General features: G+C 56.1%; 46 protein-coding genes and 3 pseudogenes (1 of these 49 running past the window's edge). 19 read left to right on the forward strand and 30 right to left on the reverse strand.

Annotated elements, in window-relative coordinates; genetic code table 11:
- From FN829_RS13980 to hcsS, 3 genes are all read left to right on the forward strand, one after another.
- Positions 1 to 1,341: TRC40/GET3/ArsA family transport-energizing ATPase (locus FN829_RS13980; protein ID WP_142987582.1), on the forward strand; the 1,341-nt coding region annotated here is incomplete at its 5' end.
- Complete coding sequence (gene hcsL / locus FN829_RS13985; protein ID WP_142987583.1) at positions 1,338 to 1,754, forward strand: halo-CC-star protein HcsL; 417 nt, start codon at positions 1,338 to 1,340, stop codon at positions 1,752 to 1,754. The genes FN829_RS13980 and hcsL, both read left to right, overlap by 4 nt.
- Positions 1,745 to 1,969 (forward strand): halo-CC-star protein HcsS, encoded by a 225-nt coding sequence (hcsS, locus tag FN829_RS13990; RefSeq protein WP_112077628.1) that lies wholly within the window; start codon positions 1,745 to 1,747, stop codon positions 1,967 to 1,969. Before hcsL ends, hcsS begins: the two co-directional genes overlap by 10 nt.
- A 43-nt stretch (positions 1,970 to 2,012) precedes the next feature.
- Here the strand turns inward: hcsS and FN829_RS13995 are convergent, their stop codons facing one another.
- Positions 2,013 to 2,435 (reverse strand): arsenate-mycothiol transferase ArsC, encoded by a 423-nt coding sequence (locus tag FN829_RS13995; protein ID WP_379765391.1) that lies wholly within the window; start codon positions 2,433 to 2,435, stop codon positions 2,013 to 2,015.
- 189 nt (positions 2,436 to 2,624) lie between these two features.
- On the opposite strand from FN829_RS13995, the gene FN829_RS14000 reads away from it, so the two are divergent.
- Positions 2,625 to 3,059, forward strand: a complete 435-nt coding sequence (locus FN829_RS14000) for a low molecular weight phosphatase family protein (protein WP_128906375.1) — start codon at positions 2,625 to 2,627, stop codon at positions 3,057 to 3,059.
- A gap of 130 nt (positions 3,060 to 3,189) precedes the next feature.
- Here the strand turns inward: FN829_RS14000 and FN829_RS14005 are convergent, their stop codons facing one another.
- The 10 genes from FN829_RS14005 to FN829_RS14055 all read right to left on the reverse strand — a co-directional run bounded on the left by FN829_RS14005 (position 3,190) and on the right by FN829_RS14055 (position 21,806).
- A complete protein-coding gene (locus FN829_RS14005; RefSeq protein WP_142987584.1) occupies positions 3,190 to 3,597 on the reverse strand; it encodes a hypothetical protein in 408 nt (135 codons plus the stop codon).
- A complete protein-coding gene (locus FN829_RS14010; protein ID WP_142987585.1) occupies positions 3,594 to 4,412 on the reverse strand; it encodes a ParA family protein in 819 nt (272 codons plus the stop codon). Before FN829_RS14010 ends, FN829_RS14005 begins: the two co-directional genes overlap by 4 nt.
- Before the next feature lie 359 nt (positions 4,413 to 4,771).
- Positions 4,772 to 8,407 (reverse strand): UvrD-helicase domain-containing protein, encoded by a 3,636-nt coding sequence (locus FN829_RS14015; protein WP_142987586.1) that lies wholly within the window; start codon positions 8,405 to 8,407, stop codon positions 4,772 to 4,774.
- Positions 8,400 to 11,456, reverse strand: coding sequence for a PD-(D/E)XK nuclease family protein (locus FN829_RS14020; RefSeq protein ID WP_142987587.1), 3,057 nt, complete (start codon positions 11,454 to 11,456; stop codon positions 8,400 to 8,402). The genes FN829_RS14015 and FN829_RS14020 overlap by 8 nt, the downstream gene beginning before the upstream one ends.
- Positions 11,457 to 11,695: 239 nt before the next feature.
- On the reverse strand, positions 11,696 to 11,968 hold the full coding sequence (locus FN829_RS14025; protein WP_142987588.1) for a hypothetical protein: 273 nt from the start codon (positions 11,966 to 11,968) through the stop codon (positions 11,696 to 11,698).
- Positions 11,969 to 12,127: 159 nt separating this feature from the next.
- A complete protein-coding gene (locus FN829_RS14030) occupies positions 12,128 to 12,676 on the reverse strand; it encodes a TATA-box-binding protein (RefSeq protein WP_142987589.1) in 549 nt (182 codons plus the stop codon).
- 562 nt (positions 12,677 to 13,238) lie between these two features.
- The gene (locus FN829_RS14040) at positions 13,239 to 13,790 is read right to left on the reverse strand and encodes a TATA-box-binding protein C (RefSeq protein ID WP_142987590.1); all 552 of its coding nucleotides are present in this window, start codon (positions 13,788 to 13,790) and stop codon (positions 13,239 to 13,241) included.
- 61 nt (positions 13,791 to 13,851) lie between these two features.
- A complete protein-coding gene (locus FN829_RS14045; RefSeq protein WP_142987591.1) occupies positions 13,852 to 17,961 on the reverse strand; it encodes an Eco57I restriction-modification methylase domain-containing protein in 4,110 nt (1,369 codons plus the stop codon).
- Positions 17,962 to 18,109: 148 nt separating this feature from the next.
- A complete protein-coding gene (locus tag FN829_RS14050) occupies positions 18,110 to 19,429 on the reverse strand; it encodes a DNA cytosine methyltransferase (RefSeq protein WP_142987592.1) in 1,320 nt (439 codons plus the stop codon).
- Between the two features lie 109 nt (positions 19,430 to 19,538).
- Positions 19,539 to 21,806 (reverse strand): DNA cytosine methyltransferase, encoded by a 2,268-nt coding sequence (locus FN829_RS14055; protein ID WP_142987593.1) that lies wholly within the window; start codon positions 21,804 to 21,806, stop codon positions 19,539 to 19,541.
- Positions 21,807 to 22,113: 307 nt separating this feature from the next.
- On the opposite strand from FN829_RS14055, the gene FN829_RS14060 reads away from it, so the two are divergent.
- The 4 genes from FN829_RS14060 (at position 22,114) to FN829_RS16075 (ending at position 31,878) form a co-directional block, all read left to right on the forward strand.
- On the forward strand, positions 22,114 to 25,035 hold the full coding sequence (locus FN829_RS14060; RefSeq protein ID WP_142987594.1) for a DEAD/DEAH box helicase: 2,922 nt from the start codon (positions 22,114 to 22,116) through the stop codon (positions 25,033 to 25,035).
- Between the two features lie 84 nt (positions 25,036 to 25,119).
- Positions 25,120 to 28,956 (forward strand): helicase-related protein, encoded by a 3,837-nt coding sequence (locus FN829_RS14065; protein ID WP_246066544.1) that lies wholly within the window; start codon positions 25,120 to 25,122, stop codon positions 28,954 to 28,956.
- Between the two features lies 1 nt (position 28,957).
- The gene (locus tag FN829_RS14070; RefSeq protein ID WP_221929845.1) at positions 28,958 to 30,958 is read left to right on the forward strand and encodes a hypothetical protein; all 2,001 of its coding nucleotides are present in this window, start codon (positions 28,958 to 28,960) and stop codon (positions 30,956 to 30,958) included.
- Positions 30,958 to 31,878: a phospholipase D family protein gene (locus FN829_RS16075; protein WP_221929846.1), complete on the forward strand. Its 921-nt coding sequence runs from the start codon at positions 30,958 to 30,960 to the stop codon at positions 31,876 to 31,878. The genes FN829_RS14070 and FN829_RS16075 overlap by 1 nt, the downstream gene beginning before the upstream one ends.
- Here FN829_RS16075 and FN829_RS14080 read toward each other — a convergent pair.
- On the reverse strand, positions 31,867 to 32,808 hold the full coding sequence (locus FN829_RS14080) for a TIGR02391 family protein (protein ID WP_142987595.1): 942 nt from the start codon (positions 32,806 to 32,808) through the stop codon (positions 31,867 to 31,869). The genes FN829_RS16075 and FN829_RS14080 overlap by 12 nt on opposite strands.
- A gap of 405 nt (positions 32,809 to 33,213) precedes the next feature.
- Between FN829_RS14080 and FN829_RS14085 the strand changes: the two genes are divergently transcribed.
- Positions 33,214 to 34,242, forward strand: coding sequence for a Cdc6/Cdc18 family protein (locus tag FN829_RS14085; RefSeq protein ID WP_142987596.1), 1,029 nt, complete (start codon positions 33,214 to 33,216; stop codon positions 34,240 to 34,242).
- 18 nt (positions 34,243 to 34,260) lie between these two features.
- Here the strand turns inward: FN829_RS14085 and FN829_RS14090 are convergent.
- The 4 genes and pseudogenes from FN829_RS14090 to FN829_RS15995 all read right to left on the reverse strand — a co-directional run bounded on the left by FN829_RS14090 (position 34,261) and on the right by FN829_RS15995 (position 37,663).
- Positions 34,261 to 34,946 (reverse strand): annotated as a pseudogene (locus tag FN829_RS14090) (SOS response-associated peptidase).
- 261 nt (positions 34,947 to 35,207) lie between these two features.
- Complete coding sequence (locus tag FN829_RS14095) at positions 35,208 to 35,822, reverse strand: hypothetical protein (RefSeq protein WP_142987597.1); 615 nt, start codon at positions 35,820 to 35,822, stop codon at positions 35,208 to 35,210.
- A 163-nt stretch (positions 35,823 to 35,985) separates the two neighbouring features.
- Positions 35,986 to 36,816 (reverse strand): hypothetical protein, encoded by an 831-nt coding sequence (locus FN829_RS14100; protein WP_142987598.1) that lies wholly within the window; start codon positions 36,814 to 36,816, stop codon positions 35,986 to 35,988.
- 256 nt (positions 36,817 to 37,072) lie between these two features.
- Complete coding sequence (locus FN829_RS15995; protein ID WP_185955774.1) at positions 37,073 to 37,663, reverse strand: hypothetical protein; 591 nt, start codon at positions 37,661 to 37,663, stop codon at positions 37,073 to 37,075.
- Positions 37,664 to 37,934: 271 nt separating this feature from the next.
- Between FN829_RS15995 and FN829_RS14110 the strand changes: the two genes are divergently transcribed.
- The 4 genes from FN829_RS14110 (at position 37,935) to FN829_RS14125 (ending at position 43,817) form a co-directional block, all read left to right on the forward strand.
- Positions 37,935 to 38,879, forward strand: coding sequence for a hypothetical protein (locus FN829_RS14110; RefSeq protein WP_185955775.1), 945 nt, complete (start codon positions 37,935 to 37,937; stop codon positions 38,877 to 38,879).
- A gap of 2 nt (positions 38,880 to 38,881) precedes the next feature.
- On the forward strand, positions 38,882 to 39,187 hold the full coding sequence (locus tag FN829_RS14115) for a hypothetical protein (protein ID WP_142987600.1): 306 nt from the start codon (positions 38,882 to 38,884) through the stop codon (positions 39,185 to 39,187).
- Between the two features lie 2 nt (positions 39,188 to 39,189).
- Positions 39,190 to 41,355, forward strand: coding sequence for a type B DNA-directed DNA polymerase (locus tag FN829_RS14120; protein WP_185955776.1), 2,166 nt, complete (start codon positions 39,190 to 39,192; stop codon positions 41,353 to 41,355).
- Positions 41,356 to 42,539: 1,184 nt separating this feature from the next.
- Positions 42,540 to 43,817, forward strand: coding sequence for a Cdc6/Cdc18 family protein (locus FN829_RS14125; protein WP_142987602.1), 1,278 nt, complete (start codon positions 42,540 to 42,542; stop codon positions 43,815 to 43,817).
- Positions 43,818 to 44,380: 563 nt separating this feature from the next.
- Here the strand turns inward: FN829_RS14125 and FN829_RS14130 are convergent.
- On the reverse strand, positions 44,381 to 44,704 hold the full coding sequence (locus tag FN829_RS14130; protein WP_142987603.1) for a hypothetical protein: 324 nt from the start codon (positions 44,702 to 44,704) through the stop codon (positions 44,381 to 44,383).
- Positions 44,705 to 44,742: 38 nt separating this feature from the next.
- Positions 44,743 to 45,306: a hypothetical protein gene (locus tag FN829_RS16475; RefSeq protein ID WP_142987604.1), complete on the reverse strand. Its 564-nt coding sequence runs from the start codon at positions 45,304 to 45,306 to the stop codon at positions 44,743 to 44,745.
- A 200-nt stretch (positions 45,307 to 45,506) separates the two neighbouring features.
- Between FN829_RS16475 and FN829_RS14140 the strand changes: the two genes are divergently transcribed.
- Positions 45,507 to 46,760, forward strand: a complete 1,254-nt coding sequence (locus FN829_RS14140) for an RNA-guided endonuclease InsQ/TnpB family protein (RefSeq protein ID WP_142987605.1) — start codon at positions 45,507 to 45,509, stop codon at positions 46,758 to 46,760.
- A 72-nt stretch (positions 46,761 to 46,832) separates the two neighbouring features.
- Here the strand turns inward: FN829_RS14140 and FN829_RS14145 are convergent, their stop codons facing one another.
- Positions 46,833 to 47,759 (reverse strand): ArdC-like ssDNA-binding domain-containing protein, encoded by a 927-nt coding sequence (locus tag FN829_RS14145; RefSeq protein ID WP_142987606.1) that lies wholly within the window; start codon positions 47,757 to 47,759, stop codon positions 46,833 to 46,835.
- Between the two features lie 245 nt (positions 47,760 to 48,004).
- Here FN829_RS14145 and FN829_RS14150 point away from each other — a divergent pair, with 245 nt between their 5' ends.
- Positions 48,005 to 49,012, forward strand: coding sequence for an arsenic resistance protein (locus tag FN829_RS14150; RefSeq protein ID WP_142987607.1), 1,008 nt, complete (start codon positions 48,005 to 48,007; stop codon positions 49,010 to 49,012).
- Positions 49,013 to 49,045: 33 nt separating this feature from the next.
- Here FN829_RS14150 and FN829_RS14155 read toward each other — a convergent pair whose 3' ends face one another.
- The 11 genes and pseudogenes from FN829_RS14155 to FN829_RS16485 form a co-directional block, all read right to left on the reverse strand.
- Positions 49,046 to 49,396 (reverse strand): hypothetical protein, encoded by a 351-nt coding sequence (locus tag FN829_RS14155; RefSeq protein WP_142987608.1) that lies wholly within the window; start codon positions 49,394 to 49,396, stop codon positions 49,046 to 49,048.
- Between the two features lie 70 nt (positions 49,397 to 49,466).
- A complete protein-coding gene (locus FN829_RS14160) occupies positions 49,467 to 50,468 on the reverse strand; it encodes a DUF6610 family protein (RefSeq protein ID WP_142987609.1) in 1,002 nt (333 codons plus the stop codon).
- 177 nt (positions 50,469 to 50,645) lie between these two features.
- Complete coding sequence (locus tag FN829_RS14165; RefSeq protein WP_142987610.1) at positions 50,646 to 51,065, reverse strand: hypothetical protein; 420 nt, start codon at positions 51,063 to 51,065, stop codon at positions 50,646 to 50,648.
- An 81-nt stretch (positions 51,066 to 51,146) separates the two neighbouring features.
- Positions 51,147 to 51,416: pseudogene (locus FN829_RS16480) on the reverse strand (ATP-binding protein); the annotation flags it as partial.
- A gap of 115 nt (positions 51,417 to 51,531) precedes the next feature.
- Positions 51,532 to 51,753, reverse strand: a complete 222-nt coding sequence (locus FN829_RS14175) for a hypothetical protein (protein WP_142987611.1) — start codon at positions 51,751 to 51,753, stop codon at positions 51,532 to 51,534.
- A 71-nt stretch (positions 51,754 to 51,824) separates the two neighbouring features.
- Positions 51,825 to 52,460 (reverse strand): annotated as a pseudogene (locus tag FN829_RS14180) (RNA polymerase subunit sigma-70).
- 40 nt (positions 52,461 to 52,500) lie between these two features.
- On the reverse strand, positions 52,501 to 52,779 hold the full coding sequence (locus FN829_RS14185) for a DUF7389 domain-containing protein (protein ID WP_142987612.1): 279 nt from the start codon (positions 52,777 to 52,779) through the stop codon (positions 52,501 to 52,503).
- 62 nt (positions 52,780 to 52,841) lie between these two features.
- Complete coding sequence (locus FN829_RS14190; protein WP_142987613.1) at positions 52,842 to 53,261, reverse strand: HVO_A0114 family putative DNA-binding protein; 420 nt, start codon at positions 53,259 to 53,261, stop codon at positions 52,842 to 52,844.
- Between the two features lie 35 nt (positions 53,262 to 53,296).
- Entirely contained in the window at positions 53,297 to 53,611 is a 315-nt protein-coding gene (locus FN829_RS14195; protein ID WP_142987614.1) for a toxin-antitoxin system TumE family protein, read from the reverse strand.
- Between the two features lie 88 nt (positions 53,612 to 53,699).
- A complete protein-coding gene (locus FN829_RS16080; RefSeq protein ID WP_221929847.1) occupies positions 53,700 to 54,047 on the reverse strand; it encodes a DUF6166 domain-containing protein in 348 nt (115 codons plus the stop codon).
- On the reverse strand, positions 54,044 to 54,529 hold the full coding sequence (locus FN829_RS16485) for an HNH endonuclease signature motif containing protein (RefSeq protein ID WP_142987615.1): 486 nt from the start codon (positions 54,527 to 54,529) through the stop codon (positions 54,044 to 54,046). Before FN829_RS16485 ends, FN829_RS16080 begins: the two co-directional genes overlap by 4 nt.
- A gap of 286 nt (positions 54,530 to 54,815) precedes the next feature.
- On the opposite strand from FN829_RS16485, the gene FN829_RS14210 reads away from it, so the two are divergent.
- From FN829_RS14210 to FN829_RS14225, 4 genes are all read left to right on the forward strand, one after another.
- Positions 54,816 to 55,493: a helix-turn-helix domain-containing protein gene (locus tag FN829_RS14210; protein WP_185955777.1), complete on the forward strand. Its 678-nt coding sequence runs from the start codon at positions 54,816 to 54,818 to the stop codon at positions 55,491 to 55,493.
- 52 nt (positions 55,494 to 55,545) lie between these two features.
- Positions 55,546 to 56,397 carry an aldo/keto reductase gene (locus tag FN829_RS14215; protein WP_142987616.1) on the forward strand — a complete coding sequence of 284 codons (852 nt, stop codon included), beginning with the start codon at positions 55,546 to 55,548 and terminating at the stop codon, positions 56,395 to 56,397.
- A gap of 213 nt (positions 56,398 to 56,610) precedes the next feature.
- Complete coding sequence (locus tag FN829_RS14220; RefSeq protein WP_246066547.1) at positions 56,611 to 56,934, forward strand: cupin domain-containing protein; 324 nt, start codon at positions 56,611 to 56,613, stop codon at positions 56,932 to 56,934.
- Between the two features lie 2 nt (positions 56,935 to 56,936).
- Positions 56,937 to 57,671, forward strand: the 5' portion of a protein-coding gene (locus FN829_RS14225; protein WP_142987618.1) for an aldo/keto reductase. 279 nt of this gene lie beyond the right edge of the window; the window shows 735 of its 1,014 coding nt (coding positions 1-735); the start codon lies at positions 56,937 to 56,939; the stop codon falls past the right edge of the window.

Below are 57,671 nucleotides of genomic sequence, written 5' to 3' on the forward strand. Positions count from 1 at the left end.
CTCCAGGACGACGAGCGCACTTCCTTCGCCTTCGTCGGCAAGCCGGAGGACTCCTCGATCGACGAGATCGAACGCAGCGCGAGCGACCTCGGCGACCTCGGGATCGAGTCGCAGCTGTTGATCCTCAACGGCTACCTCCCAGAGTCGGTGTGCGAGGACCCCTTCTTCGAGGGGAAACGCGCGGACGAGCAGGCCGTTATCGAGCGCGCCCGCGAGGAGTTCGACGCGGACGCGACGGCGACATACCCGCTCCAGCCCGGCGAGATAGCCGGGCTCGACCTGCTCGCTGACGTGGGCGGTGTCCTCTACGACGGCACGGAGGCGACCGTCGACGTCGGGACCGCGACCGACGTGGACGCTGACGGTGCGGTCGAGTTCGATTCGATGGCGGACGCCGACGCGGTTGTCGACCAGCTCACGCCGGGCGAGGAGACGGAGTACCTCTTTTTCACCGGGAAGGGCGGCGTCGGCAAGAGCACGGTCGCCTCGACGGCAGCGACGAAACTCGCTGAGGCGGGCCACGAGACGCTTGTCGTCACGACCGATCCGGCCGCGCACTTAGAGGACATCTTCGGTGAGCCCGTGGGCCACGAACCCACCTCGGTCGGCCAGGAGAACCTCGACGCGGCGCGAATCGACCAAGAAAAAGCGCTTGCGGAGTACCGCGAGCAAGTCCTCGACCATGTCACCGAGATGTACGAGGACAAAGAGGACACGCAGATCGACGTCGACGCCGCGATCGCGAACGTCGAAGAGGAATTGGAATCGCCCTGTGCCGAGGAGATGGCCGCGCTCGAAAAGTTCGTGAGCTACTTCGACGAGGACGGCTACGACGTGGTCGTCTTCGACACGGCGCCGACAGGCCACACCCTTCGCTTGCTCGAACTTCCCTCCGACTGGAAGGGGTTCATGGACCTCGGCTCGCTGACGAAGGGGGCTGCCCCCGCCAAAGGCGACCAGTACGACGAGGTCATCGAGACGATGAAAGACCCCGAACGGAGCACGTTCGCGTTCGTGATGTACCCCGAGTACACGCCTATGATGGAAGCCTACCGGGCCGCCGCCGACCTCAAAGATCAGGTCGGCATCGAGACCTCGCTGGTCGTCGCCAACTACCTCCTCCCCGAGGAGTACGGCGACAACGCCTTCTTCGCGAATCGGCGCGCTCAGCAGGCGCAGTATCTCGACGAGATCCGTGACCGGTTCGACGCGCCGTTGATGTTGGCGCCGCTCCGGCAGGACGAACCGATTGGGCTCGACGAACTCAGCGCCTTCGGTGAGGAGATTACCGGACTCGCAGACGTTGTCGAAGCGGACGCACCGGAGGTGACGCCCTCGTGAGCGACGCACAGGACGTGGAAGGTGCGGCCGAGGACAGCGTGGGCATGTCGAATGAAGAAGACGTAGAAGCCAACGTTGAGGCGGCGCTCCACGAGTTCCTCGACACGCTCGACGAGTCTGAGACGTATCAGCGGTTCGTCGCGGCCGACGAGGCGTTACAGGACGATGACGACGCGATGGCGCTGCTCCGCGAGTACCAGCGAAAGCAACAGCAGATGCAACGCGGCGGTTTCGACGAGTCGGTGATGGCCGAGCTGAAGCAGCTCCAGACCGAAATGTCGAACAACGAGACGATCCAGCGTCAGCAGGCCGCACAGGCCGATCTGATAGAACTGCTCAAGCGAACGAACGACGCCATTAGCGACGAAATCGGCGAGGAGTTCGCGCGGTCCACCGGAGGTGGGTGCTGTTGAGCGCTTCCGGTCAGGACGCCAGCGAGGACGGAGTCACCGACGACGAGGTCGTCGCGGCCGCCGAGTCGCTCGGCGAAGAGCTTGCGGCGGCGAAAGAGTCCTCCTCGGAGTTCGCGTTCACCACGATGGTGATGCAGTGTAACGAAGCGATCGGCGACGAGACTGGTGTCGACTACGGGAGCGTCTGCGGCGCCGACGACGACGGCTGCTGTTAGCGGAGGTCACAGGGGCGGTTCCGGCTGACGGCCCTGCCAATTGTCACTCCGCGGACGGAGTTTGCGACAGGAGTTCATCGAACAGCGAGACGATACGTTCTTCGATCTCGTCACGGATCTCCCGAACCTGCTCGATCGGACGCTCGTGGGGGTCGTCAAGCCCCCAATCGCGATTCTCGCCGTTCCACGTCGCTGGGCACACGTCCGATGCCGAACACCCCATCGTGACGACGATATCGACCGCCTGTAGCTCGTCTGGCGTCACCTCTCGCGGCGTTCGGTCGCTGAGATCGATGTCCCGCTCTCTCATTGCTTCGACGACAATCTCGTGGACGTGGTCTGCGGGCTGTGTGCCACCGGTAACGATCGTAATCTGATCGCCCACACCGCGACGGTCGCGCTCGCGCTCAGCGAACGCCGCCGCCATTTGGCTCCGTCCTGCGTTTTGGACGCACACGAACGCGATCTGGTGGTCCGTCCGCTCATCGGATTCAGTCACACCTCCACAAGCGAGTGGGATCGGTATAGCTGTTACTTCAGGCACAGCGGCTCTTGATAGGCTATCTGAGAAGTACTCTCAGAGCCGTGTTGAGCTAATGAGACGTATATATACCACATAGAAGTTCTCAAGTCGACGGCATCGATTCTGTTGTTTATGAGTGATGATTTGCCGGTTACTCTAGGATTCGTTTGTGTACAAAATGCTGGTCGCAGTCAGATGGCAACAGCGTTCGCCGAACGCGAGCGTGACCGTCGTGGACTCGGAGACAGTGTTGAGATCATTACCGGTGGCACTCACCCCGCCGATAGCGTCCATGACGAGGTCGTGGCGGTCATGCAAGACCACGAGATCGATCTCTCGGATCGAGTCCCTCGAGAAGTCTCAACAACTGAGCTCGAATCATGTGACGTCGTCGCCACAATGGGCTGTTCGACACTCGAACTCGATGCTGAAGAGATAGATGTTCGCGACTGGGCGCTAACAGATCCTGACGGCCAAGATCTCGATCAGGTCCGTGAGATCCGAAACGATATCGAACAGCGGGTTACAGACTTGTTCGACGAAGTTCACGCGAACGGTTCACAGTGAAACAAGCGCCTGCTGGAGCGGTACTCGAATGACGGACTGTTATTGATTTAGCGAGGTTTTAATCAAGCTTTTTGTGAGAAAACAAAGGCACGCATGAGATCTATCCTCCGAAGTTATGTTCTGTGCAAGGTCATTCGTCTCCGAGTTCCGAAAGTCGAGCCTGAATTTCTTCAGCATCCGCATCAGAGAGCGCCTCAACACCGAACTGGACGAGTAGCGGGTAGAAGTGGCGGTTCTTCTTGAACTCGTCCTGCCCCGCCTTGCGGAGCTTTAGCTGGGACTCGAGGTAGGTATCCTCCATCTCGTCGAGTACATCGTCGGGAATGTAGATCGTTCGCCCGTTCCACTCGTCCTTGATGTTCGTCTTCGTTTTGCTCGTTTCGTTCGTTTCACTCGTTGAAGTCGATTCGGTCGTTTCGGTCGATGAACTGGTTTCCACCGTTTCACTCACCTCACTCGTTTCGCTGGTATCGACCTCATCGTCCTCCTCTTCGTAGTTGCCCTCGATGCCGGAAGCATCACCCCAGCCGTCGCTCATGCTTTCACCTCCTCAGGCGCGGTCTTCTCGAACGTCTCGTCGAACAGGTCGGCGATCTCGTTGAACAGGTCGCGTGCATCCTCGACGCGCTGGTTCTCTTTGCCGAATCCGAAGACGGACACCCCCTCGCCGATCGACTGGGAGAGGTCGGTCCGCTTCGGAATCTCGAACACTGGGAGGGAGTACGCCGACTTGATCTCCTCGATGGTGTCGCGGTGTTCAGCGTTCTGCTCGACGCGGTTACAGACAATTGCGAGCCGATTGATGTCTCCGTACGCCTGTTCGAGGGAGCTCAGCTGCTTTGCGAAAATCTGGAGGCTGTTGGCGTTGAGCTTCTCTGGAATGACGGGGATGACGACGTTTCCGGTCGCGACGAGGGCGTTGTCGGTGAGGACGTTCAGGGATGGCGGCGTGTCGACGATGATGTAGTCGTAGTCCTTGTCGAGCTCGTCGAGAGTCATCTCCAGCCGCTCGCGACTCTTCGGCGCCTCAAGGAGCGTCTGGATGTTCTTATTGTTCGCGAGCTTCTCGCTCGCGGGGAGGATGTCGAATTCCTCGTGCTCGACAATGATGTCGTTCACCGACTCCATCTGATCAAAGTCGAGGACGTCGAACAGCGTTGTGCGGTCGGTGTCGTAGTACAGATCGTTGTAGCCAAGCGAGCAGGTGAGCCCCCCGTGATAATCGATATCGACCAAGAGGACGTCGTGGCCTCGGGCGGCGAGTGCGCCGCCTGTATGAATGACGTCGGTCGTCTTCCCTGCGCCGCCTTTCTGATTCGCCACCGTGATTCGTGCGGTATTGGTGTCGGTCATTATCTTCGTTTTTCTCGTTATGTTCGTTTCGTTCGTTTTGGTCGTTTAGTTCGGTGCGTTCGGTGAGGGTGTTTCACTCGGTGAGAGGATTACTACGGTGTTAAAACCAACTGTTCGTTCCACTCGTTGAAGAGAATGCGTTCATTTTCATCATATTGTTCGTTTTGCTCGTTATGTTCGTTACGTTCACCGAGCACTCTCAGTTCCGGCGTCGGTTCGGCTCGTTCCAGTTAATTCGTTCATTACTCGAAATACCCTCGTTGCGTTCGTTTCGTTCGTTCTATTCGTTTTTCAATGACTGCCACCCAGAGTTCGCCCTGATCTATCGCAAGTTGAGCGTATTGGGCGAAATCAGAGGCCTAATCTACCAAATCCACCATTGACCGTAGTTCAGATTCCATCTCCGTCATCTGATCCGACACCCAATGGAACCGCTCCTCTATCCCCTCGTCAGTAAACCGGAGTGAAGCTCGTACGTCACGATTCCGGTCATGTTGGAGGAGGGCAAGAGCGTACGCGAGCATCTGCGGTCGATAATGTCCCGCGAGCTCATCCGATGTCGTAGCGGAGAGGTCGTTGGTCTTGTAGTCGATAATGTGGAATGCGTCCGGCGTGACGAGCAGCCGGTCAATATCACCCACAATCCGCGACTCATCGATTCGAGCGACAACAGAGTACTCGTCGTAAACCTCCTGAAGCTCGGTATCGGACTCAATGCGATCAACAAATTCGACTGCATCGGCAGCATGGTTGACAGCATCACGGAGGTCCGATTCTGACGGCTCCTCACCAGCCATCTGACTCAAACGACGGATCAGGGTGGTCCATTCGTCTCTCGGTGGACGAAGTTCGTTGATCCGGTGGACGACCGTCCCAAACGTCGTTGGACTCAGGCCGGCCGACTCCTCACGCTGAGAGTAACTGTGACCGTCTGGAGACGCATCCGCCACCGCATTCACGAGGGTCGTCGCCGCGATCCGTTTCGCCGGCGGTAGCGACGGCGGTGAGGGGATCGATATCTCCAGCGCTGAATCGACAGCGTCGTCGTCGGTGTCCCAGTCTAATGGGCGCGGCGGCCTACGAACAGTATAGCTGGCTCCATCTATCTCACCACGGGCCTGTCCGTCACGAACCGCCTCGGCGAGGAGTGCTCCGTCGAGGAGGGCTGGCTGTAACCAGTCGCGCCACCGGTCTGCGTCGTCAAATGCTGCAGGCTCACCGAGTTCGATTGTACCAGACTCGTCGACATCGATGTCGTGCGTGCCGCAGAGAAGGAGATGATCGCGCGTTCGTGTACACGCTACGTAGAGGAGGCGTTTCGACTCCGCCCGCTCCTGTGGACGCGACCGTCGGTCAGCGTACTCGTGGACGGCCGTCTTCTCGATGGAGAACGCATCACCCGGATTCGGCCCACCAACCGCCGGCACCGGCGGCGCGTCATCAGTGCCGTCCACGAGTCGAACGTAGCCATGGTCGTCGACGGAGCGACCGAAGTTGAGGTCACTCCCGAGATCGGGGACGGTGACGATCGGGAACTCGAGTCCCTTCGCAGAATGGATCGTCATAATCCGGACGCCCTCGGCGTCACCCGGAATATCTGCCTCCCCCTCACGAGGGTCGATCTCGGCTTGGCGGTCGACCCGATGGAGCAACCCGGCAGCTGTGTGAACACCGTTCTCGCTCCAGGTACGGACCTGGTCGCGGAACTTCTCAACGTTTGCGACGGCCTGTCGACCGCGTTCGTCAGCACTCACACTCGCCAGATACCCGGTGTCGTCGATCATCCGGGACAGCAGGCGGTTCCACGGGAGGACGCCATCTTCGGACGGCGTCGCACAGCCGCTGAGGGTCCGCCACGTTGTGAGGAGGTCGAAAGCGTCCGCGAGCTGTGGATCGTCCGTCTCGGCGAGCGCGTCCCACACAGAATCTGCCTCCGCGACCGCCGGTCCGAGGCGATCATCCGCGAATCCGAACAGCGGCGACCGAAGCACCCCATAGAGGGAGACGTCGTCCTGTGGATCACCGAGTACTCGAAGCAGGTTCGTGAGCGCCTGGAGCTCAGGCATATCGTAGAACCCGACGCCACCGACGACAGTGTAGGGAATGTCGTACTCCTCGAGGGCGCGCTGATACCGATCCAGATGAGTTCGCCGGCGGAGGAGGATTGCCGTGTCGTCCGGCGTAGCGTCACGATGAGCACCTGTGTCGGGGTCTTGGACTTGCGGCGGATTGTCGAACAGGTGGGTCAGTCGAGCAGCGAGCGCTTGCGCTTCGGCCTCGATGGTGTGGTCGAGCGCGCCTTCGGCGACCGGATGGTCGTCGCCGAAGAGCTCCGCTGCCGTATCGGCGTCGTCGGGGACAGCAAGATACTCGACACTCCCGGTCAGTCCCTCGATGTCCTCGATACGGTCGCGTTGTGTGGTCAACTCCTGCGGTGGCGCTTCGTGGGGTTCGTGGCTGTCACCCTCCGACTGGAACAGGTACTCGAAGAGTTCGTTCAGGAACGACAGCGGCTCGTCCAGCGTCCGGAAGTTCCCGGAGAGTTCGAGCGCGGTCGGACTCTCGGCATCGCTGTCGGGAACGTCGTCAACCCCACGGGCCTCGTTGACGGTCTGGAGTTCTCTGCGCGCATCCCCGAACGTCGTCACGTCGGCCCCACGGAATCCGTAGATGCTCTGTTTCTCGTCGCCGACTAGGAAGACGTTCGACGCCGCCTGCTCGTCAACGCCCGTGAGGAGCTTGACCAACTCCCACTGGCGCGGGTCCGTGTCCTGGAACTCGTCGACCATCACGGCCGCAAACTGCTCTCGTAGCCGCTCCCTGACGGCATCGTTCGTTCGCAAGAACTCAAGGGTGGTCTCGATCACGTCGGGGAAGTCGAGCGTATCGCGACGCTCTTTCTCGTCGGCGTAGGCGGCGAGGACGTCATCGAAGACCCGCATCAGAGCCAGCGCGTAATGGGCGCTGTTTGCTTCGAGCTCACCGGGTGTCGTCTCGACTGCATCCGCGTGCGGTTCGACGGCCGCGATGACCGCGTCGATAGCGTCCTTCAGGTCGTCGTAGACGTCACCGTACTCATTCCACTCGTCCCGGTCACCGACGACGTACCCCGAACTGCTGTACAGGCCGCCGTTCTTCTTCTCACAGGCCTCGTAGAGGTCGAGGATTGCCCGCTGACAGTCGCGGGAATCGCTTTCCTCCGGGTCGTCTGGGAGTGTCGTCGCGACCTCGGTGAAGGTCCGGTAGGCCCGAAGACCGTCCTCGTCGCCGATAGCGCCCTCGCGGTCGACGCGGCCCGCGACTGTGCGTAGCCGCTCAAGGAGTCCGTCCGCATACAGCGTCTGTCGGGCGTCGACGACGTCGAGATCACAAACGACCTCCCAGCAGATATCGACGTAGTCGTCGACCTCGGCGTCACGCCACTCCTTGAGGACGGACTCGCTCTGTGGGCGCTCATCGAGTAGTCCAGTGAGTACATCGACCAGCTGGTCACGACTCCAAAGCTGAGCAAGGAGCTCCACGTCGTCATCGTCCTGGTTGCGTTCGAGGAACTCCGTCACGACTTCGCGTTGAAGTGTCGCGGCGCCGTCTTCGTCGAGCACGTCGAAGCCGAGCGGGACCGGAGCCTCGACGGCCCGTTCTCGCAAGAGACGGGTACAGAACGCGTGAATGGTGTGGACGTAGCCATCCTCCAGATCGTCGAGGACGTTTCGCCACCGGTGATAGGCCTCTGGTGAGTCGACGGACTCCAGGCGGTCGTACACCTCCTCTCGGACACGCTCGGTCAGTTCGGCAGCGGCCTTTCGCGTGAAGGTGATCGTGACAATGTTCTCCGGCGTGAGTGACGGGTTCTCGGCCAGTATCGTCACGTACCGCTCGGTGAGCGTTGTCGTTTTCCCCGTCCCAGCGCCGGCAGTGATCGCGACGTTCCGGCCTTGGACGAGCGCGTCCTCCTGTTCCTCTGTGAGCTGAATCTCCTCGGGCACCTCAGTCATCGCTCATCACCGCCTCGAGGTCCTCGTCATCGCGAACACGGAGCGGAAGGTACGCTGCGTCGTCCTCGTGGACCTTGTCGACGAACTCCCGCTTGCGGTGGTGGCGGACATCGCACGCACGACGGTAGTCGCAGTATCGGCAGTTCGCTCCGCGGGCGGACAGAAGCGTCGTGTGGAACCGACCGTTGCCGATCGCCTCGTCGATCTGGCCCAACCACTCCGGAACGACATCGTTCAGGAACCGACGGAGTTCGACCTCTGAATCGAACTTCGATTCGACACCGCGTGGGATCTTGAGGTCGTTGGGGGGTCGCACCTGATAGTACGTCGCTGAAAGCGATCCCTGCTCGAACAGATCACCGTCGACGACGTTGGCCGCAGCGAGCAGATAGATGGGGAGCTGGAACTTCGTGCCACCGGTCGTCTTCGTCATGTACGGTGCCCGCCCAGTCTTGTAGTCGTAGAGCGTGAGCGTCGGTTGTTCGCCATCCCGACTCACGTCAACGCGGTCGATGTAACCCCGAATCGAGACAGTCGAGCCGTCCGGCCGCTCAACCGTGAACGGTCCAGCATCCGAGTCGGGAAGCCCCTCACCGAACGGGGCTTCGAACAGGTGTGGGCGGCCGGCGCCGTCACGCAAGAGTTCGTTGTCGAGGAAGGTAGCGAACAATCCCTGTTCCGGTGCGTCGTGGGGTTTGCTCCCGGCCTGGTAAGGGGTGCTCTCGCCGTCATCCAAGCCCGCGAACAGCTCCGCTTTCCACCGCTCGTAGAACAGACCGTCGTACTCGAAGTCGGTATCCCGCAGTTCCTCGACGGCGATCTCGCGAAGGTGCGTCGCCAGTTCGTCCCGGTCGAAGTCCATGAGATCGACACCATCCTCGGTCTCGTCCCGTAGATCCGCGAAAAATCGTTCGAGAACGTCGTGAACGTACGACCCGGTTTCGAGGGGCGTAGGGACGACCTCAACGTCGTCGGGATCCTCGATTCCGAGCACCTTCTCAGCGTAGAACTTGAACCCACACTCGACGTATCGCTCGATCCGACTCGCGCTGTAGGGTTCTCGTTCCGACGGAGGATAGACCTCAGCGACTGTCTCGGAATCCAACACACCATCGTGTTCAGAGAGGCCAGCCGTTCCCCTGTTGTCCGCACAGTGGAGTCCTCGATCCGTGCGCTTGGTCTGCTCGGGGGAGAGATCACCTCGGTCGCCGGCGCGGCTGACTGCCGCACGCCGGTCGGCCGTTGCAGCGACGTGGCGCTGGAGATCTTCGCGAGAGCCCACGCGGTCGTCGACGCCGTCTTCGGGTTCGATGCCGATCACGCGCTGGAGTTCGTCGAGGACCGGCGACCGGACGACGGCGGACTCGTCATCGCCCGTCTCTGGTGTGGTGATCGTGAGTTCGTCGACGTTCGCGAGGAGCGTCGCGAAGAGATAGCGGCCACGGAGGCGCTCGTCGCCGGTGTCGAACCGAGGGTGGGCGTCGGTCATCTCCTCGAAGAAGGCCGGCCGTTCCGGCGTCACCGGGAAGTGCTCGCTCGTCAGTCCCACGAGGAACACCTTCTCGAACGAGCGCATCCGGGCGTCGAGCAACCCCATCACTTCGACGTGGCCGCCAGCAGCGCGCTGTGGAACCCGGATGGGCACACCATCGAATGCCCGGGTGAACAGTGCCAACGGGGAAAGGTCGCTATTGACCGTCGCCAGCGACTCAAACGAAGAGAGGACCTCGTCCACGAGATCATAGGCCTGCTGTTCGACGGCTTGCTCTGCGCCGCTGGCGTAGTTCTCGGTCGCCGCTTCCAAGTCGAACCGGTCGTCCAAAAGTCGTCGGAGCGTCTCGGTTGCGCCCTCGATGTCCTCCGTTCGGAGCGTCTCTAGCGTGGCCAGCAGATCCTCGATCAGCGCCACCGCTTCGTCGTCGACGTCATTGAGCAGGGGTGACACAGAAACAGTATCACGCCGGCGAGCAGCTGCCGTGACGGCGTTGGCTTCGTCGGTGTCGACGACGTTGACCAATGGATTTGCTAACAGGGACGTGAGGTCCTCGGCCCGTGGATCCGGTTCGGCGAGGTTCAGGAGATCGTGGAGGACGCTTCCGGTGAACGTCTGGTTTAGCTGTGAGGCGGCGGTCGTGACGTGCGGAATGTCGAACGTATCGAACGTGTCCTCGACGTACCCCGAATAGGCCTCGGTCCCGGGGACGACGACAGCCAGGTCGTCGGGGTCGCGACCATTGGCCAACTCAGTCCGGAGCTCACGAGCGACGAAGCGAATCTCGCGCTCGGGCGTCGGGAGTTCACGCCATCGCAGAGTGTCTGGAGCAGAGACAGTGTCCGGGTCCGGGCGGTAGAGCGACTCGGTGATCGTTCCGAAGGCCCGCCCTGACTCGTCGACGGGATCGAGTTCTACTGTCTCAAAGTCAAGTGATTCGTAGACATCTAAAGCGTCCTCCGCAACGGCGTCGACTCCGCTCCGGCCATCTTGGTGGAGCGGCAACAGTGCGATCATTGGAAGTTCATCGACGAGGCGTTCGATGAGTCGGCGCTCAACAGGACGGAACTCGTGATACCCGGAAAGGATGACGACATCCAGTTCCGGCGAGAACGCCGATAGTGACTGCTCCGCCGTCGCGACGGCGTCGAACATTTCTCCCCGGGTACAGACCCACTCGTCGACGTAGTCAGCGTGGAGATTCCGGTAGTGTCGGTACGCGTCGACAGTCGCTGTCGCGATACGGTCATCGAGGTCTGAGCCCTCGAACTCTGCTACGAGCGCGTCAGCGGTACCGACGCCGGCGTCGTCGAAGAGCGAGAAGCGGCTACTGAACGAATCAGCGAGAGCGGCAGAGGCAGGTTCGCCGGCGAGAGCGCCATCTGTCTCGGCTGTCGATCTGTCGAGAGCGTACTCAGCCAGCCGGCGGTTCAGCTGCCCGGACAGGGGTTGAACCGGGCCCTGGAGATTCTCGTACCACTCCCGAACGACCGCATCAAGCGTCTCGGCACGAAGACGGAGAGGTTCGTGGGAAACGGCCCAGCTGTCCTCGACCATACTCCGGCGAGCGTCGTTCCGCGTTATGTAGAGAATACTCCCCAGCGAGTCGGTGGCAATGTCATCAGCCCGCTGAAATGCCCGTCGTTCCAATCGGGCGTGTTTCGGGCCGGTGAGAAGCGTTGAATCCATCGAACACTCCCTACCAAGATATCGGTCTCACTTCACTCTTGGCGAGACTGACAGCTTAGGAGTGCCTTACCCAGAGTGGCCAAAATAAATCAGAGAGGACTGAGGATTTAGTCGACGGTCGCTAGCACCCGGACATCTATGTCCGAGTGTCTTTCGCGCTGAGTTCGAGCACCCCGTTCTTGCAGGAAGTCCTCTATCTCATCGGCCAGCGTATCGGCGTCCTCTCTATCGACGTGTACGATCAGCGTTGGCCGGTCTGGATCGTTGTTGTCGATGACAAGCGATACGTCTTTGAATTCGTCCGGCTGTCTGTACGCCTCGAATTCCTCGGCGACCTGGTCAGCCAAGTCATCGAGAATATCCACTGGGTCTGAGGTCATATTTGGATGAGGAGCACTTTGAAGACGATCACACCTGACGGGCTTGGAGAGAATTCTATCGACTACTACCACCTCCAACAACCAGTTCGATAGGCAGGTGTTCAGAAGCGTCGTTCTACGGACTGCGAGAGACGTGTTTTTGCATAGAAGTCAGAGACGTTACTCTTCAAGATAGGCCGTCACTTGGTTCTGCAAGTGCTTGAACGCATCCTCAGCAGTATCCACATCAGAAGCCCCTGTGATGACTATTTTCCCGTTGGCAAAAACCAAGAGAACGGCTGGGTGGTCAGCGGGCCGATAGATGAGACCGGGGAACTGTTCTGGCTCATACTCCACGGATTCCAAGCCCAACGCGATAGAGAGTGTATTCAGATCGACCGGATCATCCAGCTGTGCCGTACAGACGACGTTCTGTACCGTGAATCCGGTTTCAGTTTCTGCGTCTACGATGTTCAGCTCGGACAGTGTCGTGAGGAACGCTTCGTCCGTCTCGTAGAGCTGTTGGAACGTAGAGCACCCACTGATGATGTATTTCCCACTCCGATAAACCGTGATGAGCGGACCACCTTCAACAAGCCGAAGGTAAAGACCATGGTAGTTTGAAGGGTCGTATTCGGTGTACGGCAGATCCATATCGGACTCAACCTCGGCGACATCGAGTTCCACACCCAAATCTCCCGATCCGACAGCGTTCGCGATAGAGATCATCCGTCCTTTGCCTCTGTAGGAGAGACAACGTACGCCGTTGTTACTAATTCCGGTTTCTGGGGAGTGACGTTTTGTTCTTCCTCAAAACTGGATATCTCCTCATCACGTTCTAGTCGCAGACTCTCAAGCTTCTGTTTCGTGTTCCTAATAGGCGTGGACATATCTTTGCCCTCCTCAGCCCGCCGTTGATACTACTAAAAATGCGTTTCCCATTCCTCGTTGGGATTTTGGATACAGCGAGGACAGACACACAGACCGACTCAGGATCGTCTTGGTCAACCTTACGAAAGCGAGAGAAATGATGATGAGAAATTCTTGTTTCCAGAGATTTAATTAGGTGTGATTTCTGTTGTGTACGAACATCTCGCGATCGTAGATGACAAAGTTGCGGTCGAACTTCTCGCGGATCTCCTGCCACTGGACAGTCCGCGTCCCAAGCGGGACGATGAGCACCCGGTCGTGCAGTCACATATGATAACCTCTTCGTTGACGATCCCGGGTTCGATGGTCTTCTTGCCACGTCCGCCGGCGAATTTGTCGTAATCGCTCAAGAATAAATCCATCATTCTTCAGCCAACAATGTTCTAATCTTGTTCTTCAATTCATGAAAGGCTTGCTCAGATCTCTCTCTACTACTTTCTCCTACGATATTCACCTTACCCGACCTAAATATCATAACTGTACAATTGGCTTGCTCAGGCGTATACAAAACTGCTGAAATTGATTCTGGATTATACTCAGTCCTTTCTAATCCCAATCCGATCGTGATGGTACTCAAATCCAGCTCTGTATCCAAATCGCCAGATAGCACATAATTACACAGTTCAAAATTCTTCAGGTCGAGGGGTTGAGAAGTAACTTCAGATAATATTCTGGTACCTTCATCCCTTGTATGGTAGACTTCATCCTCCGACTTAGCGCCTGTAATAATAAATTTGCCTGTACCATAGATTATCATCAATGGCCTGTGGTCTTCAATACGTAGATACAGACCAGGATGCATTTCAGGCTCATACCGCACGTTTTCAGGTAGTGAAGCTGCTAATGAATTCAAATCAAATTCCTCGTCCAATAGACCCACTCCGACTACGTTCACTATTTTTATATCATCCATACGATATTTGTGTTAAATGATCAAGATGTGGTAGGTAGTCTTGACAATGGCGACTTGTCGGCTAAATACCCTCTTTCACCGTCTTGATCTTCTCTTCTGGTATGCTATACAGTTCGTATACCCGCTTATCAATATCTTGTTCTAGTTGTTCGACTTCGTTTTTTAGATTATCATAGCGGCTCTTATTCCTCTGGTAATTTTTGAAGGAAGTCTCAATATCAGAATACTGAGGGAGTGAAATTTTTTCTAGGCGATTAATGAGGGAATTTGTCTTGGTTGCTTTTTCTCGGAATCCCGCAAATCCGTTCCCCTTCTCAACAGCAAACGGAACAAACTGCTGAAGAAGATTTTCACGCTCTTGACTGAGTCCAATAAATTCTAGTGCAGCAAATTTCTGGGTCTCAGTGTATCCCCACTGATCGGTATCATACTCTTCCGGATCTTCCGGTTTATACCGCGCTGACGCGTATATCGTCGTTTTCGTGCCTGTTGCCTCAACGTGTACATCTCCAACACGTAGGCCATCATAGTCCTCGCTTGTTTTGCTTAATATGGTATCTGAGACACCTGCTGGTGGTTGGTATCTTGGAATTTCTTGAAGAGAGGCACCCCATGAATATTCTCCCAAATAATCTGAGAGGTTGATATTGATTTCACTCATCTGGTTCTTGTTATCCAATATATCTTCGACAGCACGGACTATTTTTTGGTCAACACTCGTCGGCACTTGGAGTTCATGTAGAAAGCCGGTTTTGTAGGCCCGAAAGCCACCGCGTTTCTGCGGCGAAATACCGCGGTATATGAATTCTAAGAGCTCTGAATTAAGTAAACCAAGCAGGAATTTGAGGTTATAATCTTCGGTAACACGTATACTCTTCACTTTGGTGTTGAAGTAGTAATTTTCATCTCCCACATCTGCTGTGAAATTACTTTGATCAGATATTTCTGGCGTCAAAATCTTCGGATTTTGGTATATCCCGGAATCTCGTTCGCACCAAAGCTCGTACCAATTCCGGTTTGAATTCATCACGTGTGTTCGGCTGCGAGCTTTTTCCTCGTTTTCTTTCAAATAATCCCAAGTATTCGGGAATTTGCTTTTCATTTGATCTTCAGGAATGACTCGATCGTTCTTATAGGGGTAGATAGATTTTAACACCGTTTTTGGGGGCTCATACCTTTTGACATCCTGCCCTTTCAAAACAGGTTTCAGAATTTCTTCTTCAAGTTGATATTCACTCACCGTTTCTGGATCCACGAAATAAACTTCGTCCTTAGATGTATCAATTCCTTGTGATATAGACTTAGTCACTATATCTAAAGTGACCAGATCGTCGCTAAATGAGCCAAGGACGTTCGCTACTGGTGCAGGTATGACATCCCACGGCTTTTTTGATAAATCAGAATTATTTAAATTATAATTCTTCATACTTTCCCTGTCAAGAGTCTCGTAATCATTTGGATCAGGGGTATAAACAACGAATTCATCTTCACTGGAATTATTTGATAGAGAAAGGATACATACGTAGTTCGTGGCCTCACCGAATACCTGAACGTCAGATAGCTCCACGATTTCAGTCACGTGGGACCGTTCGCTAATCACCTTTCTGAGACCCTCTCCATAGGGTCTCCTCAGGAACATGGATGGCTGTATATATGATATCGAATTAGTGCAAATTTCTATTCCCTTCTCAGTGAACAGACAATAGATGTCCCAGCGTCCAGTCGTTGAATCATATTTTGATTTGAAATACGATTTCTGGAACTCATCGAGCGATCGAGAGCGTATGTAGGGAGGATTTCCAATTACTGCGTCAAACCCTGGCTTGTCTTTCTCAACACCATCAGAACCATAGAACACTTCGGGATACTCAAGTCTCCAGTGGAAATAGCGGTCCCGAGAAGCCCACTTCTGGGCAGTACGGAACCACTCTAACTCTTCGATTGCTTTCCATTCTTCATCCTCATCTAAAGCAGCAGCCATCCTCTCATAAGCACCACTAGGAATCCCATCCAAGCCAAAGTCGTCTGCCGTAGACACATTTGCCATCGCCTCCAGTCGCTGGCGGAGCTTGTTCCGTTCGAACTCGTCATACTTGGCCTCCATCTCCTTGACATCAGCGAGATCCTGATTCTCGATGGCGATGAAGTCCTGATAGATCCGCATTAGTTGTTCGATGGTCCCCTTCCGAGCCACACCGAAGTCAGCGAGTGAGGTGTTCTGCCCGTCTCCACCAGCATCGGATTCCAGCTCCTCGATCCCCTCAATGTCGCTCCCCACCAGCGAGTTCCCCGTCTTCAGGTGGTGATCCAAGAACGCGAGCGGCTGTTCAGCCGCGAGCGTCCGAAGCCAGAGCGACACTTTCGCGAGCTCGACGGCGAGGGGGTTCAGGTCGACACCGTAGATACAGCGCTGGGCGACCTGCCGGCGGGCCCAGTTAATATCGTGCTCTTCGTCAACGGTCTCGATACCCTGTTGTGCGGCCTGCTTTTCTTGGGCGTCAATAATCTCGCGAGCCAAGTAGTCGATTGCGCTCGTCAGGAAGTGGCCGCTTCCCATCGCCGGATCAAGGATTTTGAGGTCGAAGATACGCTCTGCGAATTCCGCTGCGAAGCCACGCTCACCTCGGGCACTCTGTGCCATGAGATCGTTCTGGATATCTGTGACGAGCGGATCTAGCGTCTCCTCCACGATGTACTCAACCACGTACACCGGCGTGTAGTACGACCCCGTCGCTTTCCGTTCGCCAGAGCCAGTCGAAAGGTGGACTTCTCCCTCCTCAACGATCACTTCGTCACCATCGCCGGCAGGTACATACGCACCATCCTCCAGTGCGAGTGGTTCATCAGCGACGGCGAGCTGATACTCGAGAAGGCCTTCGTAGATGCTCCCGAGATGGCGGACGTCCAGCGACGAGTAGTCGACGAAAATCTTCCCACCACCGTTCTGACTCCGAGTTAGGAGTTCGATGACCTCCGCGAGGTAGGCATCGCCCACTTGGTGATTAGCGAGGAACTGGGCTTCGACACTATCGTCTTCATCAGGATCAGTTCGGAACAGCCCACCGTTGTATGCGGGGATGTAGAGGTCCTCCTCGGGGATACCACGGGATTTACTCCCTTGATCAATCAGCTTGAATAGCCCGTCCAACTGATCCCAGAGGTTGTCCTGCCAGCCTCGATATTTCGGATTCGAACTGTCCAGTTCCTCAGCGATGTCCTGCTTAAGCGAGTTCAGACTATAGGATTCCTCGTAGATCTCGTTATTGGTGTCGAGCAGATCGCGACCCTCACTCTCGGCGTAAAGCACGAAGATCAGCCGGTACAAGTAGATGAGTGAACTGTCGTGAATGAGGTCGAGATCGTCTTCGGAGAGGTCGTTGTCCGGGTACTGCATAAACCCCTCCGAGAGCGTCTTGATCGCCTCGTAGATGTTGTCCTGCAGATCCTCTCCTAACTCTTGGGCAAAGACGTTGGACTCCCCGTAGACATCGTCAAGGAAACAATCACCGCTGGAATCCTCGAGAAACGCGCCATGTCGGAAGAAGAGATAGAAGTATTTGAAGTCCTCAAGATCGCCTTTTTCGAGGAGCGTCGGTAAGTCTATCTCGTAGTAGGAGTCCAGTCGGTGACTCGTCGGGCTGTAGTAGAGCCTCCATTTTTTCCCGTTGGTGAGCACGGCCCATCGTGCGTCGTCGACTTCCTGGAGGTAGACGTGAATCTGGTAGCTCGGGTTCTCGAAGTCGCGTTCGTGTTCGCCACTCCCTCGGGTGTCGAGTGGACGGTCCCAGCGCTTAGCGTCTGCGACCGCGACGGCGTCCTTGTAGAAGTCGCCCCCTTCCTCGCGGCGGTCGAACGCGCCACGTGCGGCATCCTCAGACTCGAAAAAGCCGTAGTCGGGACGGCGTTGAGTCCGGCTGGTACTCTCCTCAACCTCGAACGGGATGCCCAGCTTCCGGAACATCGGCCGGATGAACTTCTCCTCGAGTTGCGACTCGTTGCGCTTGGGAGCCGTCCCTTGCTCGCGCTCCCACAAGCCCATAATGTCCGCTTTCGCCTCACGGAGTTCGTCGTCGCTGAACTCCTCCCACGCTTCGGTTTCGGGAAGGTGCTCATCGAGGTAGTAGTTGGAGAACAGATCACGATTCGTTCGATATGATAGAGTCGTTTGCATGGTACTCAAACGCGGACCACAGACTTGCCCTCGCAAACTGGGTTATGTCCATGAGCCATAGGGTATGCTCATACCCATTGCTGGGGGTGTAATAATTCTTCGTCATCACCAGACGCTGGCTCCTTCTCCGAGCTACAGCTGAAGCCTGCTACTCCGATGAGAGCAATTCGGCTCGAATCGCCCTCGCAATGGTTTCCATCAGTAATGGTGGCACAGCATTCCCGACGATCTTATACGCTTGGGTCCGACTCACCGGGAATTCAAACGAATCTTTGAACCCTTGGAGGCGAGCCGCCTCGCGTACAGACAACGACCGCGCCTCTCGCGGGTGGATGAACATATGGCCGTCTTTGTGAATATGCGCGAGGATCGTTGAGGCGGGCTTTCTCGGATGTTGCTTCTTGTATTTATCCAAGAACACATCTCCACGGTAGGGTTGTAAGTCCGTACTCACATCACCAATATTCCAGCCGACGCCCTCACCAAGTAGTTTGTAGATCGTCAAATCCAGCAGATTGTGCTCACGAGCCTCGTGATTCGTGAGTGGTGTCGGTTCGCTGTCGTCATCAGTATCCAAGTCCCGAGCCCATTCTTGGTACGGAGAAACTGCTGGAATCGTATACTCATCAGCCTTCACAGGTGGCTTCTCCCCTTTCGGCGACAGCGGAGGGAGGTCAAGGATTGCATCCGCAACCGTGACGTACGGCTGCCTATAGGATGGCTGTGATAGGGCCGACTCGTCATCACGATCCTCAGCTGCTTCTTCGTCACCAAAGGTCGCAAGCGTCGCTTGGTCAGAGGGACTAAACGCATCGGGCTCCTGTCGAACCCGCATCATACTCTCTGAATCGGATTCGGGCTCGCGGTGCGTGCGCCACGTATCCAAATCCAGATCTCTCGCCCCTGATTGGGTGCCAATGAAGAAGACGCGATTCCGATGTTGAGGCACACCATAATCAGCTGCATCGACTTCAAACACGTCGACCTCATAGCCGATCACTGCAAATTCTCGCCGTATGGCCTGCGCCGCCTGTTCCCCGTCAGCAGTTTTTGCTGATAGCATCCCTGGGACGTTTTCCATCGCCACAGCGGTCGGTTGGAAATGATCGACGAAGCGAATGAAGTCCTGATAGAGACTGTGCCGTTCGTCACTCGCAACGGATCGCCCATCCACCGACTGAAGCTTACTCCGGCCCATCATCGAAAACGTCGGACACGGAGGCCCACCTGCAACGAGGTCGAGCTCACCCGGATCAACCGTGGGAAGCACCGATTCGGGACCCGTTTCTGAGAGGTCCGCTTGCTCGACAGTCTCAGTTGTATCACCGAGATTCGTCCGGTAGGTTGTAACCGCGTCCGCATCTGAATCCGCGGCCCACAACACATCGAATCCAGCCGCTTGCAGACCGAGAGAGATCCCGCCGCCACCACAAAAGAGGTCGATGGCAGTGGGTGAATTAGTCGTCACTGCCAACGGATTGCCGTCCTCAGGCAAATATATTCGGAAATGTAGTATTGAAAGTTCGATATCCTACCAGATTGCCCACAGAGACGACGGCATCCGCCGGAGACCTCTTCTAATCGTCGTCAGACACAGCAGCTTGTACCGAGCTGCCCACAGCCTCAACAGAGTCACTAGTGCTAGTGGCCAGGGTATCTGCGACGGCAGTTGCAACGTGATGACCCAGCAATGGTGGCACCGCGTTCCCGATTTGACGGAACCAACTCGTAAATGCTCCCAAAAACACGTAATCATCGGGGAACGTCTGAATCCTAGCCGCTTCCCGGGGTGTCACACCACGATTCCGTCGCGAATCTGCCTTTTCAGAGTTTACACTGACGTGATCGTAGTAATCCGGGATGATGAAGTTGTTACTGTCTTTTGCGAGGTGTGCCACCACCGTTGGAGCGGGGTCATCCCAGCGAAGCATACGGTACTTATCACCGAATCGAGGCTCATCCTCTGTCCCGACATCGTAGTCAATGAGGTGGCCGTACTCCGTCGAATGGACGATATCCCAGCTGGTATCTCCGGGCGACATTGCCGTCTCAAACAACTCTCGGTCTTTCGGCTTCGGATGCCGACGAGCTTGGTGATTAAACACTATCGAGGTGTCTGAACCTAACTTGTGGTCCGTCACAAAGTCACTCCGACGACCACTGGTGCGACCGACCGTCACTTGGCCACCCCTTCCACGACGGATCTGGACAAGCCCTGACAGCGCATCACGGAGGTTCGGCGGGTCATCGGTTTGGTAGTCGTCAAGCCGATCGAACGCGCCAGCAACATCCGCCTCAGGAACAGCGCTATCGGCCTTCCGGCGACCAATAACAATAACACGGTCGCGTTTCTGTGGAATTCCATATTCTGAACAGTCCAGTTCGCGGTAATCGGCGTGATAGCCGGCATCGTCCAACTCCGCGATGACATCCTCGATAATCCGATGGTCGGTCTCTTCAAGCCGATTCACGATTCCCATGACGTTTTCCATCACGATGAACTCAGGATCCAATCGTTGAATTGCCGCGATGTACTGTTCGTACAACGTCGTGCGGTGATCATCGATCACGCTGTAGCTGTCATCATCAGCCCGACGTGATCGGTAGCCCGCAATCGATAAGGCTTGGCAGGGCGGGCCGCCTACAACCACATCTACATCACCGCTGGCAGCTATTTTAGAGAAGGCGTCTGAGCTTACAGCCTCCTCGATATCCGTTGTCAGCACACGCTCGTGAGGAATCTCCGGATGGTTCAGTCGATACGTATCGGTCGCAGCCTCGTTGTGGTCGACCGCCAAGGCCACCTGAAATCCGGTGGTCTCAAAACCCAGTGAAAGGCCACCGGCACCAGCGAAAAGGTCAACGATGACACTCTTGTTAGCTGCCTCTATAGGGCGTGCCTGCTTCTGCATCCGATACGACAGGAAGAACTTCCGTACCTCAGTGGTCAGCTCCGATATGTCGGAGCCACGCATTTGCAAAATGGTTGCGAGTCCTCTGTGGAGGGGTAGGAGGAGACGATCTGTAATATCATCCTCGATGCGTGGACGGTGCGCCTGCTCGGGGTCACGAGCGCTTGGTGCAAGCAGCCCGAGCGCGACTGCCCCATCTGTAAGGGCCGGATCAGTCGGCCAGACTGGTTTATCAAAGGCTGTCAGTAGCAACCACCATGCATCGTGTTTATCGATATTCGGCAGTTCGGTGAGAAATGCAACAAGGTGGTCGTAGCTCGTGGTTGGGAGGTCAGTTAGTGAAACGCCGTCTACGTAGCGGTGTTCGCTGAGGATGTCAAGTGCATCGAGGAGCTGCTGTGCCCGTTCTATCGCGACTCTGTGGTCTGTCCGTTCGTCTAGATACTGCTTGAGTTCGGTCGGTGTCCACTCAGCAATTTCTTCCCAAGTCCTGTCAGCGGTGAGCGTGGCGATACGCCGGCGATAATCATGCTGGAAATATCGTGGCAAACATCCATCACAGGGGCCCGCAAGGACGGTTGCAGCGACGCTGTTCAGCGGGTTACCGTGACCACTCAACGGATCGCCACAGCAGCACGAGCCGTCTTGATCCGAATGTGCAAGCTGGCCCGATGTCGCGTCGATAGTGGCAAGCGCACAGTCATATTTTTCATTATCCGTTGTGCGCTTTTTTGCAAGTGCAATGTCGGTCGCAGTCGGACACCCAACCGGTAACTGGCGGTGTGTGGTCGCACCATCTGCTAGCAGTGCTTTGGCAAGAGCTTCGGAATGGCGCATCAGCAGCTTTCGGTGAGCTGCGTACTCAGATGCCGGGGCATCGGCAGCGGTCGCCGCTGCCTCGGCTATCCCCGTATGTGCCATCCCTCGTGACATTATGACCTGGTATTAGTCCATCTCATATAAACCTACGTAGCTCACCTCGACGACGGCTAGCAGTTGCGGGGGACTGAAGGAAATCGTTGGCTGGCCAAGTGTTGGAAGACACAATTAGATGCTGTGAAAAGTTATATACGTCACCTTGTGGTTCTAACTCACATCAACCGGATAGCAGTATTACAGTCTAACACTGCGAGCGGTACATAGACAGAATGACCGAGCAGGTCCTACCTCCACATATATCCGACGCACGAATTATGAAGATTCACCATCATCTGGCGTTATTCACACGAAACGCAGCTGTATGAGTGATTTCACCATCGGTGATCGCGTTGACTTTGGCAACGGGACTGGAGAAATCATCAAAATCGAAGGCGACCAAGCAGATGGCGGTATCTTGCACATCCTGTCGGCTGACGGCGAGCTAAAGAAACTGCCAGCTGGGCTCCCCCACATCACAGTCATTGAGTCTTCAGAAGGACTGCTGGCGAAGGGCGAATTTGCAGATCCACGACGCTACGATCTTAGACAGACAGCCCTTGAGCTTTCTGCGAACCGAAGTTACGATCACTTCATCGCACTTCCCCACAATCGGATCAAAATTGAACCGTACCAAGTGAAGGCAGTCCATGAAATTCTCTCATCGTACGATCACCGGTATTTGATTGCCGACGAGGTAGGGCTCGGGAAGACTATCGAGGCAGCGATGGTCATTGAGGAGTTGGCTGCTCGAGATCGTGCCGACCGCGTTCTCATTGTCACCCCGGCGCCGCTCCAGCAACAATGGCAAGAGGAGCTCCGCGAGAAATTCGGCCAAGAGTTCGTAATCTATGACCGTGAATTTGTTGAGACCCAACAGAACGCACATCCCTCGCAGAATGCGTGGATGCAAGAGGATCGTATCATCACATCTGTCGACTTTGCAAAGCAAGCCGATATTCGAGATGCACTCGGGAACCTTTCTCAAGAGTGGGATATCGCTGTGTTTGACGAATCCCATCACCTGACTGCCCGACGTGAGGGGCAGGCTGGTATCGAGAAAACACAACGATATCGCCTCGGAGAGGTTGTTAGCAGACATTCTGATGGTCTTCTATTCCTTACTGGGACGCCACACAACGGGAAACGTGACCAGTTCTACTTCATGCTCAAACTACTCGACCCATACCGCTTCGAGGATGAAGATCACATTACTCCCGATGGATTACGGGACCTGATGATCCGACGGCTGAAGTCTAACATGACGCGCGAGGACGGGAGTCGAATGTTCCCGGAGAAAGAGATCAGGACGCTCCCAGTCACCTTCACACAGGCCGAGCAAGCCCTCTATGAGGATGTTACGGAGTATATATCGGAGCACTTCAACCGCGGGAGTTCGTCAGATTCCAACGTCGCAGGATTCGCGATGGCGGTATACCAGAAGCGGTTGGTCTCGTCTGTCTACGCGATTCGGAAATCGATAGAAAATCGCATTCAAGCGTTGAGTGGTGGGGGTGCCGATGGAAAACTGTCCAAGCTTGTCCAACAACTGCTCCCGAAATACAGACGAGACCCCGAGATGCTTACTGACCAAGCTCGTGAACAGGTTGAACGTGAATTAGAACAGGTCTCGTTTACTGACAATCCCGAAGAGCTGGAGCAAGAGCTTGAAATTCTCGAAGAACTCCGTGACCAAGCAAGACAGGTCAGAGTTGATTCAAAAGCACAGAAACTTCAAAAATTTGTTAATGGAATTTTGGAATCTGATCCTGACGAGAAAATCCTGATTTTCACAGAATATACCGACACGCTGGAATACCTTCGTGATGAGGTATTCAGCTCCTATCGAACCGCAGAGATTTACGGGGATCTCGGTCAGTCCCAGCGGCGAAAGCAAGTCGAACGCTTCGAGGAAGAGGCGAACCTGATGTTGGCGACTGACGCGGCACGAGAGGGGTTGAACCTTCAATTTGCACACATTATGGTCAACTACGATCTCCCTTGGAATCCAAATCGTATTGACCAGCGAATCGGTCGATTACACCGCTACGGACAAGATGAGACCGTAAAGATTCACAATTTGTTCGTCGACGAGACTCGTGAGAGCGAAATTTTGGAGCGACTTCTTGAGAAGATCGATGAAATCGAGTCTCAACTCGGATTGAGCTCTGATGTCCTCGGGTTAGTACTGGATGATTTCAACCTCGAAGATGAGATTATGACTGCTGTCGCCTCACACAAAGAGGTGGATGACGTGATTGAGGAGGTTGAGCAGCATATCACCGCCAATCAAGCAGATGTTACAGCGGCACAAGAGCAGCTGACTGCCGCTGAACACGAGTCAGATGAAGCCGAAACTAAGAAAATCAGGGAACTTATCGCTCGAAGCGAAGAGAACACGGTTCTTGGTGATGAAGTCCGTCAGCTACTTCGACAGTTCTTCGCCGAATTTGGTGGAACTCTTCGGAAAGAGACGGGAACGGGGGAGCCTGTTTTGTTCCATGTTGAGCCCCCGAAAATCCTCCAAGGGAACAGTGTCGACGCGGTGTATGAGCAGGTAACATTTGATCGTGAAACCGCGGTCGAGAACCCGAAATCAGAGTTTATGTCCATTGAGCATGAGTTAGTAGAAGCACTGCTTGCGTTCTGTAGCGACGAAGAACGGGCTGGAGGACTAACCACTGTGAAAACAGCCGCCACAGATGAGCCCACACCAGGAATTTTCTTCACATTCCGTTTGGAATGTATCGATGGGGTTGGGGACGTCGTTGCAGAAGAGCTCTTCCAGACCTACATTACATTGGATGGCGAACTCCATGACCTACCAGAGTTTACTGGTGGCCTGCCACCTGAGCAAGCGAAGAGTTCCGAACCTGTCAACTCAGTCATTAATAAACACGAAAAGCTACAGAATACGGCCGTGGCAGTTGCTCAAAGTCGAGGCGAGGAACTTCGAGCTACAATAGCAGAGGATCGTGAAAAAGCAACTGAGACGCGAATTGAGAACACCAAGGCATATTTCGACGCTCGTGAGGAGCGTTTGAACGCCGATTTAGAATCGTATCAAGAGCAAGACAAACAAGATGATAAAGATATGTCTGCACTCATCAATAAGCGCCGTAGACAGTTAGAAGATATCAACTCCGAGCGTGAGCAAGTCCTTGCTCAACTCGAAACGAAGCAAGTAGTTGCTTGCGAAGAACCAAAGCTGGTCAGCATCGCAGTAGTCGTTGATGGCTTAAACTAATCCTGATGGTCGATTCTAACTTGAAATTCAGAGAGGGAGGCAAAAAGCTATGACACAGCGTCGACACGGTCAAACCAGCTATCGATGAGCCAGCATAACCGGATGGGTGGAAATCCACCTGACTTCTCGTCTATTGAGTATGGCGACCGCGGGAGAATTGCGCAGCACCTTCGCCAAACTGTCTTAGATGAGATCACCGGGGCAAATGGGGGCCGGGTACACACTGACTTCCCACGTGATCGCTTCTTCGCCGGGACGTTAGCAGCGGAGTCTGCAGATCAATTTGACGACTTCGACGACGATCTGCAGTCGAAAATGAAACCCAGTGCGCTCGGTGCCAGCGTCAAACTGGACAACGTCACTCACGAAACAACAGTTAAGATCCGACCAGAAGCAAGTGTCTGGGTCCGTGTCAATCCCACATATGACGAGCTGACCGACCGTGACCAGTTCATTTCACTAGCCGATTCTGAAGAGGACTCATCTGAAACAGAGGATCTCCTTCCTGTGTTCGAACGACTCGAATTGGATATCGGACCAATCGAGATCCCCGGCAAGCTGCTAAACGGCGGATTCGAGACAGTGCCGCCTACAGTACAGGATGAGATCGATTCGAAATTTGAGGCTGCCTTCGCACAAGCGAAAGCGGATGCCCGGGCCAGTGACTTGGACCTCTATATCGATGTTGAGGACGACGACGGAATGCCCGGGTGGGCGATGGAATCTGAAGAGCAATATCAGACATACCTTGACGAGCGGACTGGTCCAATCGGGTTCCCAGAGTGGGAAGCCGATCTCAACCTCACAGTTATCGAGGAGTCGAGCGGCCTACATCTCGATGTTGAGTTTGCGAACACTGCAGAGATCCTCAAGGAGGACAATCGCAATACTACGCGAGACCCGACGCTCTTCGAAGCGAATCTCGAACTCAAGATCGACGGCGTTGGGGAATTCGTCCCATTCACATTTGACCCACTTCCCGAGGATTTCCGCTATAACCGCGATCTGTGGGGTCACGGTCGCAATTGCACGATTATTGCACCGGAGATCGATACAGTCGTTGACGGGGACCCTCCAGGAACACGCACGCCACGGGAGGACCCCCGGACGAATCATCTCCGGACAACTGCGATTCCTGAGCATCAGCAGCTGTCCTACGATTCAGCGACGCGCGGCCCAAAGCCAACGTTCGAAGCACTGTCCGACTTAGAAGGCGGGGGCTTACAGCTGCTCAAAGACATCCACAAGCAGATGCAGGCGTATGATTCGGAAACCTATGAGGAGGCACACAAGGAGTATCAAAAACAAGACGATTGGGACCAATCGGTCAACGGGCGGGGCGGCACTGATGAAGCAGACTTCCAAGAAGATCGTGACGCCTTTCGCCGAGAAATGGCTCGTTTCAAGCGCGGCATCGAATGTCTTGAAGAATATCCCGACACAGCAGGCCGGGCATTCGAGTTGATGAATAAAACGATGCGTGAAATGCATCGTGGGTCGTTCGACAGCTGGCGACTGTTCCAGTTAGTGTTCATCGTGATGCTCCTCCCGGACGTCGCCAGTCGGGAATACGACGAATTCACGGAGGCGACGTGGCGTGCTGATTCAGCTCCGGGACCACACGACGAGAACGATGTTGAGGATGCCTTAGATGTCGTTGACGTGCTATGGTTCCCCACTGGTGGTGGGAAAACAGAGGCGTTCCTCGGTGTTGCTGTTTGGAGTGCGTTCTTCGATCGCTTCAGAGGCAAAGACTTTGGAGTAACTGCTTGGACGCGATTCCCACTACGACTCCTGTCGATGCAACAGCTACAGCGCATGGCAGAAACGATGATGTACGCCGATCTCACCCGGCGTGAGGAGTCAGCGATTGCGTCATCACCAGCACATGCATTCAGCGTCGGGTTCATGGTGGGTAAACGGAACACCCCGAATCAGCTAACTGGCTATCGCAGTAACAAGGCAGCCGAGCTGGCCCGCGATGACAAGCGTCGGGAAGATCTCAAAGTCCTACCTACATGTCCCGTGTGTGGGTCAGAAACACGGATGGAAGTCATCGAGGAGGAGCACCGGCTCGCACACATGTGTACCGGTGGTGAGCTACAGTGTGCGTGGCAACAGCGGGATATCGACCCCGAGACGCCCTATCACCCGGCCGAGCTTCCGGTCCACATTGTGGACAATGAGCTGTATCGATATGCGCCGACCATCCTTGCAGGAACCATTGACAAGGTCACTGCAGTGGGGTATCAGCGAAAGATGGCACATCTCATCTCGGGGGAGATGGAATACGAATGCCCGTACCATGGATTCGCCAGCTTAGGAGAGTGTACTGAAAAGTACGGCTGCGAGATCCCAAGGGATGAATTCGAAGACTACGCGACACCAGTCGAGCCATACGACCCGGCACCATCTCTAGAAGTCCCTGACGAGCTTCACTTACTCAATGAGTCGATGGGGAGCTTCGACGCTCACTATGAGACCGGTATCCATGAGCTCCAAGAGATGGCTGATGCGGGGCAAACCAAGATCATTGCTCCGACGGCGACAATCACCTCCTACGACGACCAAGTGTATCATCTGTTCGTCCGAGAAGCTGAGCGCTTCCCAGCACCGGGGCCATATCTGAGAGGAAGCTTCTATGCGGAGGAGTCACCGGAGTTACAGCGGCAGTACATCGGAATTACCCCTCACGGGAAAACACACATCAACGCGATTATTGACCTGCTTTTTTACTATCACAAAGCAATTCAAGACTTGCTCGTCACAGCAGTTGAGGAGCCCGATAAGCTCCTCGACGGAGACATTCTAATCCCGGACTCAAACGCTGCAGAGGGACCACTGGATGTTGAGTCAGTCCCGGAGTTGCTCGATATGCTAGGGGACTACACCACCAGTCTGACGTATCTGCTTGCCAAGAAAGATGGGGACAGACTCGACCAAAGTATCAGACTGCAGCTGGCGGACTACTTCCACAAGCTTGACCGACCGGAGCTGAACCCCGATCGGATGACGGGCGGCACCCAATTCGATGAAGTCCAAGAGCGGTTGGACAAACTCGAAAACCCGTGGCACTCGGGACGCGATCAAGAGATTGTCAGCAGTCTCATCGACCAGGACATTGTTGATGAGGAGAACAAAGACGTGCTCATCGAGCTTCGGGACATTATCGATGGATGTCTGCATGACGACCAGCCAACCAGCGTCTATCACGACGCCTTAGAGAGGGCGCCCGATGAAGTCGGCCAAGGATTGGCCTACCTCTTGGCGAGCCGCCTCAACTCAATCACCGCCACGAGTATGATCAGTCACGGGGTCGACATTGACCGATTCAACATGATGATCTTCTTCGGGATGCCCCGGGACACATCAGAGTACATTCAGTCGAGTTCACGCGCAGGTCGAACCCATCCCGGTCTGATATTCAATGTCTTCCACCCCATCCGGGAACGAGACCAGAGCCACTACCACTTCTTCGAGAAGTACCACCAGTTCTTGGACCGCCTTGTCGAGCCGGTGCCGATCAACCGATGGGCGAAAAACAGCATCCAGCGCACGCATCCGGGACTGTTTATGGGATTGTTGTTGAACCACTATATGTACGAAGACGACGCAGACCGACTGTTCTTCGGAAGCAACGCTCGGCAGTTCGTCCAGAATTTAGACGACGAGTCTGAACTTTCTGACGCCATTCACCGAATGTACGGTGGGGACGCAGTCCCTGAGGAGTTCGCCGATACTGCAGAGGCGCTTACCAAAGAGGCGATCGACGATATCCAGCTCAACGATGATGAAAAGTGGACAAGCAACCGGCTCGGTAACTCTGTCATGACGAGTCTGCGTGACATCGACAAAAAACTGCGTATCCAATCGACGTACCGTTCAAAAGACGTATTCGACACCTTAGACAGGAGGCGCTAACATGGCAATGGAAAGAAGCCGCACGCAAGTAATGTTCCAGTTCCTTCCCGGGAACACCTTTGACTACAGCGATGGCCGGGGGATCTGGCGGACTAGCTATCTCGAAACCGATAGTATCGGTGGCGAGATCGACCGGGGATATATCCTCAATAAAATCAAATACCGGGTCAGAAACTGGGACGGCGGCCAGATGGGCTTTAGCACATTTGACCCGGAACGCTATCATTTCGGCCGCCCCGATGACGTTCGTGCTGATCTGTTCCCGCTCACGTTCCGCTGCCAGCGATGCGATCGAGCCCATCAGTACTACGATATCGACGATCTTGAGACGAAAAATTCTGATCTCACCTGTGAGCGTGGCGGATGTGATGGCGAGCTTCGCCAGTATCAATTCGTCAGTGTCCACAGGTGTGGCGAGATTAAAGGCCTGAATGTTCCCAGCTGTAACAACGAACACGGAGGAGACTACATCAAACTCAACACACAGGGTAGCCAGAAGGCTGGGAAATTCAAGTGGGAATGTGCGATCTGTGGATGGAATATTCCGGTCAAATACCTACAAACCTGCGACTGTGACTACGAGGAAGAGCATGCCAGCGATGACGAAGACGACGCCAACGGCGGTATGTACACCACGGTCCACCGAGCAAGTAGTGTCTACTATCCCCATTATCTGACCACCGTCAATCTCCGTTCGGCAGGACTTGGACAACTCCGAAGCACTAAACAGGGCCTCCGGAAAGGAATCGCCGCATATCTCGGGTTAGTCGCTGATGATGAGGTCCCAGTTGGTGATATCGACCTAAATGCCGAGACTGAACCAGACGAGATCTCCGAAGAAGAGTTGGCACACGTTATCGTTTCAGAAGACAGCGTAAGTACGATGGCCGAAGCCCGCGATCATCTCCGAAATACGGGTGAGCTGACAAGCACGACGCTCAACAGACGACTTGATGAGATATTGGACTTGGAGGAGCTGGCAGAAGAAGATCAGGGTGACGAAGATAACCAGCTGGAAGATGCTGGTGATGAGTTGCTCCAATACTCCCTTTCGAAGCAAGAACTTACTAGTCGATCATTAGATGAATTAGAAGCGACCGCCCGAGAGCGTGGCTTCACCACAAAAGCCGATCGGATCGGAACATACCCAAGCATCTTGGCCAACGCCGGAATTAATGATGTCAGAGTCATCGAAGACTTCCCCATTCAGACGTTCGTCTATGGCTATACTCGGGGTAGTCGTCAGGATGCCCAGATTCGGCCATTTACGACAAATAACAGCGATGCCGATAACAGACCGATTTTTGTCGATACAGCCGAAAGTGAGGCCGTTCAGTTCGAAATTGACCCTGCGCACATTCTCCTGTGGATCGCTGCTACCCATCCGGAGACGAATGACCCGACCGCTGTCGCCGGCGATGTGACGCTCCCCAAAGTAGACGTGTCCTCACCAGGGGCTGTTGAGCGTGCGAAAAGTGAGATCGACGAAATGGATGAAGAGGTCCAGCGGGCGTTCATTCTGAATCACCTGACCGAAGTCGATGGATTCGGGCGGTTCAACACAGAAACAGAGGACTCCCTAGCGGGTGATATTACTGAAACAGTGTTCACGCTCATGCATACGATGAGTCACGTGTTCCTCAAGCAGGCCTCAACAATTAGCGGCTTCGACAGGACGAATTTGAGTGAGTATCTGTTCCCACGCGCACTGTCGTTCGTGATCTATGCAAATAATCGGAATGACTTCAACATCGGTGGGATCACGACAATGGTAGAACAACAGCTCGATACGCTCATCACACAGGCGAAAACAGTCGGAAACGACTGTGTATATGACCCCGTCTGCTCGCGTCGTGGGGGCGCCTGTCTGTCGTGCCTTCACGTGAGTGAAATCAGCTGTTCGTATTTCAATCAAATTCTGGGGCGCCAATATCTCTATGGGAACCACCGCCACGCTGGTGATGAACGGCCTGGATTCTGGGAACTTGCTGAAATGCTGTGATGATTCCAGACGACAACCAACGGTTACAGGCCGCATTGGCGATCATCGAATTGACTGACGAGTTTGATACCATCGAGGGGGTGTTACTCCAAGCAGCCGGCGCTGACCAAACAATCTCGAGCGGGGATATCGCGACTGCAGCGGGGCTGTCAGCATCGCAAGGCACGGACTTGGTACGTCAGTTGAATCGTGCCGATGCCATTCAGCGATTACAGGCGGGGGATTCCTATACCGTCCAGTCACGCCAAACGCGAGAGCTATTTACCGTGATTCGCCAAGCCGCATCGACGCTGGAATTACACCAGTCGCGAGCCCCACCAACAACTGATGTGACTCCCGTGATAACCCTTCCAGAAGATCCGGCGTTTCGAGGTACATCGCCGCAGCAGTTTGGGATGAGTCACCTGATGCCGAGCTTAACCAGGCTGATCAAGCAAGCAGAAGAGGAAATTGTGCTGCTCTCGCCGTTTCTTGAAGCGGACGGTATCGAGCGACTACATCTCCCGCTGAAGAATGCACTCCAACGGGGCGTCGAAGTGACAATCGTTACGCGATATCTTACGGATGAGGCATCATACAACTACTCGGTTCTTGCTGACTTGTGTGAAACATTAGAGAGTGATGCTATCCCGACCGAGGACATCCAGTTTGTGGATTACACCGTCTGGGATGAGACTGTCCCCGCCGACGAGCAAGTTCAAGATGGGAGTGCACCCTCATTCACTTTTCACGCGAAGGTGCTTCTCTCAGATGAGTCTTATGTCTACGTCGGCAGTGCCAATTTGACAGATTATGGATTTGACCGCTATCTAGAACTTGGAGTGGTTCTGGAAGGACCAGCAGTCAGCTCATTTAGCGATCTGATCGCGTATCTTTTGGACACACAGGCTACGACAGTCGTTCGACCGTCAGTCCTCTGAGGTATCCATCTGCTCAACCAGCAGGTACAAGAAATCATAGAAAAATAGGACATCGCGAGCATATCGTTTCGAGAACGGCTTCAGATAGTTATGATCTACCGCTTCAGGATCATTATGAGTGAAAGGATTTCTAAGTGCGCCATTAGTACTCTGGAACATATCTCTCACCTTGTCCTGCTTCTGGCTATCTTTCGAGGCGAACAATTGGGGGTCGTCACCACTGAATAACTCTCCAAGTAGATTCTCAAACTTTTTGCTCGGATCAGCATTAAATCGTGCTCGTATTTCTTTTTCAAGCCCTTGACCCGCTTGGCCAACCGCGTCACCATAGTTACCAGCATAGTACTGGTCGATACACTTCGAGCTTAGCCGGTGATGGAGAGGCCCGGTGAATTCACCCATGTGGTCGAGGGCACGACGAGTCTCTGTTGGATATTCACTACAACGGATCGCCATATGCAAGAGGAAATCCAGCTCGTGCAAGTGTTCATGAGACGCGTTTCCCGGCTGGTCGGTCGCTTTCTTCGAGGAGGGGATGAGCGACTCACCCACTTCCGTATCGCCTTTTAACGGAATGACCAACAGACCCTCTTCAGATATTTCGAACTGTAACCGGGAGATTTCGTGCTTTTCACCCTCTGTGGTGAATTCTCCGTCGACAAAAGACGTTTCAAATTCGCGCATCGAGCGATCCTCTGCGACACACCAGTCACAAAGGATTTCGCTCAACTCGTCAAGCTCAGAAGTGTCTAGTAGCTCTACTTGGATTGTTGTAGCCTCCATCAGAGACTTATCAGAGGCCTTGCGTTCAGTTTCCAACAACAGTGTGGTCTCATTCGTATCGACGGCTACCTCCAGCGATGCAAATTCTCTACCCTGGAACCCGTCGGTATCCCAAACCGCTTGCTCAAATGAGTGAGAGAATTGCATCGGAAGTAGGAGCCCCGGTAGTAATTCTACCGTTGCAGTCGGCGATATTATATTATTTGATTGTCCACACACAGAGAGCGTGCAGGTGCGTCATACATCGTCCCACGGTAGTTCGACGACGTAGGCTACTATCAAACAGAGATACGTGGCTCTGTCCGAATCTTCATACGCTCGTTGAGAAGGATTGGGTGAAGAAATCAGAGAGATCGTCGAATGAATGGATACGTTCTAACTCGGCGTGGATACGCTAGATCGAGGTACGAGCTGAATGAGGATCAAGCTGCGTGGCACGAGGCATAGGGATCCATCTACATTTCCGGAAAATCGCATGACTGAGATAGAATTAGTGTTTCCGGAAACGACCCGAGTACAGTTTTGTATACTGAACCAATAGAGATTGGCATAATGATCCGCGATGCTCGCGTTCTCCGCGCCGGGTTCGTCCCTCGAGAAGTTGAGCATCGCGACGCCGAGGTCAACCACCTCTCCAGCGTCCTCAAGCCAATCACGAACGGCGAACCCGCCGACACGGCCATCGTCACCGGACCCAGCGGCGCTGGCAAGACCTGCATCTCGAAATTCGTCACGGAACGGCTCCGGGAAGAGGTCCTCGACGTCGAGACGACCTACGTCAACTGCTGGCGCAACTACACCCGGTTCCGCACGCTCTACCAGATCCTCGACGACCTCGGCGCGACCATCGACATCCACCGACAGTCGACGCCGCACGACGAACTCGTCGATCGCCTCCAGCAGCATGACGGCCCGCGAACCGTCGTCATCCTCGACGAGGTCGATCAGCTCGAAGACCCCAGCGTCATCTACGACCTCCACAGCCTCCCGCAGTTCGCGATCATCTGCATCGCGAACAAGGAAGAGGAGCTGTTCAGCCGCGTCGACGACCGCCTCGTGAGCCGCCTGCGCTCCAGCGAGCACGTCCGGATGGACAAGTACCACGACGAGCAGCTGTACGACATTCTGAGTGCGCGGGCGAAGTGGGGGCTCGACGAGGACGTCATCACCGACGACCAGCTCTACCGGATCGCCGACGCGGCCGCCGGCGACGCCCGCCTCGCAATCGGCATCCTTCGAACGGCCGCCGGCAAGGCCGATCGCGAGAACCACGAGCGCATCACCGACGACATTCTCCTGGACGCCGCCGAGGATGCTCGAGCCCAGATCAAGCAGAAGAGCCTCGACTCGCTCACGCCGCACCAGCGCGTCGTCTACGACATCGTTCGCGAGCACGGCCCGGTCGGGCCGAGCGAAATCCACGAGCGATATTCCGAGGAGGTCGATGATCCACGGACGAAGCGGACTATCCGCACGTACCTCTCGAAGATGGACCAGTACAACCTCCTCGAGGCGGAGGGGACGAGTCGGGATCGAGAGTACTCCCTCGTCGATTCGGCAGCGGCGTCGCCGATGCAGTGACCGTAACCCCGCCACCGATCAGGAACTGAACTCGCCGAGGCCCGATTGCTCATGGTCTAGCGGCTCGATGACCTGAGGATCGTCGTTGCCGGGGTTGTTGACTCGCGTCGAAATCTCGTAGATGTCCAGATCGTCCTTCGGATACGGCTGGCACAGTTCCTTGCGGGTGTCGGGGTCTGCGGCGAGCCAGTCAGATTCCACGTCCTGCGGGAGGACGACCGGCATCCGGTCGTGGATTGAGTTCATCAGGTCGTTCGGCTCCGTCGTGAGAATCGTGACGCACGAGATCGTCTCGTCATCGCCCTCCCAGACGTCCCAGAGCCCGGCCATCGCGAATGCGGGGTCGTCCTCCCGGTAAATCCGGTAGGGCTGCTTCGACCCGCCGTTCGGCGATTTCCATTCGTAGAACCCTGACGAGGGGACGAGGCAGGGACGTGATTTCCACACCCGCTCGAAGACGCGTTTCTCGTCGGCAGTCTCGGATCGAGCGTTAATGATGCCCTCCTCGGGTTCGTCCGCCCAGAACGGAATCAGCCCCCAGTGGTAGGCGTCGATCTCGTCGGAAGCCTCGTCGTGATGATGAAGAGGTCCACGCCAGGCGCGATGTTGTATCGGGGTGTGTACCCGCCGTCTGCGGCGACCTCGGCGTCGAAGCGAGCCTCGAGGTCAGCCTGGTCGATGAAGAGCGAGTTTCGGCCACACATACATCCGGGTCCGACCGGGAGAGTCTTCAACGTATCTGGAAAGTGAAGGGCTGGTTCTGTTGCTACCTCGTTTGACGGTTGATTTGGGAATTATCGGTAAGTACAGCCAACTAATCGATGATCGAGTCAGACCAATCATGACTGCACTCACTACACTCAAACTGGACCGGAATTTGGTGGATTATCGAACCCCGAACTTGGAACAGGACATTGAGGCTATCGAAAGCTGGCACGAGGATATCTGAACGCTGGTAGAGGAGTTTAGTAGAGCGCTGTCTGCAGTTCAATCTCGCTGAGTCCGGACATGGACTCGCCGACACCGTAGGCCAGCTGAAGGAACTTCTGGACATCAGTTCCTGGTTCGACCTCGTACGTCCGGACGGATTGGCGCATTGCCAGCCAGTTCTGCAGGTCCTCCGGTAGGAAGTGCTTCCTGTTGAACCTGCGCGGGGTCTCCGCCCATTTGACTTCCCGGTGGTGGGGGTAGCCGAACTCGTCCATGCAGTCGCTGTCCCAGTTCATCTCGTACTCGCCGGTGACTTTCCCAAGGCTGTACACCATGTTGCGGCCGACGTACAGCCAGATGGGAGTTCCAACCGGGACGTCGCGGAACCGCAGGATCTGTTCGGCGTAGTTCTGAGCCGTTCCCTCGTTTTTACCGGCCTCAACGTACGCCTCTGTAAGTTCGTCCTTGGTGATGTTCTCGATGACCTCGGCCTCTGGGTCGAGAATCCCGGCGTTGAAGGGGTCATCATCGATGAACGAGATCGCCGCCATGTCGTTGTCAGTCAGGTAGTTCGCGAACTCGTACCGTCGCTTGAACCCTTCCTCGTGCGAGTCTTTCCAGTGCCCCGAATTCACTTTGGCCAGTTGCATCGTACCACATCCCTTGACACTCCATTATTATTAATGTCCTCCTATAATTTCCCATCTTAGTCCATATTTTGCCATGTTTCGTGAATTCTAACGGTGGATCCGTGGGGGTGAGTCAGAGGGGTTAGGAGAGGCTCGAGTTCAGAAAAAGCAGACTAGAGTCCGGCTAGTTGATCCGTCGGAGAAAGACCTCAACAGTCATCCCAAATAGGATTCCGGCACCATGGGCGACGATGTTCTTCAGACCGCCTGACGAGCTGGTGATCTCAGTGGGCAATGCTGCAGCGAAGGCGAACGTACTCACGAGCGCAGCGATAACTAGAATCCCGCTTAGACGACGATTCTTATACCCCCAATCGGAGAGCTGCTCGGGGTGGGACACATACTTTGTCCGGGTTCCTGCAAACACTGCTATCAGGGCTAGCACTCCAAATCCGAGGATAATGTATCGGGAGGTTAGAGCTCCAAGGCCCATGAACAGGTAGGCGAAGTAGAGTCCTACGGACAGCATTGCGACTTTTTCCTCCTGCTCTTGGGCAAATGTCTGGAGAATCGTCATCACTAGGAACCCGTCTACTGCACCGACAACACCTGAGAACCCGCGATCATTCTGGATTTGTAGACCGAGGACTTCGTGGAACGCCAGATAACTGCTGATACTAGCGGCAAGTGCGCCGAGAGTTAGCAGTATCAGGAATCCGGTCCAGAATCTCCGTCTCTGGTTCCTATGGATGTAGAGTGCCCAGCACGGGAGGACCAGAATTGTATAACCTACGATGTTCCCTATGAGGTGGCCGTCACCGGGTTTGTGTTCGTGGACCAGCGAGTTCGTCCAGAACGTGTGGAGCGCCGGATTCGTGTGATCAAGGACCAGGTGATTCTGGAACGATATCGGGGTCAAATAGTAGATGACAGCAAGGATAAGCGGGATTGAGAGAAGAGTGAGGACCTCTCCCGCTTGCAGGGGAGTTACTCGGATTCGTCGATCCAGTTCCATCAATTGACATCGACGAAGTCTGTTATTAAGAGAGTTTTCCAGTATTTGCTTTGGTCGAATCGGCTGAACAGGTTACTCTGGGGGTTTTCCTTTCGGTTCAGTTCCTGAAGAGGCCGAACTTCGACCCGTTCTAGGTCTACATCGTTCTCTTCCAGGTTCTCGGTAAGTACGCAAACCCACGTACCGGCTGTTTCACTGCAGATGGAATGTGACCAAGAGAGTTTCTGCAGAGCCGAAAAGGCTCTGAATCATGCGATCAGAGCTCGGTCGGGGGCAGAAGCTCACAGAGAACAGCTGCTTGGTCAAGAAGTGCGTCGAAGAGCCGTTCAGTCGGTCGGTATAGCCCGTGGTGTTCATCAACAGAGTATGGGGTTTTCTCATCATCTGTGTGTGAGAGAAATCCGCACTCGAGAAGCGGAGCAAGGGTAGTATCCAGCGCAGTTCCGGAACGGCCGGATTCGGCTTCAAGAGTGTGTCGAGGGAACTCAGAAAGGAACCGCGTACAGCAACTCAGGACGTGAGCACGTCGATCAGCGAATAGTTCGTTGAGCGCAGTACGATGGGTGCGTGTCCAATACTCATCGAGTTTGACGTATGTGCGAACGATAGGGGAAAGCTCGTTCAAGGAACCATTAGCATGGACGATGCCAAGGTCGTTGAGCGCATGTTGGTCTTTGGTGTCAAGAGACTCGCCGAGGGGATGGAGAACAGTTTGAAGCGCCTCGTGGTACCGCGAAGTGAGAAATTCCCCGGCAACAACGTGGGCGTTCACGATATTTCGAGTTGGGTGCATTGACTCGTGGTGATCGGGGTTTCGGTGGTCGACGTGGGTTCGTGGGTAGCTCATAGAGCACCTCTTCCAACGTGGCGTTGAGCATTAACATTCCGAGCAGTCAGGCTCGAGACTACAGCTGAGGAGGTTTAACCAACACGCCGCCGCCAATACGGCCGGATGTTGGTTAACACGGAGAACGCTGGATTCAGGAACTATTCTCGGAAACGGGATCCAATCGGGGACTACTCGGGACTGTACCGGGATTGGAGGAGTCACATCGAGTTTCCTGAAACGTGGAAGCAACACGCCGCGGCTTATCGGGAACGTAGACAACTAATCAAGTATGGGAGAACACTCAACGTCGAACCGATTGGCGGTGGACCAGCCGACACGGGGCGCTGACCGCAATCGGTCCCTTGCTGACCAGGCCGATCCGGCTACGGACGAGATGTTGTTGCCGTCACTCGGCGACGGCATCACGCTGCTCGACGTCGAGGGAGGCCGTGGCGTCCCGATCCTGCAGTCGCTCGTGCTCGACCATCTCCTCCTGCACGACGGGCCCGCCTTCTGGGTCGACGCAAATGGTCACGCGACGACGACGACACTCGCCCAGATCGCGCCCAGTCAGCGGTTGGTCAACCGAATTCACGTCGCACGCGGATTTACTGCGTATCAGCACTACGGCGCTGTCTGTGATCTGCCGGCAGCGGTGAACAAAGCAATCCAGATGTCCACCGCCGATGACGGGGCGGCCGGTCGAGGGGCGCCAGGTCGTGACGAGGACACGTCGTCCCACACACCCGCCCTCATCGTAGCGCCGGCCGTCGACGCCCAGTATCGCGCCGACGATACCCTCAGCGAAACCCACGCGAAAACCCTCCAAGCCCGCACCCTTGCCCGGTTAGCGACCTACGCCGAAGGATACGACATCCCGGTGCTCGTTACGCGAAACGAACGAAACGAATTCACCGAGTCAGTTGCGACGGTCGCCGACCACCACTTGGAGTGCGAGCAGACGCGGATGGGCCCACGGGTCGTCGGTGAGGACTTCGAGACGCTCGTCTATCCCGTCGACGACGGCGCGTACTACCAGACGACGTTCGCGTACTGGCGGCAGCTGCTCGCGGCACGCGCCACGCAGGTCGGCGTGGAACCGACGACGCCGGCGCCGTCGACGCCGACCCCGGAGGGTGTCGGGACGTGCGTCACAGCTGACGGTGAGACGGTGGCGGCCACTGCGGATCCCTTGCTCGATGCGTGGACCGCGACCGGGACAGGAGGCCGATAGCGATGGGACGCACGAACCCGACGTACCGAGATGCACTGCGGGCCATCGAAGAGCGCTGGGCAGAGTTCCGGCGGGCACTGCGGCGTCGCGACCAGCCGCGCTTCGACCGACTGTTCGAGTACGCCCGCGAGCACGCCGACGCGAGCGGACTGTTGAACCACCAGAATCCGCTGCTGCCGGCGCTGCTCAGTATCGATCTCGAACAGGAGGCCCGCCTCGACGACCACGAAGAGCGCCTCGAGGAGCTCGAAGTCGCGGTCGCAAAGAGCGATGACCAGGAGAGTGCCCCACCGGACGCGAACCCGTGACGATGCCGTTCAGTATCGACTTTCTGGACGACGGCCGCGTCCTGGAGTGGGAGGCAACTGCCGACGGCGCCGTCGCGACCGAGCGCCAAGACTACACCCCACACTTCTACGTCGCCGCTCGCGACCCTGATGCCGACCTCGACCTCACGACACTCCAGTCGGTGTACGACCAGCACCCGGACGTCGTCGCGACCGAGATGGTTGCGCGACGCCCCGGCTTTCGACGAGACGAGGAGGCCGTTCTCGCAGTCGACGTTGCCCACATCGATCGCGTCACTCCACTCGCCCGGCAGGCGCGTCAGCTGTCGGCCTATCCAGTCGGGGATCTCGCCTGTTTCAACGTGGACTTTTCGCGAGAGTTCCGGTACTGTCTGGAGACCGGCGCCGATCCGACGCCGGCGAACGAGCTGTCGACGCTCCGGCTCAGCGTCCCGGTAACCGAAACGGGCAACGACGTCTATGGGGAACTGTCCGTCGCCGGCGACACCGTCACCGGCTCGCCGACGGATATCCTGACCATCGTCCAAGGGGCGCTCGACGCACACGATCCGGACGTCCTGGTCTGCTCGACGAGCGAGATCGTCCCGACTCTGCACGAGATGGCGGCGGACGCCGGCGTCGACGACTTCTCGTTGAGTCGGTGGCCGGACATCGACTACCAGCAGCTTGCGAGCCGGTCGACGTACTCGAGCTACGGTCGCGTCGGCCACTCGCCGGCGCGGTACAACGTGCCCGGGCGGGCAATCATCGACGAGTCGAACACGTTCTTCTACGGGGAGACGAACCTCGACGGCGTCCTCGACCTCGTGTCGCGCTCGAAAAAGCCCGTCCAGGAGCTCGCGTGGGCATCGATCGGGAACGTCCTCACCGCGATCCAGATCTGTGAGGCCCACGACCGTGGCGTCCTCGTCCCGTGGAACTCCTGGCGCCACGAGTTCTACAAGCCGATGGGGACGCTCCACGACGCCGACCGCGGCGGCTTCATCTTCGCGCCTGAGGTCGGCCTCCACGAGAACGTCCACGAACTCGACTTCTCCTCGTTGTATCCGAACATCATCTGTACCCAAAACGTCTCGCCGGACGTCATCCGATGTGACTGCCACAGCGACCGCGACAACGTCCCCGGCCTCGGGTACTCGATCTGCGACGACCGAGGCTACCTCGTCGACGTGCTACAGCCGATCATCGACGCTCGCGACGAGATCAAGGCGGCCATCCGTCACGAGAAGGAACGAGACGACCCCGACGAGGACCGGCTGGCGGAACTCGAGGGACGGTCGGGAGCGCTGAAGTGGATCCTCGTCGCCTGCTTCGGCTATCAGGGGTTCAGCAACGCGAAGTTCGGCCGCATCGAGTGCCACGAGGCGATTAACGCATTCGCTCGCGAGATTCTCCTGACGGCGAAACAGCGGCTGGAAGCCGGCGGCTGGCGGGTCGTCCACGGCATCGTCGACTCCATCTGGGTGACGCCGGACCCTGACGTCGACGACGAGGACCGCGAGGACCTCGGGACGCTCGCGACGGAGATCACGGAACGCGTCGAAATTCGGCTCGAACACGAAGCCCACTACGACTGGGTGGCGTTCGTCCCGCAGCGCGAGAGCGACGCCGGCGCGCTGACGAAGTACTTCGGGAAGGTCGCCGGCGACGACGACTTCAAAATCAGAGGTATCGAAGCCCGACAGCGTTCGACCCCGCCGTTCATCGAGGACGTCCAGCGGGACTGTCTTGACCGGCTCAACGCGACTCGATCTCCAGACGCCGTACTCGACTGTCTCCAGGATGCTATCAAGCGCCTCCACGCTGGAACGGTGCCGGTCGAGCAGCTCGTCGAACGGAATCGTGTCTCCAAGCCGCTGGAGGGATATACGCAGAACACACAGAACGTGGCGGCGCTGAAGCGGGCTCGAGAGCAGGACCTCGCCGTCCACCCGGGACAGGACATCGAGTACGTAGTCATCGACGACGAGAAGAGCTCGCGAGAGCGAGTCGCGTTAGCCCACGAAGAGATAGAGTCGTACGATGCGTCGTACTACGAGACGCAACTCGTCAGAGCTGTCGAGAGTGTGCTGGCACCGCTTGGCTGCGATCGGACGGAGATTCAACGCGAGATCGCGGAAACTCGGGAAACGGACTTGGCCGCCTTCACCGAGATTGAGAGAGGTTAACCAACACTATCGAGGTATCGGGAGATTTGTTGGTTAATGCTGAGTGGAGACACGGAAGGGAGCTGGAGAGAATACCTCACCCACACACCCCTCGTCCAGAGTGAAAACCAATCGGAGGTGTGGGATAAGGTCCACGGGAAATAGGGGTTCTCGTGAGAGAAGATCAGCAAGAATCACGGAAAGACTGCTTGAGACGAGAGAACACGGAAGAAATGGAACAGCGAACACGAGCAGCGGTTCGAAACCACCCGGACGAATGCCGCCTTCGTCCTCATTTGTGTGCTGAATGCACTTGGGGAGTGGTAAGTAGCAGGTAGTAATAAAACTTCTAGGTAATACTATGTAGATTGGTATGTTTAGAGGATCCTCGGCTGTGTGACGACTGCTGTTAGAGGGATACACGTCTCATACCCTGTGATTTCAGCACTTTCCAGCCGACTCGTCGTGTGGTTTCCGCCCGGTCAACCGAGGGACTCTCGTAGCGTTTCACTCTGGACGAGGGGTGTGGGGGTTCGATTCCGTCGTCAGTGTATTATGAGACGTTGAAGAAACTATCGTCATTCTAACTATTCGCTAACCAGCTAAGCGGCATCAAAGCCGAAATCGGGATTGGTATCTCTCGTTCTTCCTCGTCAACCGGAATCAAGATATCCAATCCCGACAGTTCCGGTTGTACCCTGCTTTGCTTCGGTTGGAGATCTGGTCAGCGTCTTCACTCTTGACTGGGGGTGCCGACGAACGCTCGTCACCATCACTCGAGGTTCACTTTCCACCCCAGCTCGTCACACCGGTGTTTCACTCTGGACGAGGGGTGTCTGACGCACGGCAGACACCCAGTGCCGTTGGTCCTCTCATAGAGATGATTGATTACCCGGCTCGGGAGATACACTCTGGACGGGGGGTGTCGTCTCAACCAACTACGCTGCTCACCGGGTGGAGGGCTATTCACTCTTGATCAGGGGTGTGTCAAACCCGCTCCAGTCCGGCGTTTTCACTCTGGATTAGGGGTGCCGGTCTGCGACGGTAACGAACGCTTCGAATCCGATTTCACTCGGGACCGACTCGACCCTTTGTGAGGATGATACGGCAGCGACAAAACATCAGAAGACGACCATAGCCCGATTTACACTCTGGTCGAGGTAGCCAAATCATTAAGTAGGTCCCATCCGCGATGTCTGATATTGATGGCTGAGGAACCGTCCCAACTCTCTGACTTCGACGGCCGCTACGAGGATCCCGCTGACGATCCCCTCTTCGACTTTGATGAAGACGACCCCGACCGAGCCAACATTTTCGCTCGCAAGGAGCTGCTGAAGGTTGGCCACGTCCCTGAAAGCGGACGTATCGTCGGCCGAGATGGCGAGATCAAGGCTGTTGCTGCTGAACTCAGGCCGATCGTTCGTGGCGATCCGCCCAACAACGTGATTATTTACGGCAAAACGGGAACCGGGAAGTCACTCGTTGCCCGTCACGTCACCGAACGAGCCCGGCGAGCCGCGGAGTCGAACGGTGTGTCCGTCGGCACGGTCTACGTCGACTGCGCGCAGCATAACACACAGACACGCGTCGCGAGGACGGTGACTCGTTCACTCAACGAAACGGACGAGACTGACTTCGATATTCCGCGCGCAGGGATTGGCAGCGGTGAATACTACGACTATCTCTGGGAGATTCTGGATACTGCCTACGAGTCCGTCATCATCATCCTCGACGAGGTGGACCGACTCGATGACGACGATATTCTTATGCAGTTGTCACGGGCCCGCGAATCGGGGAAAGCTGATTGCCACTTGGGCGTCATCGCAGTCAGTAACAAGATCGAGTATCGCGACCAGCTGAACGAACGCGTCAAGTCCAGTCTTCGCGAGGAGGAGTTTGTCTTCCAACCCTACGACGCGAATCAACTGCGCGAGATTATGAAGCACCGACGGGACGCGTTCCACGATGGCGTTCTCTCGGATGATGTGATCCCGCTGACCGCGGCACTAGCCGCCCAAGAACACGGTGACGCTAGAAAGGCAATCGAGATTCTTCGTCACGCCGGCGAACTAGCCGAGCGAGAAAACGTCGAGACGGTCGTCGAGGAACACGTTCGCGATGCCCAGGAGTGGGCCGAAATCGATCGGTTCGAGGAGCTGCTACGCGGGTCGACGACCCAGGTCAAATTCATCCTCTATTCGCTCGCGCTGCTCACCGAAGAGAATCCGAACGAAGATGGATTCTCTACTAACCAGATTTACGAACGGTATCAGGCGACGACAGAGAAGGCTGACGCGAAGACTCTCAGCGAGCACCGCGTCTACGAACTGTTGAAAGAGCAGGCGTTCCTCGGTGTCGTTGAATCTACTCGGACCGGTGGTGGTCGGGGTGAAGGCAGTTATCTTGAGCATCGGCTGGTGCAGGATACCGGCATCGTGCTGAAATCTGTCCTCCGGGACAGCCGGTTGGAAAACTTGGCCTAGCTCCCGGTTCGATCGCTCACCACACCCCTAGTCAAGAGTGTATCTCTCGATACGTCGGAAACAGGGGGTAGGTGATCCGAGGTTACCTTCTATTCCACAACTATCGACTTTGGCCAGGTGACGAAACGACGGAAACGCGGGGGGTGTGGTCCCTTCGAAGTCAGCCGCACCCTCTCCACCTACATCCAGTTACGACGGAAACGTGGGATGGGTATGTTCTCGACGAGTTTCACCTGTCTGGGCTGATCGGACCCATTCACACTGAGGGGTGTGGGGTGGGTTGAACCCATTCACACTCTGGGGGGTGTCGCCTGCTACGTGTTCAATGGTGCTGGAACAAACATTCAGCTATGGTTCTATCTCGTCTACTCGTCGATTCAGCTATGGTTCTATCTCGTCTACTCGTCGATTCAGCTATGGTTCTATCTCGTCTACTCGTCGATTCAGCTATGGTTCTATCTCGTCTACTCGTCGATTCAGCTATGGTTCTATCTCGTCTACTCGTCGATTCAGCTATGGTTCTATCTCGTCTACTCGTCGATTCAGCTATGGTTCTATCTCGTCTACTCGTCGGGACTGACGGGGCCTTTGTACTGGGAACGAATCTTCTCCCCTTCTCGCCACTGCCAGTAGTAGTAGCGGTTGTCATTGATCTCCTTGATCGTGATCGTCGCCTTCGACGGGACGTCATCGGGGAGGTCCTCTGGTCGTTCTTCGACCTCCTCATCCTCCTCGTTTTCAGCTAGTCGTGCCTCCCGCTCGCGATGTTCGGCAAGTTCCTCTGCGAATCGAGCGACTTGTCGGAGTATCTCTGGGGATTGTTCATCGAGTTTTGAAGCGATGTCTGCTGGGACTTCTCGAGGTGGGTCTGGTGGAGAATAGGACATTGGACAGGTTCTTTTAACCAACGTTGTTGGGCAATATCTTAGAATTGTTGGTTAATTTCTCGTCTACTCAACGAGACTTCCTCGATAACCGCCACCGTGGCTTCGAGTTTCTGCCGACGGTCCTCGCGTTCTTCGATTTCTTGGTCCAGCTCGCGAATCTCCGTTGCAAGTTGTTCGACCACGTCCGTCGTTTCCGGGAGACGGCCATCAGGACGAGGGACGTTTCCTTCCCGAATTTCGAGATCGGCTCGCCGTAGATGCTTACACCCACCGCTTGGATTCCGCTTCGTGAAATCTGGACACGTACACGTCTCACTTGCGACATCGACCTCGTAGATGTTCCCTGACTCCGATTGTACCTCGTAGATTCCTCCCTTCTGGAGTAGCGAGACGTCCATCTCTTCGGTTCGAGCTCGCTTTGTGCGAGGCTCGAGTTCCTCCTGAGACGGGTCTTCGCCAATGGTGGGTTGTTGGATCGCCTCAGTAGGTGTCGAAGCTGCAGGAGTCGATGCTACAACTCCACCATCCGGAGAGTACACCCGCTCTTCGTGTTCTGTTTCATCTTCGTTCCGTGTCTCGACGTCGTCAGTTCGTTCGGTCATGATTTCGGCTGAATCGACGTGACGAGTTCGCGCACGCCGTCGCCCTTCGACGGCGTGAAAAACCGTTTTCAAGTGAAACGGTAGCGCGGAGTCCCCCTCTTCAAGCAGCGAGCAAAACGAACGAGTCGGGAGGGGAAGGAGCGCATTCGTATCGATTACAAACGCCAGTCTATAAATAGCCGCGCACCTACATTGAAACTGTGGCAAACGACTACTTGCGTCGGACGGCAATCACTCGTCTCGAAGTTACGGACGAGCAACGCGACCTCCTCGAAGAGACGATTTCCGAGTGGAAGCGTGGTTGCCAACTCGCCACCGATATGGCGTGGGGCACGTGCAACGCCAAAAGCGACGTCCAGCCCCTCGCCTACGATACTGTGCGCGAACAGACCGACCTCGGCAGTCAACACGCGATTCTCGCCACCCACCAAGCCGCCCAAGCCATCACCGGCTATCTCGAACGCCGCTCGAAAGGCAAGAAAGCCAGCAAGCCCACCTTCACTGCCCCGACAGTGAAGTACGACACTCGGACCATGACGCTGTTTGGCGACGATACGGTGTCACTCTCCACTACGGAGAATCGAGTCCGGTGCGAACTTGCTCTGCCCGACGCCGACGATGGCTACCAACGGCAGTACCTCGACTCGGATGAATGGAGCGTCACGGAAAGTACGCTCACCGCCCGCGACGACGACTACTTCTTGCACATCGGTTTCCGCCGCCACAAGACCGATACCGAACGAAACACCGCCGAGGACGGAACGGTTCTCGGGGTCGACCTCGGTATCGAAAACCTCGCCGTCACAAGTACCGCCTCCTTCTTCAGCGGGCGGGAGTTGTCCCACAACCTCCGTGAGTTTGAGAAGGTACGTGCCGGGCTCCAACAGACCGGAACGCGAAGCGCCCACCGAACGCTCGAACAATCGAGTGGCCGTGAACTACGCTACGTTCGGGACGTTCTCCACCGAGCGTCGAACGCCATCGTCACGGAAGCACTCCGATTCGAGTGTGACGTGATTGCGTTCGAGGACTTGACCCATATCCGAGACCAAACGGGTGCGTCGTGGGGGCACAAGTGGGCGTTCCGAACACTGTACGAGCAGGTGGCGTACAAAGCCGAAGCGGAAGGCATCGCGGTGAAGCAAGTCGGTTCGGCGTACACGTCGAAGCGGTGCGCCGAATGCGGCTTTACGGCAGACGAGAATCGGCCGACACGTAACGATTTCCGATGCGTGAAGTGCGAATCGGAAGCGAACGCGGATTATAACGCGGCGAAGAACATCGGAATGCGGTACGTCCGTCGGGGCCAACAGTCGTCTCGGCGGACGGGCGACAGTCAGCTTGCCCTAAAGTCTGGAACAGTGACGCCGAGCGGCGATTTTACCGCCCACCCGGAAGGGTTCGACGCCGAGTTCATGGACAAGCCCCACCCTCAAAGCACCGAAGGCGCTTAGGGTGGGGTAGTTGACCGCACCCGGAACTCGATTCGTCCCGACTGTGACGAGTTCCAGAGGTTGTCTGAATCGTTATTCCACGAGTGACCCAATGATCTCCTGAGCAGTGGAACTGATTCGACCGAGGCGCTCTTGAATCGCTTCCGGGTCATCGCCTTGCCACGCAGCGAGATAGAACGCAGATCCGCTCGTGTCGAGTCCGAAATACCGACCGACGATGTACGCGACGGCTTCTGCTTCGACCTCGCGCTTTGCCCGTTCGGGTTCATCTTCGATATCGAAGTGGAGCAACGCGTGGGCGTACTCATGGATCAGCGTGACAGCGAGATCTGCCTGATTCGATCGGGCTATCGCTTCGACGACTGGCTGGAGGTCGTGTAGGCTCCGGTACTTACAGACTCCCTTCGCGTCGCCATGGTCCCAGTCGTCAGCATCGACAATGCGTACCGTCACACCGAGTTCATCAGCTGCTCCTTTGAGCGCTGGCACCAGGTCGTCGGCGTCGCCCATCGCTGCAGTCTCCAGTTCGGGAAGCGGTTCTCCGTCGGTTTGGGAGACGTCGAAGACTGGTGCTGGTTTGAACCCGACAAGGCCTTTCGACCACTCATCCGCCGACGTCTCGTTGTACTCACAGCCGATTTTCTCGTGGTAGCTGGGCGAATTCTCACACTCGGGACATCGCTTGGTGATGATCGGCGCCCAGATCCAGATGGCCTGCTCGCCTTCCTGGACGTGCCGATCGAAGTCGTTTCGCCACGTGTTGTAGCCTGCGACCTTCGTTGCCTCTGGATGCTGGAGCTTGATCAGGAGCGTATTTCTGTGCGAATAGTCGTGGAAGCGACTCTGGACGTCTAACCACTCCTGGAACTCCTCACTTGCTTGTGCATCGTCGACGCGGTCGACGAGGTCGTCGATCCACTCTTCGATGGTACTGTGCATCTCGTCGTGTCGGATGTCGGTCTTCTCGAACGAGACCGACGAATCACTACTCGTAGCCATGGTTTTCTGTAAATCGAGTTCACGGCAACTACGTCAGCTCAGGACGCGCCGCACCCCTCAGGGGCGTATAAAAACACGTCTCTTCACCGCAATTGACAACCTTAGCTACTCTCCGATAGGACGATTCACAGTACTATTGCTACTCGCCATTCACCGATGGGAACTTACGCCTGCTACCACCACTTCTACGAAATGAGAGGATCTGGGTTGACGGATAGCGGCACCGGTTACCTCTCCGTAAATCTATGACCTCGCTCTCGAAGCGGTGGATTCAGCACAATCAAGTCGGTATCTACTTCGTTGCCGTCTTACTCGCGATCGGAGTCGGCCTCGGCCGTCCGAGTACGAGTTCGGTGCTGGAACCGCTGATCAATCCCGTGCTGGCAGTGCTGTTGTACGTCACGTTCCTCGAAATTCCATTTGTCCGGATTCGGCGGGCGTTCCGGAACGGCCGGTTCATGGCCGCGGCACTCGGGATGAACTTCGTGGTCGTGCCGGTCGTCGTGTTCGGCCTCACACGATTCCTCCCGCAGGAGCCAGTCATCCTCGTGGGGGCGTTCATGGTGTTGTTGACGCCGTGTATCGACTACGTCATCACGTTCACCGAACTCGCTGGCGGTGACGCCGAGCAGATCACTGCGGCGACGCCGGCGCTAATGCTTATCCAGCTCTTGTTGCTCCCGATGTACCTCTGGCTGTTCATGGGGCAGCAGGTGGCCGAGTTCATCGAAGCCGGGCCGTTCATCGAGGCGTTCGTCGTCATTATCGCGCTCCCGTTGACGCTCGCGTGGGCGACCGAATACTGGTCGGAGCGTTCCAGTCGTGGTGAACAGTGGCAGGACACGATGGGTTGGTTGCCGGTCCCGATGATGGGGGCAACGCTGTTCGTCGTCATCGCTTCCCAGCTCCCGCGCGTGCAGGACTCGATCGGACAAATCATGTCGGTTGTCCCAGTGTACGTGGCGTTCCTCGTTATTATGCCGTTGCTCGGACGGCTGGTGGCCGGTCTCTTAGGAATGGACGTCGGCGAGAGTCGGGCGCTCGTGTTCACATCCGTCACACGGAACTCGTTGGTCATCCTCCCACTGGCGCTTGCACTCCCGTCGGGCTACGCGCTTGCACCGGCGGTCGTCGTCACTCAGACGCTCGTCGAATTGACGGGAATGGTTGTCCTCACACGAGTTGTCCCGGCGTGGTTGGTCCCAGATGCTCCTGATCAGTTACTGGATTTCGATGTCGGGCAGAGTGACTGAATGACGCTCGATGCCGCCATTCAGACTGCGGGCTTAGTACCGGAGTTCGTGTGGCTCGTCGGCGAATCCGACTGTAACGAGGTACTCGAGATACTCGTCGAACTGTTCTACGTCGCTGGGCGTGTCTGTCGCGAGGTGCCGTGACCACTCGATGGCCCACTGGAACGCGGGGTCGGTGCCATCCTTGCCGTGAATATACCACCAGCGGGCCGCTTTCAGCACGACGAGCGGATTCGTCGGCGGGTGCTCGCTTGCTAGTCCACAGGTGATCGATTGGATCCCCTCGGGAACGTTTGCTGGATCTACATCGGACGTCTGGGTGTTCGGTAGGTCGATTGGAATCTGATCGATTGAGATGTCACTCGGGTTCTTTTGTTGACTCATGTGGAATCACTCTCTTGTACGCTCTCTTTCGAGCCCTCACCCCTTCCGGGGGCGAAAAAAGACTCACTGCTTAGGCTGGCGGGAAGTAGACGCTTTGTTCGCCGGCTAGCTCTTCGAGCTGGTTCTGATGCCGATGCGTGAAGTAGCAGTCGTAGCTACAATACCCACAGATCTCTCCCGTATCATACTCTGCTACGAAGGGACCTCGTTCAGTCGTCCAAACGTTCACATCGCACTCAGTACACGCTGCACCCTCGATATCACTCGGTGACGGGCCGCGATACTCGAACTCGATGCTGTCTTTCTTCGTTGTCGATTCGGGCCATACGCCTCGTGCCTGCCAGAATTCTCGAACCTTCGCGAGACTACATCGGACAGTTTTTCGGATCGTCATGTGCTCAGCGTCGCGACCACTGTCGTCCCACCCACCAGGTGTCCAGAATTCGCCGAACTGTGCGCCACGGTGAAGACCATTCCAGTCAAGGCCGACGATATCTGCGGGTGGGTCTCCCGTCAGTGTGGGACGGGTGAGCTGCTTAATGACGTCCAGTTGTTTCGTCGGACTCCCTCCAAGTATGTGGACGCGACGACCACGCCAATCGCTCGGCTCTGAGAACTCGTGAGCGAGTCGGTCGGCGTATCCCCGGGAGTACCCGACGACGAGGTCATCAGGGGTCGCGTGAATAGCGCCACGGCATTTGGGGACGATGACGAGGTCTGATTCTGGGTAGCTTCCTTCGATCTCGCGAGCAGCAGCGACGTATCGGTCTACCTCGTCGACTCCGTAGGCATCACCAATCACCCCGATCTGGGGCTCGTGATCGAAAAAGCGCTCGACGTACCGATCAAGGTCTGGATTTCGAAAATCGTTATCGAGCATCCCGACAGGCAACTCTAACGCTTTGAACTGCTGCTGTTGGTAGGTACAGTCCTCCCGAAATCCGGTGAGAAAACCGAGGCTGAATGCATCTAATGCGAACGGAACTCGATGGAGGAACGCTATTTGATCGGCCTGCCGAGCAGCTGCAATTTCACTGGCTGCGTTGCTGGTTGTCTTCGCTGTGAGTGCCATAATGAATCAACGCGGAACTCGCCCCGCGCCCCCTCCTGGGGGAGAAAAACTGCTACCGGCGGCTAGCCGTTAACCAACATCGGTTGCTGTTGTACGGTTCCTGTTGGTTAATCGGGCTGGTTCCCTGTGGGGGCTGCTACGTTGTCGGTTCAGCAGAGATACCTCGCAGATCTCAGTTCAGTAAGGGAGGTAGTCCGGCGCGATATCTCCGGTCAGTACACTACTCTCGAAGGCGTCGCTTTCGCTGCCCTCGAGGTCGATGATTCGATAAACTGCATCACCGCTCCAGTCACACTCCTCGCTCGAACACACCGCGCTAGCCAGGGCTCCGTTCTCTGTATCGAGATGGACGCTCTGTAGATCGAGTCGCTCGCTACAGAGTGGGCACGTTGCCGGAACTTGCGCATATCGGTAGCCAGTACTGATGTCGATGTCATCTTGCTCAGCGTCGATGCCACGAAGCCCTTCGACAAGATGGCCGACTCGTGAGCGAAACTCGGTGAGAAGCGCGCTGCGGGCTTGCTCGTCGACGGGGAGTTTCGCACTATCAAGAGTAATCGTCACTCGATACGCTGTCGTATCGTTGGAGTCTTTCATTTGGTTCACCTGGCGGGGGGACGTTTGATTCCCCCGCACCCCTTTGGGGAGAAAAACTATCCCCAGCTGTACCCTCCGGCGTCAATGGGTGGTTCCACTCTCGAGAATGGCAACGATATCGGAGAGATCGAATAGCCGGAGATCATCACGCTCGTCTGCAGCTTCCTCGACGGAGCGTTTGAACCCAGAGCGGCTGAACAAGGCGAATTCATACGTCTGCTCACCACCTCCGGTTGGTGTCCAATCGATTTGCTCCACGTCGTCTTCGAGGTCCGCGAGTACGTCATAGCCGAGGGGGGTGTTGGTAAATTTCGCTTCGCCAGCGATCAGCGTTGACCCGCCAGTTGATGCTCCAAAGTTATGAACCAGACTATAATAGTCTGAACTATAATATCCTGGTCCCTAATACGGTGGGTCAATTATTTGAGCCCCACCAAGGCTCCGACAGGCATTCCCGAATGTTCCGTTAGTCGTCCTGTGAGCGGATTTCGCTGGCCCGCTGTTCAAGCCGGCGGAGGATCTGGATGCGCCCCTGATTCGCGTTCTCGTAGGCGACGCAGGCTCGGAGCGTCTCCATGTCGTGAATCGTCGCGATACCAGCGTTGATGAGTCGGGTGTTTGGCGGTTCGAGACGCTGTTCCGGTGTGAGACCGTCTGATTCGACGGATAGATTCGATGAGTCGCTCATTTTGTCCGCCTCCGCTCTCTCAAGGCGACAAAAACAGCTGCTAGGCCACTCCCGGTCGAAGAAATTCTTTGTCAGAACTCTACGTTAGTTGGACGGTAGTTCGCGTCAGTGTCGACGCTGTCGTACATGCGGCCGAGCATGTCGAGTGCTGACTGGAAGTGCGCGTAGTGCTCGTTTGCGAACGCTACGGTTTCTTGGAGGGAGATAACGGGCCGTCCGTCGACCATCTCGGCCTCGATCTGTGGCCGCGGCTTGAGTACCACCTGAATCGCACTATTGAGGTCGTCAGCGGGCTGGCGCTGCTCTGTAGTCGGGATTCCGAATCGATCGAAGAACTCCGCCCAGGCGTCGAGTTCGGATTCGTGGACGGCGATGAACAGCGGATAATCCCCCGGGTCGCGAGCGACCTGGTAGCCACCGCGGGTCCAGATGTAGACCGCATCGATGCCGGTATAAGCATACTCCATCCCCGCGAATTGCGGGAGGACGTACGCCTCCGAGATCGACGGTGGCGAGGTGTCTGCTGCCGCCGTCAGGAACTCGAGACCGACGTCTCGGATTGTCTGATCGACGAGATGGAGTCCATCGTCGTACGCGACGTATCGTCTCCCGATTCTCGTCAATGTTCCGAGCGACGCCTGAGATGGAATCCCTCGGGTCAAGCGCGAGGATGACCTTGAGTTCCTTCTCACCCATACTTCGTACATCCTGCGGCTACACAATTCTGTGCAATAGTCAAAAGAAGTACTATTCGTGTGGGTCAGCTGGCTGGATCTGGCGAGTGTCCTCAGCGAGGTCGTGGATATACTCGCGGAGGGTTTCCATATCCTCGCGGGCGTCTTCGAGCGTCTTGCCCTTCACTTTGGCCGTGATCTTGTCTTGATCGCGGGTGCCAGTACCGCGAGTGAGTTTGACGGTGAGTGAGACGCCGACATCGCTTCGCTCGACGTACTCGGTTCGGTTCGTGCTTTCTCCACTGGACGGCGATTCAACTGCTCTACTTGGTTGTTGCTTTGAGTCAGACATACGTTCTCCACGAGAGCTATCTGATAGCCCTCGCACCCTTTCGGAGGGTGAAAAACAAGTGGCTAGTCTGCGCTAGCGGGAGTACTGTCTACGTCGACGTCGTCGAGAAGTGGATAGTCGATGTGCATCTCGATTTTATCGAAGGGGACAACTGGCTGGATCGCTCCGCCAGGGCCTCCCTCCTTGAGCTCTAGGATACCCAGTACCTCCAGCTGTTTCAGATCTGCATGGACATCGGAGACGTCGCGGTCGACGAGTCGTGCAGCCTCCCGCATACTCGATGGGCGCTCTTTCGCGATCGCCTGAATGAGATCGAGGCGCAGTGGAGTGAGGCTGTCGACGAGATCGTCATAGGTCCCGAACTGGAGTACTGCACGCTCATTGCTTGCATCCAGTTCATCAGCCTCGGCAGTCTGAATGAACTGGAGCGTGTCCTCTCGGAGCTGTGCTCGATCGCCGACGGTGATGTGAAGCGTGGTCATGTTCGGGTGGGTTGGATCTGTATTGTATCTGCAGTTCAATAGGGACGGGGTGGGTTGCCACCAATCGTATCCCAGTATTCGTCAGCACTAGCCCAAAACTCGACGATGAGCTCTTCCATACCAGGGAACTCGACGTCTGCCTCCCCGGCAGCGGTGTGGAGTTCGTGGCCTTTGGTGTCTTCGTGAGCGTTGTCGTAACGGATGAGCGTCAGATCTTGCAGCGTTCCCAGGTGCAATGTATACTTCCAACCGGACGGGTAGGCATCTGTGTCGGTCGTCCGTCGGATGACGACGTTCTCGACGAGCCCGGCTTCGACGTGGGTGTAGCGGTGCGTGAGTTCTTGGCCCATCCCTCATCTGTTGGTTTGCTACCCAACACGATAAGTGTGTTGGGTATGCGCCCAACAGCTGCTCAGATGATAACAGGGTCTCGCAATCCTATTGTGGGACGATGAGCTCACCCCTTTCCGCACCAACTACCGCTTCAATCTCAGGACCGGTGAGTCGCCAACGCCCGTTAGGACCGGTACACTTCAGTTGACTCACGACCTCATTCTTGAACTGGGTGTAGTGATCTAAGGCGATTCGTTCGTCTTCGTAGTAATCGAGAAGCAGTGCACAGGCCAGTTGTGCCGGGCCACTGCCTTGATAGCCAACCTCGAAACCGCTCGGACTGTGGTTTACAAGTTCCAGGCTTCGGTTCGGTGTGTGCCGCGTCCCATCAGGAGTTCGGACTACTTCCAACGTCCCTTGACGACGCTGGCCGACGTATCCTTCCTGAGTCATTTGAACCGCCCCCGTTTGTCACGCTCCCGCTTTGACTCGTCCCAATCTCTACTTGGCGGACGAATCTTGATACCGAACCCGTGCCGCTGTGCGTGCTCGGATTGACCGAGTAGTTCAAGATTCGTTGGACGATTATCCCACCTGACGCCATTTCGGTGGTGAACGTGTTTTCCAGCCACTGCATCGAACCCGTGTTTTGCAATCATCACTAGCCGATGAATTCCAACTGATTCAGTTGTACCACGGTAGTTCGACGCACAAACAACGTATCCGCGGTCGATGAACACCGCTGGATGGAGCCGTCTGTTCGTTGCTGATTCATACGAACTTCGTCTCGAAATCTCGTAGCGGTTCATCCATTCCCAGACCGTCGACTGATCGCAGTTCAACTCGTCCGCAATCTCGTTCGTGCTCAACTCTTCTTCCCAGTATAGTTCATACAGGAGCGATTCATCTCTCCACGGTGTTTCGGACTCATTCATAGCTTGTGCTGCGGTGAGTGTATTCAGGCACCCCCGCACCCCTCTCGGGGGAGATAAACACTACCAACCCAGAATTGCCCTTGAGTTACAACGGATCAGCTACCCACCAGAGCTGCCGAAGACTATTGAAGATGATTCATCCATCAGCCGTACTCAACGTGCCAAGGGTCGGATCACCTGATTTGCTCTACGGGAAATGGGGTTGCTCAGACCATCTCCTGCTGGAAGAATCCCTGTAAACACGGGAGTCCCGAACGTTAACTACCGGTGAAGCATACGTCTATGTATGACAATTACGACTGAGTTTTGCCTCAGTTCACCGTCTCTCCCGCTGGTCAGTATCACTGAGAGACTCCCACCGGACCAAATTGAGTGCGTCCATGGGCTCTGTTTCGAACAGGACGCCCGGATGTTCATCGTCAGAATCGATTCCGAAGTCAACGTTTCAGAAGCCAACTTGGAATCGCTGGACGAAGTCCAAGAGGCGACAACGATCGGCTACGCGGGCGAGCAAACCGTCCACAACCTTACGATAGACCTCGACGACGCGATCTCGGAAGTATTCAGTGGAGGAAGTTCTGTAGCGGCCAAACTCGAGCCGACAGTCGTCACACCGGAGGGGTGGTACGAGAGGAAAGTGTACAAGGACCGTGATTCGTTCATGGAGTCCCGGACCCGCTGTGAGAACTACGGGATCTCGCTCGACCTCATCTCGATGACCTCCACTTCATCTACCTCGGACGATGATCTCCCATTTGGGTTGACTGAACGGCAATACGAGGCGCTGACACTCGCGCTCTCTCGTGGCTACTACGAGAGCCCACGCCAGACCTCGACCGAGGAGCTCGCTGCGGAACTCGGCATCTCACAACCCTCGCTCTCGAGACTCCTCAGGCGGGGTGAGCGGCAGCTACTCTCTTCGGCGCTCCAAACACAGGAGCACTTAAACACGGTTTCCAATTAGCACCGTCGCTATCTGGCCGTAATCCCTCTGATCTGGTAGACAGAGACCTACGATGAAGACAGTTGAACTCAACAACGGTGTGGAGATGCCGATTCTCGGATTCGGCACGTATCAAATCGAGGACCTCGACGAGTGCGAACGAAGTGTTTCGGAAGCCCTCGAAACAGGGTATCGACTCATCGATACTGCGGCGTCGTATGAGAACGAGGAGGCGGTCGGGCGGGCAATCGAGAAGAGCGACGTGCCGCGAGACGAGGTGTTCGTGACGTCAAAACTCTGGGTCCGGGACACCGGCTACGAGGCTACGTTGGACGCGTTCGAGCGATCGTTGGACCGACTGGGCCTCGACTATCTCGACCTGTTCCTGATTCATCAGCCCTACGGCGACGTCCACTGTTCGTGGCAGGCTATGGAAGACCTCTACGAGGACGGCAAGATCAGGGCCATTGGAGTCAGCAACTTCCACCCCGACCGGGTGATGGACCTCATGGTCCACAACGACGTCGTCCCGGCAGTGAATCAGATCGAGACGCATCCCTTCTACCAGCGAACCGAGGATGCAGCATTCCTTGAGGAACAGGACATCCAACACGAGTCGTGGGGGCCGTTCGCCGAAGGCCAGAACGACATCTTCGAACATGACGTGTTGACCACGATCGGAGACCGCCACGGCAAATCCGCTGCACAGGTAGTACTTCGATGGCTCATCCAGCGCGAAATCGTCGCCATTCCGAAGTCGGTTCACGCCGACCGGATCGCCGAGAATTTCGATGTCTTCGACTTCGAACTCACCACGGAGGAAATGGAGACGATTTCGGAACTAGACGAAGGAGAAAGCCAGTTCTTCGACCACCGAGACCCGGAGATGGTGAAGTGGTTGGGGGAGGCTGAACGGGACACGTGAGCTGATCTGAGCGCTCTCCCTACGTGACCTATCCGTCTCTCAGACGCGATCTCCGGTATCCCCTTCGCCACTTCAGAGACGACGGGAGTTAAATACGGTTTCCAGATAGCATCGAAGTCTTGGATATCAAACTCGCAATTCGCAAACGTACAAAACATGGATGTGACAAACGTTCCGGCCGCTGATAGAGAAGAATCCGATCACCCGGCCCAAGTGACGACGGCGGTCGTTTCGGATGGTGTTTCGAGCGAGTTCGACGGGAACACCGTCCGCTCGGTGGAAGTTACGTTCCGACCGGGAGAACGAACCAAATTCCACACGCATGCTGGCGTACAGGTGTTGTACGTCACTGAAGGCGAAGGGATCGTCGCGACCCGCAACGGAGAACGTGAGGTCTCGGAGGGCGACCTGATCGTCTTCGAGCCTGATGAAGAGTACTGGCACGGGAACACACGGAATGCCGATTCGCCGTTCAGCCACCTCGCCTTCATGGCTGAACCGGACGGATCTGAAGTAACTGCCCTCGAAGAACCATAACCATGGAATACACGACTCTCGGTTCGACCGGAATGGAGGTCAGCCGCATCTGTCTCGGCGGGATGAGTTTCGGTGTGAGCGACTTCCACGACTGGACGCTCGACGAGGAGGGCTCGCGCGAAATTATCGAACGCGCGATTGACCTCGGTATCAACTTCTTCGACACGGCCAACGCGTACTCAAATGGAGAGTCCGAGGAGATCATTGGGAATGTTCTCGGAGGGTACGACCGCGACGAACACGTCGTCGCCACGAAATGCTACTTTCCGACCAACCTCTTCTCCGATGCAGACGAACCGCACCCGAACGCGTCGGGACTCTCCCGGAAGACTGTCGAACAGGAACTGGAGAATTCGCTAGACAGACTGGGGATGGATACCATCGACCTCTACCAGATCCACCGCTGGGACTACGAGACACCCATCGAGCAAACGCTGCACGCCCTTGATGACGCAGTTCGACGCGGGAAGGTACGATACATCGGTGCGTCGTCGATGTGGACTCACCAGTTCGCCGAGGCACTGTACACCAGCGAGCACCTAGATCTTGAACAGTTTGTGACGATGCAGGACCACTACAACCTCGTCTACCGCGAAGGCGAGCGGGAGATGTTCCCCTTCTGCGAGAAAGAAGACATCGGCGTCATCCCGTGGAGTCCGCTCGCACAAGGATACCTCACCCGCCCCCACGAAGAGATGACGGCGACGACCCGCGGCGAAGAGCTCACCGAGACGCAC

This window comes from Halorubrum cibi (genome assembly GCF_900182635.1).
Lineage (GTDB): Archaea > Halobacteriota > Halobacteria > Halobacteriales > Haloferacaceae > Halorubrum > Halorubrum cibi.

Excerpts from the sequence above, each read along its gene's own strand:
- FN829_RS14000 (WP_128906375.1), top strand. The coding sequence starts at position 2,625 with ATGAGTGATGATTTGCCGGTTACTCTAGGATTCGTTTGTGTACAAAAT.
- FN829_RS14005 (WP_142987584.1), bottom strand. The coding sequence starts at position 3,597 with ATGAGCGACGGCTGGGGTGATGCTTCCGGCATCGAGGGCAACTACGAA.
- FN829_RS14010 (WP_142987585.1), bottom strand. The coding sequence starts at position 4,412 with ATGACCGACACCAATACCGCACGAATCACGGTGGCGAATCAGAAAGGC.
- FN829_RS14015 (WP_142987586.1), bottom strand. The coding sequence starts at position 8,407 with ATGACTGAGGTGCCCGAGGAGATTCAGCTCACAGAGGAACAGGAGGAC.
- FN829_RS14020 (WP_142987587.1), bottom strand. The coding sequence starts at position 11,456 with ATGGTCGAGGACAGCTGGGCCGTTTCCCACGAACCTCTCCGTCTTCGT.
- FN829_RS14025 (WP_142987588.1), bottom strand. The coding sequence starts at position 11,968 with ATGACCTCAGACCCAGTGGATATTCTCGATGACTTGGCTGACCAGGTC.
- FN829_RS14030 (WP_142987589.1), bottom strand. The coding sequence starts at position 12,676 with ATGATCTCTATCGCGAACGCTGTCGGATCGGGAGATTTGGGTGTGGAA.
- FN829_RS14040 (WP_142987590.1), bottom strand. The coding sequence starts at position 13,790 with ATGGATGATATAAAAATAGTGAACGTAGTCGGAGTGGGTCTATTGGAC.
- FN829_RS14045 (WP_142987591.1), bottom strand. The coding sequence starts at position 17,961 with ATGCAAACGACTCTATCATATCGAACGAATCGTGATCTGTTCTCCAAC.
- FN829_RS14055 (WP_142987593.1), bottom strand. The coding sequence starts at position 21,806 with ATGTCACGAGGGATGGCACATACGGGGATAGCCGAGGCAGCGGCGACC.
- FN829_RS14060 (WP_142987594.1), top strand. The coding sequence starts at position 22,114 with ATGAGTGATTTCACCATCGGTGATCGCGTTGACTTTGGCAACGGGACT.
- FN829_RS14065 (WP_246066544.1), top strand. The coding sequence starts at position 25,120 with ATGAGCCAGCATAACCGGATGGGTGGAAATCCACCTGACTTCTCGTCT.
- FN829_RS14070 (WP_221929845.1), top strand. The coding sequence starts at position 28,958 with ATGGCAATGGAAAGAAGCCGCACGCAAGTAATGTTCCAGTTCCTTCCC.
- FN829_RS16075 (WP_221929846.1), top strand. The coding sequence starts at position 30,958 with ATGATTCCAGACGACAACCAACGGTTACAGGCCGCATTGGCGATCATC.
- FN829_RS14080 (WP_142987595.1), bottom strand. The coding sequence starts at position 32,808 with ATGCAATTCTCTCACTCATTTGAGCAAGCGGTTTGGGATACCGACGGG.
- FN829_RS14085 (WP_142987596.1), top strand. The coding sequence starts at position 33,214 with ATGATCCGCGATGCTCGCGTTCTCCGCGCCGGGTTCGTCCCTCGAGAA.
- FN829_RS14095 (WP_142987597.1), bottom strand. The coding sequence starts at position 35,822 with ATGCAACTGGCCAAAGTGAATTCGGGGCACTGGAAAGACTCGCACGAG.
- FN829_RS14100 (WP_142987598.1), bottom strand. The coding sequence starts at position 36,816 with ATGGAACTGGATCGACGAATCCGAGTAACTCCCCTGCAAGCGGGAGAG.
- FN829_RS15995 (WP_185955774.1), bottom strand. The coding sequence starts at position 37,663 with ATGAGCTACCCACGAACCCACGTCGACCACCGAAACCCCGATCACCAC.
- FN829_RS14110 (WP_185955775.1), top strand. The coding sequence starts at position 37,935 with ATGGGAGAACACTCAACGTCGAACCGATTGGCGGTGGACCAGCCGACA.
- FN829_RS14115 (WP_142987600.1), top strand. The coding sequence starts at position 38,882 with ATGGGACGCACGAACCCGACGTACCGAGATGCACTGCGGGCCATCGAA.
- FN829_RS14120 (WP_185955776.1), top strand. The coding sequence starts at position 39,190 with ATGCCGTTCAGTATCGACTTTCTGGACGACGGCCGCGTCCTGGAGTGG.
- FN829_RS14125 (WP_142987602.1), top strand. The coding sequence starts at position 42,540 with ATGGCTGAGGAACCGTCCCAACTCTCTGACTTCGACGGCCGCTACGAG.
- FN829_RS14130 (WP_142987603.1), bottom strand. The coding sequence starts at position 44,704 with ATGTCCTATTCTCCACCAGACCCACCTCGAGAAGTCCCAGCAGACATC.
- FN829_RS16475 (WP_142987604.1), bottom strand. The coding sequence starts at position 45,306 with ATGACCGAACGAACTGACGACGTCGAGACACGGAACGAAGATGAAACA.
- FN829_RS14145 (WP_142987606.1), bottom strand. The coding sequence starts at position 47,759 with ATGGCTACGAGTAGTGATTCGTCGGTCTCGTTCGAGAAGACCGACATC.
- FN829_RS14150 (WP_142987607.1), top strand. The coding sequence starts at position 48,005 with ATGACCTCGCTCTCGAAGCGGTGGATTCAGCACAATCAAGTCGGTATC.
- FN829_RS14155 (WP_142987608.1), bottom strand. The coding sequence starts at position 49,396 with ATGAGTCAACAAAAGAACCCGAGTGACATCTCAATCGATCAGATTCCA.
- FN829_RS14160 (WP_142987609.1), bottom strand. The coding sequence starts at position 50,468 with ATGGCACTCACAGCGAAGACAACCAGCAACGCAGCCAGTGAAATTGCA.
- FN829_RS14165 (WP_142987610.1), bottom strand. The coding sequence starts at position 51,065 with ATGAAAGACTCCAACGATACGACAGCGTATCGAGTGACGATTACTCTT.
- FN829_RS14175 (WP_142987611.1), bottom strand. The coding sequence starts at position 51,753 with ATGAGCGACTCATCGAATCTATCCGTCGAATCAGACGGTCTCACACCG.
- FN829_RS14185 (WP_142987612.1), bottom strand. The coding sequence starts at position 52,779 with ATGTCTGACTCAAAGCAACAACCAAGTAGAGCAGTTGAATCGCCGTCC.
- FN829_RS14190 (WP_142987613.1), bottom strand. The coding sequence starts at position 53,261 with ATGACCACGCTTCACATCACCGTCGGCGATCGAGCACAGCTCCGAGAG.
- FN829_RS14195 (WP_142987614.1), bottom strand. The coding sequence starts at position 53,611 with ATGGGCCAAGAACTCACGCACCGCTACACCCACGTCGAAGCCGGGCTC.
- FN829_RS16080 (WP_221929847.1), bottom strand. The coding sequence starts at position 54,047 with ATGACTCAGGAAGGATACGTCGGCCAGCGTCGTCAAGGGACGTTGGAA.
- FN829_RS16485 (WP_142987615.1), bottom strand. The coding sequence starts at position 54,529 with ATGAATGAGTCCGAAACACCGTGGAGAGATGAATCGCTCCTGTATGAA.
- FN829_RS14210 (WP_185955777.1), top strand. The coding sequence starts at position 54,816 with ATGACAATTACGACTGAGTTTTGCCTCAGTTCACCGTCTCTCCCGCTG.
- FN829_RS14215 (WP_142987616.1), top strand. The coding sequence starts at position 55,546 with ATGAAGACAGTTGAACTCAACAACGGTGTGGAGATGCCGATTCTCGGA.